Genomic DNA, 57671 nt, shown 5'->3' on the forward strand with positions numbered 1-57671 from the left:
TCGAAGATCTGAATGTCCTTTTCGAGGAGCCTCCCCATATCACCGCCGGCCCTTCCTGCGACCAGGTCCACTTCGGCGCCGCATTGGCGGAGGCCATTGGCCAGGTTGACGAAGACGCGTTCGACGCCACCGATCACCAGCGTCGGCACCAACAATGCGATTCTCATGGCATGCGTTCCCTGGACCGGAACCTTCCGATCCAACGGTATGATTCATTGTGCATGGGAAACCCTGAAAAACATTGTGGTGAAGACCCAATTTTGCGACCGGTGATGCCGGAGTTAAACACGGTTCGCGGAATCGCTGTTTTGATGGTGTTCCTCTTTCATGCTTTCGAAGATTTTACCCCCGCTGCTCAGCACCTTCCGGCATGGGAACGCGTGTTCTTATCTACCTTGAGCTTAGGGTGGATGGGAGTCAACCTCTTCTTTGTTCTTTCTGGCTTCCTGATTACCGGTATTTTGTTGGGAAGTGTGAGCAAGCCGCACTATTATTCGCGATTTTATCGTCGCCGTGCGCTGCGTATTTTGCCTGCTTATTATCTCCTGCTTGTGGTGCTGGCTTTGGTGAGCAGGTTGAGTTTTGTGAGACAGCATACGTCGCTGGCCTTTGCCGGACTGAGTTTCGTTTATCTCTCCAACATCACGCCCCTGCTTGGAGTGCCGAGAGATTATGCGCCGCTCTGGTCGCTGGCGGTGGAGGAGCACTTTTACCTGATCTGGCCCGCAGCCGTGAGAGTTTTTACCCGGCGAGGCCTTGCGATTGCTGCCGCTTCGATCTGTATCTGCGAGCCGGTGCTGCGAGCCTTTGCTGTTGCCCGCGGGGGACTATGGTGGGGGCCTTACACGTGGCTTTCGGCCGATGGATTAGCTCTAGGTGCTCTGCTGGCTATCTTTGCTCGTTCGCAATGGGGCTCCCGGACGAACGTCTTGAAGCTGGCCGGTTTTAGCGCTCTCCTTGGGATGATCTTACTGGTGATGAGCTTGCCTGTTCCGCGATTTATAGCCATCAGCTTGCGGGCCACCAGCGTGAATTACGGATCGCTCAGCGCCCTTGCGATTGCGCTGTGGTTAGGAACGGGACGCTACAGAAGGCTGGCGAATCTGCGGATTTTGTCCTTCTATGGATTCATCAGTTATGGCCTCTATCTGATTCATCCGCTGATCTTCCACCTCTATAACGATGTATCTGTGAAATATGCATCTTTCTTCTATGTCGGGAATAGCTTTGGAAGATGCCTTCTCCGGCTGCTGGTGGTTCTTGTTCTTGCGATGGCGGTAGCTTATGTGTCGCGTATTACCTATGAAGAGTTTTTTCTGCGGAGGAAGGATGAGCCCGGTCAACCGCAAGAAAAGCCGCGACTGGTTTGATCAGCAAAGAGCGTCTTTTTCGGTTGTTGAACTAGGTGCGTGAGCCACCTGTATGAGTGCGATGCCTGCAAGCAGATAGGCCCATAAGAAATACCTGTCTTCTACGTTCGGATAGATCGCCAGCCTGGCCAGAGTGCAGAGGCCTGCAAGAGGCAGCAAGGTGCGAAGGGCCGACTTTGGCGGGAGCTTCCTCCATGCTGCTGCCGCCACCAGAAGCCAGATCGTCATGTAGGTGTAGGGAATCACTCTCAACGCCGCGATGGCATGCAGATATCCGGCAAAGCTGATCGGGATGGGGTGCTTGACAGGTTCCATCTCCGGCTTGATGAACGAGTGTTGCATGAGAACACGCCATCCGTAATAACTGGAAAAGTGGTTCGTCAAAACTACGCAGCCTGCGCTGAGTGCTCCGAACAAGGCTCCGAGGGAGAGGCTGAGGCGCTTCTTCCAGATCATCCATGCCAGCAGGATGAGTACAAGGATCGCGTTGTCGAACCTTAGCAGGACGCTTGCAGTCAGAAGTTCCGCAGCAAGCAGGTCTTTGTTCTTTGCGAAGGCAAGCAGGGCAAGAAGAACGATGGTGGTTGAGAGGGGATCGACGGTGACCATTCGTCCCATCGTCAGTACGGATGGCGCCAGCAGTAACAACGCGGATAAGACGGTCTCGTGCGTCCAGGCAAGGACAGCAAGGCCTGTGATCAGGAGGCAGCAGGCCGATAGGAGACGCAGGCCGGTGAGGATGGGCAGGCCCGCGCGCCAGAGCGCGTATCCTGTGGCTACGTAACCCAGCTTCACGCGATAGAAGCCCAGTTGCTGCATGAAATGATCCGGGTTGTTATAGACATCGGTAAAGTAGGGTTCGGCGGACACATTTTCGAACTGGAAAGGATCTGGCTGTGCGTCGAACTCAGTGCGCGCAATGCGTTGAATCGTTGCCGGATCGGAGTAGCGCAGAGAGGCGACCGCGCCTGCGTACAGGTATCGGTCGAAGGTCGGCAGCGGGCGAAGATAATCTGCCACGGCCAATGCCAGGCAAAAGATTACGTAAAGAAGCAAAGCTGGAGCGGAGCAGCCGAACCAGCTTCGTGCGGGTGAAGAGCTATTACCAGCCGTGCTGGGACGAGAAATTGTGTCTGACGTCATTTGCATCTCCCGCTTCCGCATCCAGATCTTGCCTCTTCTTTTTTAGCCATGTTACTGGCTGGCGTGAAAGAAGTAGACATAGGCGTCGGTGCCGTCTATTTTCCTCCAGGGCGCTGGAACGATGGAGGGCTCGAACCCCTGGATGACGTCACTCTGCGGATCGGCAATGACAGCTTCGGCTCCGGTTTGCTCGAGAATCCCTAATGCTTTCTTCTGCTGCTCCGGTCCGGACTCCCAGTAATCGAGTGCAGGGTGAACTTGATACCTGCGGATGTTCGCAGGGATCTCGGCCACTACCTGCAGCCGGGCAAGATGTGCCCAATAAGCTTCCATGCTGTCGCCGATGACTGCTACCCGGCCGCCCGGGCGCAGGCCATTCTGAAGCAGAAACGTTGCAATGACGGCGCTGCGGGGACTTCTGCCCGCCGCATGGTCACTTCTCAGCGCCTCCTGACTTGCTTGTAATATCAGCGTTCCTCCAGTGACAATCAGGGCTGCGAGTCCTACGCATGAAACCAAGCGAGGTGTGCCGCTGTTTTTCGGCAGCGAGCAGGCACAAATGGCACCTGCAAAGAGAAGGATCAGCCAGCCACCCATAAAGCGCGGCTCGACGTGGACAAGCGCAAACATAGGCAGTGCCATTGCGGCCGGCAACCACAGAGGCCAGAGCTTCCGAATATTTTTGATCCATTGCCCTCGATCCATTGCCATCAGCACCAGAACGATCGTGGCGCAAACGATGCCCGCCCCTGTCTCCATGATGGTTTGAAATTCCAGGATCAGGTTTGCCACGAAGACCTTTGCTTGAAGACTCCAGTTGAGGTGCGGCGCTAAACCCTCGTACCAGTATGTCGGATCGAACCAGGGCGGATAGGTGCCCATATCTTTCGCTGCGAATTCGTAGATCTCTGGAAGATCATTCAGCTTGCGCGTGGGATGAACCGGCATTCCTGAGCCTGAGGGACCACCCTGCCAATGCACATAGTAGGAGACGCCATTGATGTAAAAGGCCTGGCTCAGGCGAGCCGACTCTCCAAAGGTGAAATGGTGCTTCGACAAAGAGATCGCGCGAATGAAAGGAGCGCATAGCAATAGAAAGAGAACGAGTGCGGTTCCGCTCAGAAGCAGCCTTCGCCGCGACAGCGGAACGCTGAAGCCGGCGCATGCGATAAAGATGAATCCTATGGGGAAGAACGGTGCTTTGGCGTAGTAACCCAGGGCCAGAAAGAGGCCCAGCAGCAGCGCGGTTCCGAGGCGCGGAGAGCGCCGGAGTCTCAGTACGCTCCATCCGGCCAGGCAGCAAAATACGGCCCATAGTAAATCCGGTCCTACGCGGCTTACGGGGATGACACTGAGCGTTGCAATGCCGAAGACCGAATAGCCCAGAGCCCAGAAGGCCGATGCGGGCATTGCGGCGGCGTCCTGCTGCGCGAGGCTCTCGTGCCATCGCCGCACTTCACTCCAGAACAACTGAAAGCTGGCCAGCCCTCCTGCGAAGATCAGCACGTTTACGAGATGTGCCAGAGGGCATTCCCAATAAGCGTTGGGATGAAACAGCCATAGAAAAAATGAAAGGAGCACAGGATAACCAGGCGCCCAATAGGCATGTACGGCCAGACCCGGATGGCCGTCGACAATGGCCCTGGCGATGTCCAGGTAGGAGATGGAATCTCCGTCGAACTCGTAGCGGGTATACCAGGCTCGTACAAGAGCAATGGCTATGAGTGCGACCCAGACCCACACCTGAAGCCTTCGTGTATCGATAGGGGAGATCGAATCAGGCTGCGTCTCTGCCGACGACACGGCGACCTCGTTCATCCATGCTCCTTTTTGCAGGCCCCCTATTGTTGATGACACGCCCTAAGCCTGCGGCTTTGTCGCCACAGCAATCAGGCTGAGACCACCCCAGGGAAGGATAGGATCCAGCCGCCGCAGCACCGGCATGAGCATCTGCAGGACTTTCAATTGGACAGGCGAGAATGTTTTGCGCTTCAGTACCTTTCCATTGAACCACCAGCCGGGGACGGAAAAGCGATTGAAGTCGAAGATACGCTCGACCTGGAAGCCGGCCTGTTCCAGGCCTTGCCGCAGCGACTGCGGCGTGTATCGCTCGCGATGATCGAGCGCGTGATCGAGTGTGCCGTAAAGCGCGGGATGCTGCGGGACGAGGATCACGGCCCGTCCGCCGGGCATCAGCGACGATTTGATATTTTCAAGTGTGATCTGCTCATTCGGCACGTGCTCCAGGACGTTGACCATCAGCACGGTATCGAACTGTCCCTCGGTGCTCGCAAAATCTCCCGGGACGCCAGCATCGATATGGCGCACGCGGAGATAAGGTTTTCCAACGGAGTAGGAGCGCAGATAGGAAAGATACGAAGGATTAATGTCAGAGGCGAGATACAACTCACGCGGGATAAACTGCCCGGTCAATGTGCCGATGCCCGAGCCAATTTCCAGCACGCGATCGCCTACATACGGCGCCAGTGTCTGCCCCATCCATAGGTTGAACCTGCGTGCCTTTTCCAGACTCGCGAGGATCTGCGAACCGTACTGATCTTCCTTGTAGATATCGTCGATGAACCAGAAGTGCAGGATCGCGGACAGGGCGAGCCATATATCCTTATGGCCTATCTTCTTGCCTTCCTGGTAGCTTCGGGCAAGATAGCTGATGGGCGCCTCGAAGATGCGTGCGCGCCGCTTCGCCAGCTTGAAAGCTATTTCTATTTCGAAGCGAAAATCGTTGTGGCGCAGCGGGATCGATTGGAACAGAGGCGTGCGGATCGCCTTGTAGCAGGTCTCGATGTCGCTCAGGTTCAGGTCGGTGAAGATATTGGCCAGAAAAGTAAGCGCCTTGTTCGACAAGGTGTGCCGGAACATGAGCGCGCGGCGATAATGCGACGAAAGATATCGCGATCCGAATACGGCATCCGCAGACTCGGTTGCGAACGGTTTCAACAGAAGAGGGATATCCGCCGGATTGTATTCGAGGTCGGAATCGTGCACGATGCTGATTTCGCCGGTGGCTTTCTCCAGCGCGGTGCGCAGCGCTGCCCCTTTGCCCATGTTGCGCTCGTGCCGCAACAGAACGACGCGGTCATCCTCGGAGGCGATCTGCTGCAGAATCTCCCGGCTTCCATCCGTGCTGCAATCGTCGACAACGATGACTTCCATGCTGTGGATGATAGGGTCCTGCAAGGCGAGCAGGCGGCGCAAGCTGGGTTCGACGAGATAACGCTCGTTGTAAACCGGCACCAGAACGCTCAGGCTGAAGGACGTGCTGATGGGGCCTTCCATCATGGTCACATGCGACCATCTCTGCATCGGTTCCAACAGTCTCTGATCCTGCACGCTCATGGGTATCCTTTGAAATAAGGTTCTTTGAATAGCGGTTAGGATACTGCTAATTCGCGATGGCCATCGGAGTTACTTCCATTTTTTCAGGGCAGTAGTCGATGGGGAGCTGATAAAGCAGTTCCTGGATCTCTGCGCCTGACTTCCGGGCGCGTGCCGCACGCTCGAGTTCTGCAAGAAGCTGCGGAAAGCCTGCGGGTACGATGCCGGCTTGCACCTGAAAGACTTCACGAAACGGTGTGGGGGTTACCAGCGCGTCATCTCGCCATAGTTTTTCATGAAGTTTTTCCCCTGGCCGGATGCCTACGACCTTGATGTCAATGTCTTTTCCGGGGACCAGACCGGACAATTGGATGATCTCTTTCGCAAAATCGATGATCTTGACGGGATCGCCCATATCCAGGAGATAGACATCTCCGCGCGATGCGAGCGTGGCGGCCTGCAGGACGAGCTGCACGGCTTGCGGGATGGTCATGAAGTAGCGGGTCATCTCCTCGTGCGTAATGGTGACCGGGCCACCTGCGGCAATCTGGCGAAGAAAGATGGGAACCACACTGCCCCGGCTGCCCAGAACATTTCCAAATCGCACGCAGGCAAAATGCGTTTGGAGGCCGGTATTCTCGATAGCGCGTTGTTGAATGAGCATCTCCGCCGTGCGCTTGGTTGCGCCCATGATGCTGGAGGGATTCACGGCCTTGTCGGTAGAGATCATGACAAAGCGCTCGCAGCCGAATTCGATGGCGGCATCGGCAAGCTCACGCGTGCCGGCGACGTTGTTCAGAACCGCTTCGCAGCAGTTGTCCTCCATCACTGGAACATGTTTGTAAGCAGCGGCATGAAGGACGATTTGCGGGGAATACAGCTTGAAGGTCTGATGGACGATGTCATGATCGCGGATGTTGCCCACGATCGGCACTACTTTTCTGCCGTTCAGGTCGCCCAGCTCATTCATCAGCTCGAAGATTGAATTCTCGTCATGATCGAGCACGATGAGACGGTCAACGTTTAACGCCGCAACCTGCCGCGCCATCTCTGAACCGATGGAGCCCCCGGCTCCCGTGATCAAAACGGTTCGCGCGTTGAAGCACTGAACCACTGCGGGATGCGCCGCATTCAAGATCTTTGTGCCGCCTTGCGTCAGCTGATCGATGGAGACCTCGCGGTTCACCTTGACCCTGCCGTCCATCAACTCACTGCCTGAAGGAAGGATGCGAACCTGAACATCGAGGAGGCTGGCATCGCGAATCACCTGCGCGGCGCATCTCAAATTCGCACCGGAGAGGACCACAACTTCGATACGGTGACTCACCAGAAGGCTGGCCAGAGAGTCCGGATGGCCGAGGACAGGCCTGCCTGCGATGTTCGCACCGGCCAGGCGTACATCCTCGCTTACCAGGCCTAATACGTGAGCTTCGTTCGATGTATGAAGATGATGGACCGCCGTTGCCAGGGTCGTCTCCGACCCGACAATGAGCGCGCGCGGCCGGTCCACTGGGGTGTGGGCCGCGTCATTGATGAGACGCCGTGTCAGGCGCAGCGTGCAGGCAAAGACAAGAAAGATGCCGAATTCAAGAATGAGAACGCTGTAAGGAACGATGGGAAGAGCTTTGGGCTCCTGCCAGCGCACCAGCAGTAGAAGAACAGTCACAGGCAGCGAGCGAAAGGCCAGAAAAAGCCCATCCCGCACATCGAAGAAGCGCCAGGTTGACCGGTATCCTTCCCGCGAGAGGTGAATTGACAGGGGGCGCAAGACTACTACGACACACAACCATGTCCACATGCTGCGCTGCATTTTGGGTTCGATATGAAAATCAAACCGGAGCACATAGGCATAAATCATAGCCATGGCCGCAGTGAGACCATCGAGAATTACACGAATATACCCATGAAACACCCAGCTCGGAATTAGATTGGCGTATCTTTCACGTCTACGGTCAGGGACAACCAACAGTTTGTGACTGTACTCCACCTACCCTCCTAGGGGTTTTCATTTTTGCGCAGGAGAACCTCTGACGGACAAGTTAGGTCTTGTCGAGAAAAGCCAGCAACCTTTTCTTCCAGTACCTAGTTCGATCACTTTATCAGGTTTGTTTAATTTCGCAATAGCAACAAAATTACGGCAGAGGATGAGAAATTATTCTGATCCAATCATTCAATAATAATTTTTATCTGCGTGTCACCAACAAGAATACAATTGCAAAGCTACCGTTCTACCGGCTACCTGTTTACTCTGGATTGAACAGTAGCTGGGGATGCTTCTTCTTGTGCAATCGTTTGATGCCGTGAGCATTTGCCATGGTTGCGTTGCGGAGATTAACGATGATCATCGTGCAATTACGCTCAGCTATCGCACTGTTTACCTGTAACTGCCTTGTGAGCATGGCCATAGCCTCCTCATCAAGCATTGGGCTAGTTATGGCTACGGGGGATGTCGTAGTCGATGGGCAGCGCGTACCGGGCAACTCAGCGATCTTTTCCGGAAGCCGAATCTCTTCGGGCGATAAGACCTCGAACCTGCAGTTTTCAGACGGCACAAGCGCGGTCATGAACCCAGGTACGACGATGACTGTGTACCGGGAACGCTCTGTCCTGCAACAAGGCGTGACGACGCAACGTGGTATCGATAAGCATTTCGTGCTTGCCAATGGATTGAGGATTTCCAGCACAACCTCGAACGTCACCGCCCTGGTTGGTGTAAAGAATGATTCTTATATGGAAGTCTCTGCGCGAGACGGAGAAGCGGATGTCTGGAGTGCCTCTGGAAAGCTTGTAGCCAAGGTGGAGCCGGGGCAACCTCGCAGCTTTACCTATCAGCAGGTTCCTCAGCAGGCTCCGGCGGAAGGCTCGGTAGGCTCCGTAGACCTCTGCGGCCGGCTGCGTCCAGGGTACCTGATTTCGGATAAGTCTACCCGTACTACCTACAAGCTGAAAGGATCAGACCTCGATCCCTTTGTGAATAAGCGGGTCCGGGTCGCCGGAACGATGGTTTTTACAAGCGGCACTCCTTCCTCCACTGCACCTTCCGTTGTAACGGTGGATGGCATTCAAAAACTGCAGGGTTCCTGCGAGGCAGCAGGGGATGACAGGAAGCGGGACGCCCTGATCCTTATAGGTGCGCTTGCAGCGGCTGGAACCCTGATTGGCGTGAGTATCGGCGGTGGGTCCGCGCCCCCCTCGCCACCGCCGGTGACGCCCTCAGTCCCCTAGAGCCGTTTCTGTATAGGTGTAGAGGGTTCTTTTCAAATTCACCCCAAAACTGTCATCTCGACCGGAGGCGGCGTTCTTTGCCGCCGGAGTGGAGAGACCTGCAGGCTTTGCCCATGGAGGCTATATTGCCCGCGCACGCGAACCTGCAGGTCTCTCCACTTCGCATGACATAAAGCCGTCATGCTTCGGTCGAGATGACAAGGTATGGGTAATTGGGGGGAAAGCCTCTACACCTATAGGGAAACTGCCCTAAGATGTCCTGGAAAAACGTTCGAGCAAAAGCCTTATGGGCCTGACGATGTAATACAGAAAATGTAGCGGCTGCGGTAACCGCACCTGCTGCCAATCCGGCTCTGCGGGAATAAATAGACGTTCGAAGAGGAAGCTGCTCTGAGCGCGCCAGCTTTTTACAAAGGCCAGGTGGTAGTGCAAGGTTTCGCGATAGCCGATATCGTTGCCTTTGCGAAACAGAAATGCCGATGCTGTCTTGGCGAGCGTCTGCGCTTCTACCTCCTCTTCGCAATGTTGCTGGACTTGCGACGGCAGTTTCAATCCCAGGACCTGCTGCGCCAGAAGCAAGGCGTGTTTCAGCACAAGGTCGCAGTTAGCTGACTTTGCCCAGGCCATGCACTGCTCCCAATCCAAGGTCTGCGTAGATACAGAGCAGGCCACGTCACATAGATCCCTCAGGTTCAGCCAGCAGTGTTTGGTTCCGTGAGCGCAAAGATAGAGCAGCAGATGCTCCGGGGAGAGCGTCAGAAACGAGACTCCCTCCCGGTGTTCGACTCGCGCCGATTGGAAAAGCTCCCGAACCGGCAGTTGAAACGGGAACATCGTGTGCAGCGGGCTCCAGTGCAGATCGATGACTGTGCCTCGATCGTCGTTGATAAAGTCCATCTGGCGATTCCTGGAGCCCAGCAAGGTAGACCTGTCCGCGGGAGACTGGAGCCGATAACCCTCGCGCACAAGAAGCTCGGACGCCACGGGAACGTCCTCGGGGCTGACCAGCAGGTCGAGGTCCGTGAATTCTCTGAGAGCGGCATTCCGGTAGGCCAGTAACGCAAGCGACGGACCTTTCAAGGAAATAACTGGAAGACCTGCCGCATCGAATGCCTGCAGAAGCCGGAGCCACTCCTGCATCTGGATCAGGTTGTTCCGGGCGGCCAGCAGCCATTGCTGCTGGAAGCGATCGCGTACTTCCCGGGGAATCTTCTCCGCGCCGTATTGATTCAGAACATAGATGACAAGCGGTTTGATTGCGTGGCGATCCGCTATGCGTTCGATCGCTTCCCAATGGAGAGGCTGTGCCAGCGCTGTCTGAAGGCCGCCGTCATCTCCACCAGCAAGATACACGCGAGCAGCCTGCACCACTAGATTGCCTTCGCTGCCCTCTATCCCCTGGTAAACGGCCTGAGCAAGTGGGGCATGGATGCTATTTTCGTGGATAGGTTTACGTGAATACATTATTACTTTGCACGAGCAGACTACCTAAGTGTAGTATGGCGACACTTCGTACGCTGTAGACTAGAAAGTAGAAGCTAAGACTTTTACTTTTGGTAATGGGCCCTGTACTCGGAAGAGCATTGGTTGCCTGCTGTATCTGCGGCTCGGCCGACATAAAGGCGAGCATGTGCATAAGCTGGTCTCTCAAACAGAGAAATGCTGCTAAAGATAGATACGGCAGGGTAGAGATTTCTTCCTTGCTGCGGCGAACGAATCGTTTCGTTCTTCTCAGCCATTCGACCGATTCCGTTGGAGGGATTGTCCTGTGAGACTCATCGATAATTTTGTAGGAAGATATGTTGCTTATCCTGCAGTTGCAGCTCTTTTAGCCGCATGTATCACCATGTCTGCTCCTGCTCAACAGAATCCTCCCCCTGGCGGTCATCTGGTCGATGACTGGACGCATCATCATGTCATCTTCTCCGACCCCGGTACGGAGCAGGACGCGATCAAGAAGGGCAGGCACGCGGAATGGCTGCGCATTGTGAACGATCCTCGCTATCGTATGCAGCAGATCCGGCGGGCAGCTGAAGCCAGGCAAGCATCACACTTTGGCTCAGACCCCTGGAATGATAGGGAACACGACAGGCGGAGGGACGGGCATCCTCCCGCAGGGAGTGAGGATGAGTCTATCCAGAGAGACTGGGCCGTGACGGTGGGTGCAGCGGGGGCGTCTACTGCGATCGATACCTATCCTGCGAAGTTCACGTTTGACGTAAATGCCGTTCCTAGCTGCTCTCAGGATTACGTGATTTACCCTGTCAATGTTGCCGGCTCCACGACTCAGGCAAATATTCTTGGCGTCAACAATCTCTACAAAACCACCTGCACCACGGGAACGGTGCCAAATGTAGAGTTTGCTTATAACGTTGGCACAGGCATCGTCGAAACTTCTCCGGTTCTTTCTGAGGATGGCACCAAGGTCGCTTTCGTGGAGAGCATTCAGGGTGGCCTCTTGAATCTTTCCGGGTCGATCTTTCACGTTCTTACGCTGGGCACCAATGGGAACACAGGTTGCCCTAGTTCTCCATGCAACGGAAATGCCAGCAACAAACCTGTGGCTCCAGGCACCCTGAACAACGCAAAGGACGTCAAAATTCTGATGCAGGCCGCTACCCTTCTCGGCCTGAATGCTTTCGGTTCTACTGATTTCAAGTCATCGCCTTTTGTCGATTACACGAACGACATTGCGTATATAGGGGACCTCAACGGAGTGCTGCACAAATTCACAGGGGTATTTCAAGGAATTCCAGCCGAAGTCATTACCGGGGGGTGGCCGTTTGTCGCCCCGGTGCCTCTTCTCGGTACAGCAGCCTCTTTTGGTAGCCCGGTTTTCGATGGAGGGGCTAGTCAGAACATCTACGTTGCCAGCCTTGCGAACGGCTCTAACACCGGGGGGCAGATCTTCTGCGTTACCACGGCGGGTGCTGCCTGTGCTACTCCTAGTATCCAGGCTGGTACCGGCGGCATCCAGGATAGTCCGATTGTAGACAGCACGACAGAGAAGATCTTTGTAACGAATAACAACGGTTCATCGAATGCGCTGCTTCAGGTGTCTACGTCGTTAGCCTCAGCGTCGTTGATTACAGCCAACATGGGCGCAGCCGGGACCGACCTCTATGATGGGGCATTCGATAATGCCTATTTCGCAAACGGAACCAACACGGGACATATGTACTTCTGTGGAGGCGGCACGCTGTACCAGGTCCCGATCTCAAACGGCACCATGGGGACTGCGGCTGCTGCCACTACTCTCAAGCTAAGCACTGCCACAGGCGGGCAAGCTGATTGCACGCCGCTTACCGAGGTCTTTAACCCGAATATCACGATCAGTGGAACCACGGGCCATGACTTGCTCTTTCTGGGGGTGACGAACAAGGGCGCGCCCACAGGCTGCAATGGCGGAGCGTGCATCATGACCTTCGACATTACCAGTGGGGCCGTTCCCACTGCTCCCATAGCGACGTTCCCCTTAGCGACGGGTACGACGCTGCTGGGGACGAGTGGATTAGTTATTGACAACGTCTCCACTAGCACTGGAGGATCGCAGGTGTACTTCGGAAACCTGAATGCAGGTACTGGAGTGCAAGCTTCTCAAGCAGGGCTTCAATGAGGGGCAACATGAATGGACCGGAAGAGATCGACGAGATAACCGCGCAATCGGAGATACAGCCGCCGGCGAAGAAGCTCTATCGCAAACCTGAGTTTCGCTTCGAGCGCGTCTTCGAGACTCGGGCTCTGAGTTGCGGCAAGATATCGACGATCCAGGCCCAGTGCGCCCACAATCGAAAAAGCTCGTGACGGGCGATGTCATGCCTGTGGGGTTGCAGCAGCGCTCGGCATTGGGTTGTGAGCTGGTTGCCGAGGTGGCTCACAGCTTCGGTGAGGTCTGCCTCCAGGTCACAGGCTCCAGCATGATTCCGGCGATCTGGCCGGGCGATGTGGTTGCCGTCCGGCGCTCTGATCTGGGAGAGTTGCGGCCTGGCCAGATTGTTTTATATCGACAGGAAAGAGGGCTGGTGGCTCACCGGATCGTCCATATTCAGGGCAATCTTTTGACTACTCGAGGAGATACGCTCCGGCATGACGACCCGCCGGTCAAGGCCTCTGATCTCGTGGGGCAGGTGCTTTCACTGGTTCGTAAGGGACAACGGGTGAATCTACGCCAATCCTCGTGGCAGTGCATCAGCGCGTCACTTCTGCGGCACTCGGACCTCTGCCTGCGCATGACGCTGCGTCTGGGGCTTCGCCTGCGGCGGCAGGGAACTGAGGAGATGGCATGACGCATGAGCCCGTCACAGCTGCCGGGCAGGGAATCATCATTGAGATCGGCGGCATACCCATCCAGGTGCGTAGTGAAAGCCCGGAGTTTCTGCGCATGTTGGAAGAGCGCTATTCCGGCTTTCTCAACGATGAGGCACACCCGGTCTTTGAATTCGATGTCGAGCTGGTGCAGCCGCGAAGGATCAGCGAAGAGGACGATGTCGTGGTGAGCTTCGATTCGGGCCGATGGTTGATCGAGCGTGGCGACTTTCGTGCGGAGTGGGAGCCGGAGACGCGGCGCGGAAAGATTATCCAGTCGGCAAACCCTTACTCGATTGACTCTGTTCTTCGCATCGTTCACACGCTCGTTCTGGCGAGGGAGGGCGGTTTGCTGGTGCATGCAGCCAGCGCGGTTCGGAATGGCAAAGCCTTTCTGTTTGCAGGTGTCTCCGAGGCGGGAAAAACAACGATCTCGCGTCTGGCTCCTGGGGATGTTACGTTGCTCACCGACGAGATTTCATATCTACGACGCGATGGAAATGGCTACGCCGCTTATGGCACGCCGTTTGCCGGAGAGCTGGCGAGGGCGGGAGAAAACGTTAAGGCTCCACTGGCGGCCTTGTATCTTTTGCGGAAGGGAACGGAGAATACGATCGAACCGGTGCGGCCGAACGATGCCGCGCGGATGCTGCTCGAAAACGTGCTGTTCTTTGCCTGCGATCCGGATCTGGTCGGTCTGGTCTTTGACGCAGCCTGCGAATTGGTGCAGCATGTCCCTGTGTACCGTTTGACTTTTTTCCCCGATGCACGAGTTTGGGAGCTGATTGGATGAGATCCGTTTATATTTCCAGGGCAACCGCCGTGGCCGCTCGTTCGCTCGATGGTGAAATGATGATCATGTCTGCCAGGGATTCCACTTTGTTCACACTGAATCCGGTAGGCACCATCATCTGGCAGTCGGCAGACGGAAAGATGCCGCTGGCGGAGATCGTGAAACAGAAGATTTGCGTGGAATTTGACGCTGACCCAGCGGAGGCATTGAAAGATGCCGAGCAATTTGTGAGCGATTTGGCTAGTCATGGCATTCTGGTCCTGTCCGACAGTCCGATCGCTCAGCCCGAGCTACACAGCAAAACTGTAACAAGGGGGTCATGATGAGCCTGATGCAGGAGCTTGGACAGCGTGCTTTGGACCGAGGCGTGCCGCTTAGCGTGCAACTCGACGTTACCTACCGCTGCAACGAGCGCTGCGTCCATTGCTATCTTGACCACGACGACCACGGCGAGATGACCACTGCGGAGATGCGCGATGTGTTGGATCAACTGGCTGACGCGGGCGTTTTTTTCCTTACCTTGAGCGGCGGCGAAGTCTTCATGCGCCAGGATTTTTTCGACATTGTGGAATACGCGCGCTCTTTGATGTTCTGCGTAAAGATCAAGACCAACGCATTCATGATCGGAGAAGAAGAGGCGCGCCGCCTGCACGAGCTGATGGTGCAGGATGTTCAGGTCAGCATCTACTCCCATCGCGCAGAGGTTCATGATGCCATTACGCTGCTTCCGGGCTCGTTGAAGCGGACCGTTGAGGGAATACGGCGGCTGCGGGCACAGGGGGTTAAAGTCATCGTCGCAAACGTCCTGATGATGCAGAACCTGGGCGACTATGGCGGAGTGATTCAACTTGCAGAGGATCTTGGCGCCGAATACACCATTGACCCGACGATCACCCCGATGATGGATGGGGATAGGAATGTACTCCGGCTGGGCCTGGGCGTGCCGCAACTGCAGGACGTGTTTCGCAACTCCGATCTGGTGGGGGACGTCGATGAGTTTTGCGCCCCGCCGCCTGCAATGCATGAGGATGTCCTAAGAGAGTTACCGTGCAGCGCCGGTCACACGGCATGCTATATCTCGCCTTACGGAGACCTGTACCCCTGCGTGCAGTTCCCTTTGCCCAGCGGTAATGTGCGCAGCCAGAAGTTCATGGACATCTGGCTCCACTCCGAACAACTTAACGATGTTCGTTCCATCTCCGCGGCCGATCTGCCGGTGTGCTCGGGCTGTGGTCATGTCGGCTCCTGTTCACGCTGCCCCGGACTGGCTTATTTGGAAGGAAATATGCGTGGACCCTCCACGCAGGACTGCCAAAAATCCTTCGCGCGGACTGGGATCGAATCTGCGAACATGCGGCTCAAAAAGGCTGGATCAGGATCTTCAAGTCTGGTTCAGATTGCCGCGTTGCCAGCCTGAAGTTCAGATTTTGGTGGGAGCTCCGGAGAGTGCATGCCTGAAAACAGTAATGAAGCTACATGGGACCCGGTGTGGGAAGAGATCTTCCAGCGTAAGGAATGGGGTAAGTATCCGCCTGAGCACGTGGTTCGTTTTGTAGCGCGTAATTTTTACCGGGCTACAGAGCGCAGCGGCGTTCGGATTCTGGAGATCGGTTGCGGACCGGGTGCAAATGTCTGGTTTATGGCGCGCGAAGGTTTTGCGGTCTCTGGTATCGATGGTTCTTCGACCGCTATCCAGAAGGCAGGCCAACGATTGAGCAACGAAGGCCTGGCGGCTGATTTGCGCGTCGGCGATTTTGCTCAGTTGCCGTGGCCGGATGCAAGTTTCGATGGCGTCGTAGAGAATGTCAGTCTTTATACAAATCCCTTGAACAGCATCCAACGCGCGTTGCGCGAGGTGCATCGTGTGTTGAAACCTGGGGCACCGTTTCTTTCTTCGTCTTTTAGCGATCGAACGTGGGGCTATGGTCTGGGTGAATGGGTGGAGCCTGATAGCTTTACAAATATCCAGGAGGGCCCGATTGCCGGTACCGGGTTCTGTTTTTTTCTGAAGCGAGAGAAAGTTCCCGGCCTCTTTCAGGATTTCTCCGATGTGACTATCGAACGAATCTCCCAGACGCTGGACGGGGAGCAACATCTGGTAGAACAGATTGTGGTCACCTGCCGTAAGCCTGGGAAATGAATCATGCAAAAATCCGCACTTGAGCTTCTGACTGTAGCGGATTCAGAGCGATGGAGCACCTTGGTTGTTCATTCCGCCACGCCTGATGTCTACTACTTGCCTGCATACGTCCACGCAACGGCAGAGATCGAACACACGGAGCCTGTGGCTGTCGTCGCAGGACAGGATTCCTGCCGGCTCCTCGCGCCCTTACTGGTTCGCAAGATGACAGCCGGGGTGAACGGTTCAGAGAATGCGCCGGGAGACGTCTCCGGCATCCAGTGGAGCGATGCTTGTTCTCCCTATGGCTATGGAGGTCTCCTGCCTCTATCGAACAGCCAGACAGTGGATGCCGACAGCCTGCGCTATTTTTTTGACGACCTTCGCGGTTGGTGTTCTTCTCGTGATCTGGTTTGCTGCGTGCTTCGTTTGCATCCGCTCATGAATCAGGCCGAGTGGTTTCTGCAGGAGGAGCCATGGCAGAAGGACCTGAAGATAGATCTTCGGGGCTCGACCGTCGCAATCGACCTGGGTCGCTGGGATGACGCCCGGGATTGTCCGGACGGGATGAGAAAAGGCAGGCGTTCCGATCTGAACGTTGCCCGGCGCGACTTGCGCGTGACATGGACCAGCGGGGAAGACCTTGACGTCGGCCTGAACCTCGATCGTTTTCTTGCTCTGTATGAACAGGCCATGGAAAATCATGGCGCCGCCGGTTTCTACAAATTTCCTCCCGAGTATTTTTCACGTTTGGCTTCACTAGAACAACGTTTCAGCATTGCTTTTGCATGGCTGGGCGATCAACTCGCCGGAGCAAGCATCTTTCTGGCAGGGCGCGATTATGCTCATTATCATCTTGCCGCCGGCAATGAACTGGGGATGAAACATAAGGCTGCCACGCTGCTGCTGGTCGAGGGTGCGAAGTGGGCGCGACGGCAAGGCTGCAAGCTGCTGCATCTCGGCGGCGGAGTGAGTCCCGGCGATTCGCTCGAAGATTTCAAGCGCAGCTTCGGGACAGAGTTATATCGTTATGCTTATCTTGTAATGGTCACCGATCCGGAACGCTTCGAGCAGCTCTGTCAGTTACCGAATGCACCGTGGCCCTACAACGTGAGCCGCACATGAGTTTGGAAAGAAAGGGACGGACGCCATTGAGATCGATTGGAGTCGTGACGACGTCGCGCGCGGACTATAGCTGCTATCGCCCGCTCCTGAATGCCTTCCAGGCCGATCCGGAGATATCGCCTAAGTTATATGTCTCCGGCACGCATCTCTCTGCGGAGTTTGGGATGACTGTGCGGTCCGTTGAAGACGACGGAATCGAGATTGTCGAACGGGTGGAGATGCTGCTCTCCTCCGACACGCCGGAAGCTATTGCCAAGTCGATGGGGCTGGGCCTGATCGGGTTTGGCCAGGCCTTCAGCAGGTACCGCCCGGAGATCCTCATCGTGCTGGGTGACCGGTATGAGATGCTCGCCGCAACACTCGCCGCGCTACCCTTCAAGATTCCCATCGCACATCTCAGCGGGGGCGAACTGACGCAAGGCGCGATCGATGACGCTCTACGGCACAGTATTACCAAGCTGAGCCATCTGCACTTTACGGCTACGGAAGCCTATGCTCGCCGCGTCATTCAATTAGGCGAAGACCCAAAGCGTGTTTTTGTATCCGGTGAACCGACGCTCGATCATATTTCGACCGCACCGAGGCTCACTCCCGAGGAGCTGAGAAAACGCTTTGGCATCGACGTCGAGCGTCCCTTCCTTCTTGTGACCTTCCATCCTGTCACTCTGGAGTACGAAGACGTGGAGCGGCAGATCGATGAGCTGCTGGCCGCTCTCGATCAAGCCGGTTTTGCGGTGATCTTTACCATGCCGAATGCTGATACCTCCGGACGAATCATCACGGCAAGAATCCGGCAATGGATCCAGTCCCATCCTGGAGCTGCTGATCTGGTGGATAACTTTGGCTCTGAGGCTTATCACAGCGTATTGTGCCGCGCGATTGCTGTAGTCGGCAACTCTTCCAGTGGGATCATCGAAGCGCCGTCCTTTAAGGTTCCGGCGATCAATGTTGGTACCCGTCAAGCGGGTCGCATCCGCGCGGAAAGTGTCATCGATGTAGGAAATGAACGAGCAGAGATCCTGGCAGCGATACGGAAGGCAGCTTCCAGTGAGTTTCGCAGCTCGCTGCAGTCCCTGGTGAACCCTTACGCAAGCAAGACAAACTCGGCTGTGTCTACGATCGTCGATGTTCTGAAACGCGTTGAGTTGGGCAACGCGCTCCTACACAAGAAGTTCTATGACCTATGAGCCTCAAGGCTGCATAGGCTCCAGTTGGATGTCGTCCACCCAGAACGTTCCTTGAATCTGTGTCTCCCCGGGATGACGCTGTATGGCCAGCAGTAGAAGCTTTGTTTCAGGTCCGGTTGTCAGTTCTGTATCCAGGCGATGCCAAGGTGTAGTGCCGATCGTTTCTTCCGTAGATCCAAGCACCGTCTTGTTATAGCCATCCAGCAAAGTAAGCGCCGGGCCGTTCGCGGTTTCGATATCCTCGCTCTTCACCCATGCCGAAAGGCGATAACGTGAGTCAGGGTGGACTGCAATGTATTGAAAGATGCCGGCGTCGCTACCGTTAAGGCTGTATACCAGCTTCAGAGAGGGAGCCGCGTTGTGGAACGCTGTGTCGTCAAGAGTGAGCGCGATCTGCGGCACCGGGCTATAACGCCAGTCAAAGCCCGAATTAAGGATGTCCTGAGTAAAGGAACCATCCATCACCAGATGATTCGGTTGCCCATACGCTTGCAGCGCTGCCGACATGGACGAAAGCTGCTTCCATGCCTCGCTTGCCTGGTCTACGGCATGGGCCTGGATCAGGCTATCGATATAAAAGAGCCCATGGTGGTAGTCGAAGGGGACCTTCGTTTGCATGAGGGCCAGCCATATCTGGTGTGCGGAATTGGAGTCATCTGTCGATAGCAGGAGCTTGATAAAGGCTAAGTAGACTTCAGGGTTTGGGGGAAGAATGCTTTGCATGCGCTGTATGTCATGCAGAGATTGCCAGCAGCTATTCAGTACGGATGGAGCAAGCGACGGCTCCTCCTGCAGAACGATCGCGAACTGATGCAAAGCCTCGTTTGTATCTCCTTGAAGCAGGAAAAAGTTAGCCGCGCTCCAGGCCGTGTCCGGAGTCGTGGGATCGACAGCGAGCGCTTTATAGGCTGCAGCTCGGTTCAACGGAATGTTTCCGACGGAATAATATGCCTGCGCGAGATCCAGCCAGATGGCAGAGCTATAGGGATTCAGTTCGGAGGCTTTTCTGCATTCGCCTACGGCTCGTTCGGTTTGCTGAGAGACGAAGAGCATGCTGCGGCATAGCTGCTCGTGATAGGTTGCGTTTTGCGGTGCGAGGGCAACAGCTTTTTCAATGGAAGGCTGGTCCAGATGATCGGCAAGCTGCTGTGCGCGATATACCCTGACCGCGAACCACGCATAACTCGCCATCACCATGGCACAAGCAACGAATAAAAATATTCGTCGCCACCGGCCTTGTTCGAATGCCTGCTCCATCATGAGAGGATCCCCAATTACCGGCTAGGAAGGCTAGGAAGATGTGTGGAGAGTTTCATCGTGTTCACTCTCTGGGTTCTGGTCTAAGTCCCTCGCTTCGCCTGGCTTCATCTCCTGGCTCTTCATCTTATTTGCGGCATAGTAACCGGACCTGCCCCCGTAGTGGTAATAATCCGGCGAGCCCAGATCCGCGGCATTTACGACCACTCCCAACACGTCGGCGTTTACGCTGTGAAGTAGACCGCATGTGTGCCGGACGTGGGCGGCAGTCGTTTGACCGGAGCGGATGATCAAGAGCACAGCATCCGTTTCAACGGACAAAAGAACGGCATCCGTGACCGTAATCACCGGAGGAGAATCGATGATGACGTGGTCATATTCTTCGCACCACTTCTTGAGAAGATCGCGCATCAGCGATGAGCTCAAGAGTTCAGAAGGATGCGGAGGCACAAGACCTGCCGGGAGAACAAACAGGTTGGGTTGAACCGTGGACTGAATAGCGTCTCGGACCTTGGCGCCTCCGGTCAGGACGTTCGATAAACCCACGTGCCCTTTGATCTTGAATGCGGTGTGAACGCTTGGACGGCGCATGTCGGCGTCTACCAGCAGAATTCGCTTTTCCTGCTGCGCCATCACAATAGCTATATTGATGGAGGTCATCGTCTTCCCGTCTTCAGGGACGGAACTCGTAACCAGGATGGAGCGCGGCGGATGGGAGACGCTGGAAAGAAGAATCGAAGTGCGCAACGCTCGATAAGCTTCTGCAATCTCCGATCGCGGTTCCAGATAGCTGATTAACGGCTGCGGCCCTGTACCGGTGCCAGGCATTTTGTTGAGCAGACGTGATCTTGCAGCATTTGTACCCGCCTTGTCGAAGACGGGCTGCATGGGAATCACTCCTAGTACCGGTAGCCCAGATGTAGTTTCTGCCTGCTCTGGCGTGCGCACTGTAGCGTCAAGAGCCTCCAGGCCAAAAGCAAGCGCTATGCCGACGACGAGACCGACGAGCAGGGCAAACTCCAGATTCCTCGGAATATTCGGTTTCGTCGGATAGCGCGGCAAGCGCGCCCGATCCACTACGCGAGTATTGCTGGAGGTCAACCCCGCCGCAAGGCTGGCCTCCTTGAGCTGCTGCAACAATCCATCATAGATCTGGCGGTTGGAGTCGGCCTCCTGCTTGAGGATTTTGTATTCGATGGCATTTTGGTTGAGCTGATCGGCAATGCCCATTTGTTCCCCCAGCGCCTCCTGTAGCATCTGCTCGCGATTCACGGCTGTCTGGTAGTCATTATGAATGCGACTTACGCTGTTCTTCACCTGCTCGTTGATGCTCTTATTCAGTTGGTCAAGCTGGCTCGTGATCTCCCGCATCTGCGGATAGCTTTGGCCGGCCCATGTGTCAAGCTGTGCATATCGAGTCTGCAGCTCGGATTGCCGCTGGCGGAGCGCGCTAAGAATGGGGTCCTGGAGAATCACGCTCAGCGTCGATGGGTCGCCCCTCTTCGCGACGTTGTAGAGAGACTCCTTTTGGATTCGATCTGCCTGGGCAGAGGTTAGCTCTCTGTTCAGTTCGTCGAGTTTTTCCGTTGTCAGGTTTTGCTTGTCGTCCGTGCCAACAATAGCGTGTTCTTTTTGGTACTGGACCAGCTTGGCCTGCGCAGTTTCCATCTTGATCTGCATATCGGCCAGTTGCTTGGAGAGCCAATCAGCAGCCTGCATGGTGCTGTCGTATCGCGACTTCACATTTTGTTCTATGTACGCGGCGGTGATCCCATTCGCGATCTCTGCCGCCAATGCGGGACTTGGGTCGGAATACCCAACCTGAACCAGGGTCGTGTCGGGGATCTGCTGTATCGTCAGATTGCCCTGGAGCTTGCGAATAAGAGATTCCAGACGAAAACTTTCCTCGGCGGGCGATTGCGACACGGCGATGCCACCGTTGCTCTGCGTTTGGGCGCGACCCGCGAAATCGGCACGCGTATCGAGATTCATCCGATGAATGACTAATTCGGCCATCGTGTCCGACTGCAGAATCTTGACCTGAGTATTAATGCCTGCCTGGGGGTCTTCAAGGGCCGAGGACGAGCTGTTGTTGTCTTTGAAGTTGAGCGGGTTGGAAGTCGGCGGCGAAATCGTAATTTTCGTCACAGCTTCATAAATGGGGGTGGTATGCAGGCTGATCAACGCCGTCGTAATCAAAACAATGGCGACAGAAACGATCACAATCCATTTGCGTTTAAGCAGGATGTGCCAGTAATCGCTGATCGAATGTTCCCGTGCAGGTGGTCTATACATCTCCTGAAGAGATGCAAGCCGGGGCGAATCATGGCGTACCGGTTCGGCGAATTCTCCGCGCATTCTTCCAGTACTCATTTTCCCTTACCCTCGCACCTTGCCGAACTCCTGATGCTCTTCTGATTTGTCTCGGCGCGTGGTTACCAGCGCTGACAAAGCAAAAAAGAAAGCTGCGTTTGCGGGTATCTGCAGATTGAAGTCGACAAGCCCGTGAACCAGAATTCCGATGCATCCCAGAAATGCAGCCAGTCCCACGCTTGATTGCGTGTCGCTGCGCCAGTGATTCAATTTGTCGATGCCGTCACGAAACAGCACAGCTAGAAAAGCAGATGAGAAGGCAAAACCAACTATACCGGTTTCTACGAGTGTTTGAACAAAGTCGTTATGCGCTTCGTTCACCCATAAATTTGAATAAAAGCTACGGAAGGAAGGGTATACGGTCGAAAATGTCCCCAATCCCCAGCCCAGGAACGGCCGCTGGCGCAGCATCCTGAAGCTGTCTTTGATGATTGCGACACGTCCGGTTGCTCCAGCGTCGGAGATCGGGTTCAGCAGACGTGCGATTCTTTCCACCAATCCTGCGGGACGCAGCCATGCCAGCCAGGCAATCAGTGCCACGCAAAGAACTGCGAGCAGCAGAATCTCGCGGTAAGCGAAACGTCTGTTCCGGAACAAAATCAACGAGAGCACAGCCAACTCGACGGCAAACGCTATCATGCCTCCGAGAGATTGAGACAGGAAGATCGTGCTACCCATAACGACGGCGGCAAAGAGAAAAAAAGCCCGGCTGGCTTTTTCTCCTCGCTTGTCAATGGCAAGCATCAGTGGGAATGGGACAAGCATCTCCATCAAACCTGCATAATAGGCATGGTTCACGTAGGGTCCGTAGATCCATCCTCCATGATGTGTGGCTACGACCCAGTAGATCTTCCCGTTGAAGGTGAATTGCTGGACAATCGCAAAGAGCGAGAGCAGGAATCCATAGCCGGCGCAAAAAAAGCCAAAGGCCGACCGCTGCTTCCGCCGCTGGAAGACCTGCGACACAAGAAAGATGAGCCCACCGTAACAGGCATAGAGCAGCCCCTTCGACCATGTTGCATACCAGTAGGCCGTCTGATGCAGGAAGAGTTGAACCAGCACCACCCCCGCAAACAGAGCCATGGGGATGTACAGCGGATTAAAAAGGATGTGAAAGCCGCCATTCGCTACCTCTCGTGCAGCCCAAATGACAACCAGGCAAGCAACGGCGGCTTCCAGAATGCACATACTCCAGGGCTGAACGGCGCCAAAAGCCAATGGCCCGAATCCAAGGACGGCGCAAATTCCGGCTGCCAGGACAAAATCAAAGATCTGACCCATTTGGCTGACGGGCGCAGCACTGGGGGAAGTCCGGGTAGAGCCATGATGGATTCGCAGTTGGGTCAGAACTTACTCCTCGAAAGTAAATTACTTCTACGAAGCAAGGCTGGAATGCGCTCAGCCATCAGGGCGTCTCCAGCCTACGGTATCCAACCGCGCACCAGCAAACGGATTCGCTGAACATAATCCGCTGGAGACCGGCACCTTCCATCATGCGTCTTATCTGTTCGCGGGTAAAACGTTTTTCAATTCGCGTGCCGAAGCGATCCAGGGCGTCCGTGCGCATGGAATAAAAGCTCCGGTTGCGATAGGCGGACAAGGGGAAGGAGTCGACAGCAATACCCAACGCTTCAAGCAGCTTTGCGGTGCGCGCCAGCGGCCAGTAAACGAGCGTTGCGATGATGTCGGAGAGTGGCGACCGGACGGCAAACGGCAAAGTGCTGACGACTCGGCGAACAAAATCGGAGAGCCGCCAGAGAGCCCGAAACCAGGCCGGGCGGTTGTCGAAAGCGTAGTACAGGTAGATCAATAATGGCGCGCCCGGTTTTAGTTTGCGCACACAGGCTTTGATTCCTTCTTCCGTGTCCGGCACATGATGCAGCACGCCCAAAGAATAACCAAAGTCTGCGGAAGCGTCTGCGAGAGGGATTGCGTCGACCGAGGCACAGTAAAAGCTGCAGTTCGAATGCGCCTGGAGGTTGCGTCGGGCGACGTCCAGAGCCGCCGCGCTTGGGTCCACGCAGTGGAGAGTCCCCACCCGTTGCGCTACAAAGTGAGCCCAGCGGCCTGTGCCACATCCCAGATCGAAGCCTTCTGCATTCTGTGGCAGTTCGTGCCACGGAAAGATTTCAAAATACGACTGAAAGAGCCTCTGCAGATCAGGATTGTCCCGCTCCGTATGGTCGAATTTGCCCCATTGCTCGCCAAAGGCTTTCACCACAGCCGGATCAAGGTTATTCATCGTACCTCTGCCGTCTGTGCCGCTCTGGTTTGCAGCACTGACTCGTACATACGAATGTAGCCATCGACCGTGTTTTCGATGCTCAAGTGACGCACCCGTTGAAGGCCTGCCATGCGCATCTCGTTTTGCCGTTCCGGCGATTGGATCAAAGCATTGAGATGAGAGGCCAGCGCCTTGTCGTCTTCGGCAGGGAAGAGGATTCCCACCCCTGCAACGAGCTGGGCCAGACCTGGGACATCGCTCGCCACAACCGGCAGCCCTGCAGCCATTGCCTCACACGCGGCGATGCCGAAACCATCGGAATGCGTGGGATGAACGTAGATATCCGACGCTTTCAATACTGCTCCGACATCCTTCCGCCAGCCCAGAAAGGTTACCCGGCTTCGGATTCCGAGAGACTGGGCCATCTGTTCAAGCTGAGGGCGCAAGGGGCCGTCTCCAACGAAAATAAGGTGCGCATCTGGAACTGAAGGTAAAGCTCGCAACAGGGTTGCGTGATCTTTCTGGGCTTCAAACCGAGCGGTGAAAACCAGCCGAGTAACATGATGCGGTACATGATCCAGCATCGCGGGCTGGGCATCTTCGAACGCGTCAAGAGGGATTCCGTTGGCGATGACCGTAGTCCTGGCCGCAATGTCAGGGCACCACTCGATGAGGTGTTTCGCTGTGGCCTCGCTGTTGCAGGCAATGCGCTTGTAGTGCGGATACATCCAGCGATCGAGCGGCCGCATCCACCAGCGGCGGCGTGCATTCCAGGTGTTGTGTTCGGTCGTCACCAGTGGGGTGCGATCTTTCCAAAGCGCCACGGCCAGAACAGCCCACAGTTGCGCCGGAAAGAGATGCACATGGATAAGGTCATATCCGCGCAGAAGCCTGGCCAGCGCCAAGATTTGGCGCGGTGAATACAGGTTACGCACCTCTGTAAATTGCAACCGTATGTCGTTGTCCAGGAGGTCCTGCTCAAGAGGGCTAGGCCTGCGGATCAATACCAGTACATCGCATGTGACCCCACGCACCTGAAAATGCGGAGCCATGCCTGTCAGCATAACTTCCGCTCCGCCGCGATTCAGAGAGTCAATGACATGAACGACGCGCATGGTCCTATCTCGGAAAAGTTGTGGCGAAGTATCGGCTATCGGTTGATTCAAAATACATTGTCCGCCAGGCAACATGCTACACTGGCCGCAGTTTGAGGTTGGTCATCAGACTTGATTGAGGGCCAAATGGGCATCCCCGCTACAAGGGTCATTCATGAATCCATGAAGGCAGCCCCCCCGCGGAGCATCGTTCAATATTTGTTCGTGATCAAGCTGGTGGCATTCGCCTCGATTGCCACCTCTCCTTTCTGGCTGACGGCTCTCTTTTTTTCCGACCCGCAGGATTATTCCTACACCGCATCTCTTATCTGCGTTCCGTTGCTGGCCATTGTTTGTGCGGTAGCAATCGCGCACTTTACACAGAACGATCCCTATCTCAGGCGGCTGTCGATGGCCAGTCTGATGGCGCACATGGTCGCCTCCAGCGTGTTTCTATGGGTGGGTATTGTTGTCTATGGCGGGATTGCGGATACATTCCACTATTGGACTGTCGGAATGGGGATTGCGAGTCAATTCCAAATTGTAGGTTGGAGCATATTTCAGCCGCCTTATTGGAGCACTAATTTAATCTTTAACCTGTGCGGCCTCGCGGCGTTGCTCATCGGCGATGCGATGCCAACCCTTTTTATTGCCTCCGCGTTCCTTTCCCTGGCTGGGGGATATCTGTTCTATCGCGCATTCGTGAGCGCGTTTCCTGAGGGAGACCGATGGCTTTTCGGTCTTCTCGTTCTGTTACTGCCGTCGATCTTATTCTGGTCCAGCTTTATAGGGAAAGATGCGCCCATCCAATTTTTTATCGCGTTAACCTGTTTTGGGTTTGCCCGATTAATGGAGCGCCCTGGTCCCCGAAGCGTTCTTCTTTGCGCGGCTGGGCTTGCGGGTGCTTTGCTGATACGGGCTCATGTGGCCGCGATGCTTGCCCTTGCCATGACCGCTTCTTACGTCGTGGGCAGACCCAGGGCCGGGGGAGCCAATCGAGCGGCAAAAATTATTCTCATCCCGATATTGCTGGCCGGCTCATATTTTCTCGTAAACCAGGCGAAGAACCTGGTTGACTCACAAAGCGATAATGCATCGAGTGTCGTTGAGCAGGCGAATACTCTCACCAAGTTCAGCCAAACGGGCGGCTCCTCCTTTAACGAAGGAGTGTCTCTGCCGGTCCGCATCATCGAGTCTCCTTTCCTGATATTCCGGCCGTTCCCGTGGGAGATACACAGTTCCATGGCCTTTGTGTCCGCTCTTGAATCAGCCGGCTTGTTATTTCTTTGCTGGCGCCGGCGTCGCGAGATCCGGTCGACTCTGCGACAATGGCGAAACCCCTATGTCAGCTTCGTTGTCATGTACTCGCTTATTTTCCTGATCACATTCGGAGGTGCCATCAGCAATCTGGGAACCCTGCTGCGTCAGCGCATCATGATGATGCCGGTTGTGCTGATGATTCTATGCGCGAAACAAGTGCCTCTGGTTCAAGTCCCTCTGCGGCGGCTAGCCAGGAGCGCGAGGCAGATGTCTCCGGCAGGAGACCGCATTCCAGTGGGGGATTGAACTCTCATGTGCGGAATCAGCGGCTTTCTCGATCTCAACCATGCAACCCCGGCCCCTGAGCTGCGGCGCATCGCCATGCGCATGGCCGATACCCTGCGCCACCGTGGGCCCAACGATGCAGGCGTATGGGCTGATGAGGGTGCTGGTATTGCACTCAGCATGAGACGGCTGGCGATCCTCGATCTTTCCCCTGCCGGGCATCAACCCATGGAATCAGCCAGCGGCCGCTACATGCTCGTCTTCAACGGCGAGATCTATAACTATCAGGACCTGCGCAACGAGCTTTCCCCTGCGTATTCCTTCCGGGGAAGTTCCGATACCGAGGTGATGCTCGCGGCCTTCGAGCAATGGGGTATCGAATCGTCGGTGCCCAGATTGAACGGGATGTTCGCCTTTGCCTTGTGGGATCGCCAGGAAAGAAGCCTGACTCTCGGACGCGATCGTTTTGGAGAAAAGCCGCTCTACTATGCCAGGATGGGAAGCCATTTTATCTTTGGTTCGGAGCTGAAGGCTCTGCGTGCTCATCCTCGATTTGCAGGTGAAGTGGATGTGGATGCAGCAGCACTCTTTCTGCGCTATAGCTGTGTCCCGGCGCCTTATTCCATCTATAAGCACACCAGCAAGCTGCCCGCCGCGACGCTGTTGAAAGTCTCGGCCGATGATTTCGCATCAACACCGCAGCCCTATTGGTCATTGCGTAGCGTCATTGACGAAGCCGTATCCCATCCCTTCGACGGCAGCGAGCACGAAGCGGTGGAACAACTGGACTCCATCCTGCGCGATGCTGTTCGTATTCGCATGCATTCGGATGTTCCGCTTGGGGCGTTTCTTTCGGGAGGAATCGACTCCTCCATCATCGTGTCGTTGATGCAGGCCCAGAGCCGGACCCGGGTGAAGACATTCACGATAGGGAGCCATGACAAGGAGTTCGACGAAGCCCAGGATGCCGCGAAGATCGCCGCTCATCTGGGAACGGAACATACCGAGCTCTATATAACCGCTGAGAAGGCGATATCGGTGATTCCGCTGCTTCCGAGGTTCTACGACGAGCCGTTCGCGGACTCCTCGCAAATTCCAACCCTGCTGGTTTCGCAACTCGCGAAGGAACACGTAACTGTGAGTCTCTCCGGCGATGGCGGCGACGAACTCTTTGGTGGGTACACCCGCCATATATGGGGAGACACGCTCGACCGCCTTCATCGCGTGCCGCTTTTTCTGCGCAGATTCGGAGCAGCCGGTATCAAGACTATCCCTCCGGGCGGCTGGGATCTTCTCTCTCAAATGAGCTGGCCGGTAACTCCGGCACGATGGCGGCAGCGCATACCGGGACACAAGCTGCACAAGCTGGCCTCCCTGTTGGAAAGCCGTAGTGTTCACTCACTCTACGAAAAACTGTCCTCTCACTGGCTGGATGCTGCGAAGGTTCTGCCGGGAGCTTCCTTCATCCCGTTCTCCGAAGACAATCCATCTAGCCTTCGTCATTCGGCTGAGAACCTCATGTATCTGGACGCCATCGGTTATCTGCCGGACGACATCCTGGTTAAACTCGACCGGGCAACCATGGCCGTCAGCCTTGAGGGACGGGTTCCATTCCTGGATCATCGGGTAGCGGAGTTTGCCTGGAGATTGCCGCTGTCCATGAAGATTCGCCAGCGGCAAGGGAAATGGATTCTTCGCCAGGTGCTTTACCGCTACGTGCCGCGTGAGATGGTCGACCGCCCCAAGTCGGGCTTTGGAATCCCGCTGGCAGCCTGGCTGCGCGGCCCTCTGCGCGACTGGGCCGAATCGCTTCTGGACGAGAGGCGCCTGCGGCAGGAAGGATTCTTCAACCCGGCGCCGATCCTGAAGATGTGGCGAGAACATCTCTCGGGAAAGCAAAATTGGGAATACCATCTGTGGGATGTGCTGATGTTCCAGGGATGGCTCGAAGAAAGCCGCCGCACCCCTGCCGGTCTATCTTCCGATAGCGAAGACATTGCCAACGCAACGGTGGAAAGGGCATGAGCGATCGCCCCATCAGCGTACTGCATGCCGTGACAGACCCTATCAGTACGATTCTGATGCGCGGGCAGTTGGCTTATTTACAGACCAATGGTTTCGAGCCTGCTCTTTTAACCGGCTTTGGACGGCAGTCACAAGACCAGGAGTCAGGGGGAGGATATCCCGTGCATCGCGTTGCCATGACAAGAGAGATTGCGCCGGGAGCCGACCTGCGGTCTTTGTTCGATCTATGGCGGCTTCTCCGCCGCATCAGGCCCGTCATCTGCAACGCTGGTACCCCTAAAGCAGGACTTCTGGTGGGTCTGGCGGCATGGCTCACTCGTGTCCCTTGCCATGTCTACACCCTGCGCGGGCTGCGCCTGGAGACGGCAACCGGCATCAAGCGCAGCCTCCTGATGCTGACGGAAAAAACAGCATGCTTCACCGCGCATCGTGTGATCTGCGTGAGCTCCAGTCTTCGCGAGCGTGCCATAGCCCTGGGGCTTGTGGCGCGGTCCAAGACGGTCCTGCTTGGAGCCGGAAGCAGCAATGGTGTGGACTCCGGCCGGTTCGAGCGGACTCCCGAAAAAGCAGTGCTGGCAACGGCTTTGCGCGAAGAGCTAGGCATTCGCCCCGGTCAGCCTGTCATCGGTTTTGCAGGAAGACTTACAAGGGACAAAGGGCTCCCCGAATTAGTTACGGCCTTTCAAACGGTGCAAGAAAAAATGCCGGAGGCCGTTCTATTGTTAGTGGGAGACTATGAGCAGGGAGATCCTGTTCCCGAGGAGACCAGGAACGCTATCGCATCAGAGGCTGGAATTCGCCATGTCGGGTTCACCTCCCAGATCGATCTGCATTACCTTGTCATGGATATTTTTGTGTTGCCCACCCATCGCGAAGGCTTTCCTAACACGGTTCTCGAAGCGCAGGCCGCAGGGCTTCCCGTTGTCACCACCGATGCCACCGGGGCGGTAGATGCGATTGAGGACGGAATCACCGGAGTGCTGACTCCTGTTGGAGATGCTGACAAGCTGGCGGAAACCTTGTTGTCGCTCTTATCGGACCCCAGCAGGATGCAGTCGATGGGATCGTCAGGCAGGGAACGCATCTTGCGCGAGTTTCGGAATGAGAGGATATGGCAAGAATTAACCTTGTTCTATCGAGCCATGCTCCAGGAGCGCGGTTATCCTCTTCCCACCGGCTCCTCCGTGGAGGCAGTGCGATGCGCGCAAACGCAATAAGGGCAGCCTGCAAACGCATTCTCGACCTCGCAGGCTCGTTGACTGCTCTGGTGGCTTTTTCGCCAGTAATTCTCGGCGTAGCTCTTGTTATCCGGCTGACAATGGGAAGGCCGGTGCTCTTTCGCCAGCCACGGGCAGGGCTGCATGGACAGCCATTTATCTTATTCAAGTTTCGAACGATGGCTGAGGCCCCATCCACGGTAGTCGATCCGTCTACGGATGCAGCACGCCTCACTGGATTAGGAGCAACCCTGCGTCGCTTCAGCCTCGATGAGCTTCCTCAATTATGGAATGTATTGAAAGGGGAGATGAGCCTCGTGGGACCGCGTCCTTTACTGATGGAATATCTCCCGCTCTACTCTCCGGAACAGGCAAAGAGACATCGAATGAAGCCGGGCATCACAGGTCTCACGCAGGTCAAAGGACGCAACGCGCTCACCTGGGAAGAAAAATTTCAGTGGGACGTCTGGTACGTCGAGCATTGGAGCCTCTGGCTCGATCTCCGTATTCTTTTATCCACCGTCGTAAAGATCTTCAAACAAGAGGGAATCAACCAGCAAGGCCAGGCAACGGTACAGAAGTTTGGAGCTGAGCGAAGATGAGAGCAAGAGAGAACGAAGGTCTCGTAGTCGTCTATGGCACAGGCGGGCACGGTAAGGTGATCGTCGATATTCTGCGGGCCAATGGCATCCGGATCGCAGGCTTTCTCGATGACAATCCGCAGAAGCGTTGCGACGAATATGGCCTGAAGATTTTGGGCGGCGCAAAGTGGCTCAAAGAAGAAGCTGCAAGGCAAACGATCGTCGTAGCACTGGGCATTGGTGATAATTTTGCACGCCGCGCAGTCGCGGGACGCTGTATCGCGGAGGGTGCCTGTCTATTGACCGCAGTGCATCCGTCAGCAACCATCGCGGCTTCAGCAATCCTCTCTCCGGGAATCGTGATTATGCCTCATGCTGTCATCAATGCCGACGCAGTGATCCGGCAAGGTGCAATCATCAATACCGGCGCGATCGTGGAACATGATTGTACTGTCGGAGATTTCGCGCACCTGTCGCCCAGGGCTGCCATTGGCGGGAACGTGCAGGTGGGAGATCTTTCATGGCTCGGTATGGGGTCTATCGTCATTCCCAATCGCAAAGTCGGCACAGGGTCCATCATCGGAGCCGGGGCAACGGTCATCCATGACATTGGAGATTGGACCGTTGCCGTCGGAACGCCGGCACGTGTTTTGAAAGAACTGGAACCTCGGAGCTGAATCGGATGAACCTCTCTACTCAAGCTCAACTCGCGATCGAAGGCGCACAGCCTCTGCGCAAACATCCCTTTGCTCCATGGCCGTCCTTTTCACAGGAAGAGATCGCAGCGGTTACGCGCGTCCTCGAATCGGGAAAGGTCAATTACTGGACCGGTGACCAAGGCAGGCAGTTTGAGGCGGAGTTCGCCGCATTTACAGGCTGCAAGCATGCCATCGCGCTGGCCAATGGAACCGTCGCGCTGGAACTGGCATTGCAAGCGCTCGGTATCGGCCCCGGAGATGAGGTCATCAGCACCAGCCGCACCTTCATTGCATCGGCCAGTTGTACTGTCATGCGCGGAGCAACTCCCGTGATGGCAGATGTCGATCGCGATTCCCAAAACATTACAGCCGAAACGATTCGCGCTGTGCTGACTCCGCGTACACGCGCTATTATCGCCGTCCATCTTGCCGGATGGCCCTGTGACATGGACCCGATCCTCGACCTTGCCCGCGAACACGGGCTAAAGGTCATCGAAGATTGTGCACAGGCGCACGGAGCAACGTACAAAGGACGCCCCGTAGGTTCCATGGGCGACGTGAATGCCTTCTCCTTCTGCCAGGACAAGATCCTAACCACTGGCGGCGAAGGCGGCATGTTGACCACGAACGATACGGCTCTCTGGTCGCGCGCGTGGGCCTATAAAGATCATGGAAAAAGTTATGATGCCGTTTATCATCGGCATCATCCACCGGGATACCGATGGCTGCATGAAAGCTTTGGCACGAACTGGCGGCTTACGGAGATGCAAAGCGCCATAGGCCGTCTGCAACTCGGAAAGCTGCCGCAGTGGGTACAGGCGAGAAGGGAATTAGCGGACGTGCTGACCGAGCGGTTCTCCGCGATGCCGGCCCTGCGAATCACCAAGCCTACTGCTGAGTCGATGCATTCTTTCTACAAGTACTATGTTTTCCTTCGGACTGAGCGTCTGCGGGAGGGCTGGGACCGGCAACGCATTGCCGATGCCATCAACGCAGAAGGCGTGCCGTGTTTTTCCGGAAGCTGCAGCGAGATCTATCTGGAGAAGGCTTTTCCCGCGGAGCTTCGTCCGCCGACAAGGCTTCCTGTTGCTCAGGAGCTGGGTGAAACCTCGCTGATGTTTCTCGTGCATCCGACGCTCAATAAGAGTGATATGGAGGATGCCGCCGACGCTGTAGAAAAGGTTCTGGCATCAGCCGCCAGATAATTCCTCTAACGTGAGAGACCGTAATAGGCAACGCCCGAAGCCAGCGCAACAGCTACGTCGATAGACCTGGAAGCTGCTTGCTTTCCTTTGCTCGGCGGGATAAATAGGATATCGTTCGCTTGCATCGCGACATCCGGCAACTTCGAGACAAGAATTTTATCCAGCGGAACCAGGATTTCTTTTTCTCCCTCGGGCGTTCTCCGAACGATCCTGGCCTTGGAAGGCTTGGCGAACTTGCCAAGCCCGTGGGCCATGGCAACCACCTTCATTACGGTGTATTGGCCCTTTTCATCCATAAGAAAACCGCTGGGTGCCAGTACCTCGCCCACCACATAGAGCACACCCGCTTTGGAGACGATGATGGTGTCTCCCTGTTGGACTGCGACATTCGCCTCCAACGACTTCACAGGATCACTCGTCAGAAATAAGGTCTGTGGTTCGATAGTACTGCCTTTGTGGGTAATCGTTATGACTTGTCCGGCACTCGGCGTTGTTCCGCCTGCTTCCGCAAAGATGTCAAAGAGCCTTCCCGCTCCAACAATCGGATAGATTCCCGTCTTACTCACTTCACCCATCAAAAGAACGCCACTTGAATAACTTGTGACCACGATGCTCACATGCGGGAATTTCAGTACGCCATCCTTGAGGTAAGCCTGTTCAACCACTCCCTGCGCGTTCTCCACGTGCAGGCCGGCGACGTGGACATCGTTGATGAGGGGCATATAGATATTGCCGGCGCTATTCACGACTACCCTTTGTGACAGATCGGGAGCGTTGAAGACGGAGATCTCCAGCACATCCCCCGGCGAGAGAATGTAGTGCGATTGATCGACAGAAGGAACCGCTGTCATCGCGGGAGGTGCTGCAGCAGGGCTTCCCGAGGCCTCAGGATAGGTCGAGGCAGGCGTGACAGGTGCGCCGTTGGCGGGATGCGTCTGCGCCTGCATTGCCTGTACGCCCACCATGAGTGGGAAGGCAATGAGAACGCTACGCAACCAACCGTGCCGCGGGGACCTGGAGGGTACAGTCTTCGAATAAAGAGTCGTCTTCAAGACAGAGCTCAACACTCAACCCCCGGCTGCACTAATATACACAGTTCTCTAAAGAGACAGCACCACGTCACTTTTGTGAGTTTAAACGGCCCCATGAATGAAGTGTATTTCATTGCCCCGGCTGCAAAGGACGTGAGGGAACACGCCGATCCAGCTCTTCGAACAGTGACTGCGGAGCAAGCGCCACGCGGGGATACAGCGTGGAGACGCTGTTTTCTACGAACAGCTCAATTTTTTCCGGGTCAAGGACTAACTCCTTAAACAGGCATACGGCCGTCTGGGCTGGAACAAGCCAGGGAAGACGGCGGGTTGTCAGGTGCATCTCTTTCTGGGATACAAATTCCCAGTCAGCGTACTCCGGGTAGAGCTCACGATGCTGATAAAAATACTCCTGCCGATTCAAATCGACTCCGCATAGAACAATGCGTTTGTAGCCCATGAGTACCGCAAGCGTCATGGTGCCGATGACCGAACCACCGTATTTGAAGAACCATGCCGTCTTTGCTCGTGGCGAAAAGGCTCCAATCGAACGCATATACCGAATGCCTGCGCGCAGCTCGTTCTCATTGCGTGCAACAACGGGCATCGAGAAGCCTGCGTACAGGTTCCTTTTCAGATCTTCCGGAAGTTCAAAGAACATCTGCCGCCGCTCAAGCGGCTCTACGTTGGTGACGATCTTTACAGTGTTTGCGTAGGCCGCTGAGCGACGTGTCAAAAGCGACTGAAAAGCGTCATACATGACCGGGTGGTCGTCATACGCTACATTCTCAAAGTGAAAAAATCGCGGAACGAAAGGATGGGCAGGCCAGAAGTTAAGGCCAATGCTGTCATGCTTGCCAATGATCTTCCACCTTGCGTCGGAGATATCGTTAATGGACCATGCGCTGCCCAGTACAAAGAGCGTATCGCTGGTACGCAGACTTTGCAGGTTGAGTGTTTCCAAAAGAGGCAAGCCGGCAATGGCCGCAGCCTTTGAGACACGAGCCGATTCTTCGCGGAGATTCACATGATGGTACAACCGGGACAGAAGCGGATGGGGCAGGCGCTTGGCCAGCGATCGGATCATTTCACGTCACCTTGCCGAACGGTAAGCCATCGTCAAACCGTGTAGCTTCCGATGGAGTAGGCTCCAAGATTCTGGCCGATCCATTCGATGGTCCGTTCCAGTCCTTCTCGCAATGAGACCCTCGGCTTCCACCCCGTAAGCGTGTTCAGTTGAAGACTGCTAGCGCAAAGACGATCTACCTCACTCGCTTCCGGACGCAATCGTACCTCTTCGACATCCACGGGGCATCTTGTCCCGGTCAGCTCAAAGATCAACTCCGCCAGCTCGTGAATGGAGATATCTATGCCACTACCGATATTCAACGTCTTCCCGATGGTTGCCGAGGACTCGGCAATGGCCAGGAATCCGGCTACCGTATCCGAGACAAAGTTGAAATCGCGCGTGGTGTGCAGGTTCCCTAACTTCACGGATGTCTGCGCAAGGGCCTGTGTAATGATCGTCGGAATCACAGCGCGCGATGACTGGCGCGGACCATAGGCATTAAAGGGACGCGCAATGGAGACCGGCAAGCCGAAAGAGAGATGGTACGACTCCGCAATTTTATCGGCGCCGATCTTGGTTGCGGAGTAGGGAGATTGCCCCTGTAGAGCATGGTTTTCATCGATCGGAACATACAGCGCCGAGCCATAGACTTCGCTGGTCGAGGTGCAGATCAGCCGCTCCGTTCCAGATTGCCGGGCAGCCTCCAGAACATTCAAGGTGCCTTCAATATTGGTCTGCACATACGATCGTGGAGACTCATACGAATATGGAATGCCGACCAATGCTGCGAGATGAAAGACAACATCCGCGTCTTTGACGGCCCGAAGCACACTCTCCTTATCGCGGATGTCGCCATGAAGAATCTCCATATCGGAACGCAACGGCGAGGTCGCCAACCAGCCCAAAGAGCCTTGCGAGGTATAGCGGAGCAGACAGCGTGTCCTGGCGCCCAACTGAACCATTTGTTCGGCGAGATGGCTCCCGATAAAACCGCCTGCACCGGTAACAAGAACGCGACGGTTATTCCATATAGATGAATCGCTCAATGTAGTAGCTCATCTCCGGTCTTAGACTACGCCCACTGCGCATCTGTGGACGCGCGCTCATATTGTTCTATCTGTCCGACATCCATCCATTGTTCCCGGATGGGGAAGCAGATCACGCGCTTTTGCGCATCGATCAGGCTGGTAATCAGCTCGGGCATGTCAAAGGCACGGTCCGCAGGAACCATTCGGCACACGCTCGGTTGAATCAGGTAGATGCCCGCATTTATAAAATGGCGCACCAGCGGTTTCTCCTCGATGCTGACAGCATCGATTCCCTCCATGTGGATGACGCCATAGGGAATTCTTGTCTCGTGCTGCTGAACCGCGACTGTCATGTCGGCTTGATGCTCACGATGGAACTCCAGCATCGCCCGAAAGTCGATGGAGGTCAATATATCTCCATTGATGACGAGTAAAGGCAGGTCTCCCACCGAGGCCCTTGCCAGAGCCCCGGCTGTGCCCATGGGCCGTTCTTCGTCAACATATTCGATGTGGACGCCAAAGTCCTTCCCATCCTGAAAGTGCTCGACAATGCTCTCCGCCAGATAGTGGGTGGAGATGCTGACGTGTTGAATTCCAGTGGCGCGAAGCTTCTCTACCAAGTGCTCGAGGATCGGTTTGCCGTTCACCGGCAGCATCGGCTTGGGACAGTTTTCAGTGAGCGGCATCAGCCGCTTACCGAATCCGCCCGCCATGATGAAGCCGTCCAGAGGCAGGGCAACCGCCGCCAGATAGTCTGAATCGAGCGCGATATCTACCACACGCTCTTCCGCATCCAACAGCGGAATCTGCCGGATACGAGCCTCGGCCATCAATCGGCATAACTCTTCAGGCGACGTGCCAAGGGTGGCCGTTATTGGGCGGCTATTGCCCTTGCGGGTTGAAAGAAGCTTGCTAACCGGCTGATCCAGTTCAATTCCTAAAAGGATTGCGCGCCGTACATCCCCGTCGGTAATCGTCGCCTCAAGCCGCCTGTCTTCGTCAACGACCAGCGTAATCCCTAAAGCACAATGGTCCATGAGGCTCATCAGTTCGCGAACTGCCTGCGACCTGGTGATGAGCGGCAACTCATGGGATGGATTGGCTGGCATCGAGGTGTCTCCGCTTACGGATCAATCGGCAGGGTCTGCCGGATCACACATTTCGTGCTACATCTGAACTACACAACGCCAGCACCAATACAGGCTCGACTGCCATTCCTTTGGTCGAAGTATAGCATCGGGCACTGAACACCCCGCTTGCACTTCCTGTTCAGTAAACTGCATCCGTGAAGAGAAATAGAGTCATAAGAGCTTCCATTGCCATCATCATCCTTCTCCTGGTCGGAGCATTCCGCGTTGTCCGCTCAGGCAGCTACCTGGTCGTGAATCAGCCGGAGCGCTCCGATGTCATCGTCGTGCTGGCCGGAGACCATGATGACCACCGTTACTGGGGCGCGCTTGCGTTGCTGCGCGCAGGCTATGGCCAGAAGATGGTGATGGATGCATCGTCGGACCTGACGTATGGCCAGACTTCTGCGGAACGCGCAGCTGCCTTTGTAAGGCAGTCGGCAGGCAGCAATCAATCGCAAATCAGCATATGCACGATCACCAATGATTCAACCGTTCAGGAAGCCGCGAATATCCGCAACTGTCTTGCCGGGCTGCACCCTGCTCCACAGTCAGCACTCCTCGTTACCAGCGACTTCCATACCCGGCGTGCGCTTTCCATCGTGCGGTCCCGCCTGCCACAATATCACTGGTCGGTTGCGGCCGTGAACGATTCCACCATCTTCGGCCAGCCCTGGTGGAGCAATCGCGAGTGGGCAAAGACCGCCCTCTATGAATGGGAGAAGCTGGTGTGGTGGCGATGCTTCGAGTCGTGGCGGAAGCAGATTTAAAGCCAGGGAAGCTGAATCATTCCATCCTTGAGCATCAGTTCCGCGAGGCGAAAGTCGTGTGGGCTGTCGATATCGATGACCCGGCTCTCAGGAATCTCCAGCATCGCATGCGGCATCTCAAAGTAGCGCGGAGCTTCCGAAGCCGCGAGATAGTCTCGCCGCCACAGATAGAGCGCGCCATTGATGCGGTAAATCGTTGGGATATCCTGGCGCCTTACATAAACCTTGCCATCGGGAAAACTCTGGCGCATATAGCCGTCTTCGGCAATGTCGATGCACGCCCATCGCGGATGAAAGGATGGCTTTGACGCGGCGACCACTCCCACGGCGTGCTCGTCCTGCTCAAGCAACTGGACAGCCTTTGCAACATCTTCCGGGAGACGTGCAGGGCTGGCAGGAGAAAGCAGAAGAACACTGCCGTAACGGCAGCGTTCTATCGATTCCATCTGTGCCAAGGCGTGCTGCAGGACCGGCCACATGGGCGTGTCATCTGCGGCAAGCTCCGCAGGCCGCAAAAATGGGACTTCCGCGCCATGTTCGCGAGCCACCGAAAGAATCTCTTCGCTGTCGGTGGAGACGATGCACTTCGCAATCTCCGGGCATCGTTGTGCCAGCCGGATCGAATGAGCGATCAAGGGCAGTCCCGCAAGGGGGCGAATATTCTTTCCAGGCACGCCCTTCGAGCCGCCGCGAGCGGGGATCACGGCCAGTACCGGATGAATGTTCATATTGCTATCCTGCCATCTATCTCCAGGAAAAGGAATCTACCTGTTTTTCGAGTGTGTTGGGGATACCATCAAACTCAAGTAGGGTAGACATGAAGCGACCCAGACTCGAAGGAGGAGCATCGTGACTCTCGGTGGGGAAAACAGCATGGAGAATAAAGTCGTCTCCATCGGAGAACGTAGAGTGGGGAGCGGCGAACCGTGTTTCATCATCGGTGAGGCCGGAGTCAATCACAACGGAAGCCTGGAGCTGGCCCGCAAACTGATCGATGCAGCCGTAGATGCAGGTTGTGACGCCGTCAAATTTCAGACCTTCCAGGCAGAAAAAGTTTGTTCGCCCATAGCCGTGAAGGCCTCCTATCAGCAGCAAACGACGGGGGCGGAAGAGTCGCAACTGGACATGGTGAGGAAGCTGGAGCTACCCTTCGCCGCCTTCCGCGAGCTTCATCAGCATTGCATTGACAGAGGCATCCTCTTTCTGTCGACGCCTTTTGACGATGAAAGTGCGGACTTTCTTGCAGAGTTGTCTATGCCCGCGTTCAAGATTCCATCCGGCGAAATCACCAACGTCTTTTTTCTGGAACACATCGCCCGCAAAGGCCGCCCCCTGATCGTTTCAACAGGGATGGCCACGCTCGAAGAGGTAGCTTTCGCTGTCGAAACCATCCGCGCAACGGGCAATCGGCAGATGGTTCTGCTGCAATGCGTGAGTAATTATCCCGCAGATCCACACAGCATGAACCTGCGCGCCATGCACACTCTGGAGAAGGAGTTTGGCGTAACTGCCGGTCTGTCAGACCATTCCGTAGGCACCGAAATCGCATTTGCCGCCGTCGCACTCGGAGCCTGTGTCATCGAGAAGCATTTCACCCTGAATAAGGATCTGCCCGGCCCCGATCATCGGGCCTCCCTGGAGCCACACGAGCTGGCGCATCTGGTAAAAGGTATCCGCAATATCGAAGCGGCTCTCGGAGACGGCATCAAGCGTCCGGTAGCAGAGGAGCTCAACACTGCCGATGTGGCTCGCAGGTCCTTGGTGGCTGCCAGGTTCGTTCCCGCAGGAGCCGTGCTGACGCTGGATATGCTGGATGTTCTGCGGCCGGGAACGGGACTTGCACCCGCCATGCGCTCCCAATTGCTTGGAAGGCATGCGCAGCGTGACATTGACGCAGGTACGCTTTTAAGCCTCGATATGCTAGTGTGACGCAGCGCCAGGGTTCATGAATGCCCGATCTTTCGCCCCAAGACATAACGCCAGTTGACGCAGAAATAGAAGCCCAGCCCACTGATGGCACCTTGTTGCGTTTGGCCAGGTCTTTCTCCATTTACGGCAGCGCGAACATCGGCATCCGTGCGCTCAACTTCCTTCTGGTCATCGTCTACGCGCATTTTCTGCACCCTTCCGACTACGGCATCATTTATCTCGCCGAAATCATCGCTTCGTTTCTGGTGATCTTCGCGGGCTTATCGCTGGATAGCGCGCTCCAGCGTCTGTATTTCCAACACAACAACGATGCTGAGGAGCTGCGCAGCTATTTAGGCAGCATCCTCCGCTTCGGGTTCGCCTGGATGATCGTCTTCCTGGGGCTGGTGCTCATCCTGGGGAGAACTCTTCAGGCCCGCTGGGCGCCGCATTCCTCCGTGCCGTTCTATCCGTACGTCGCCATGGCCATTGCCACGGCAACAGCGATCCAGGGAGTGCAATATCGTCTGGCTGAATATCAGGCTGCACGGCGTCCGCGCGCGTACGCGCTTCTAGCGCTCCTCCTCGCTCTGCTCACCGCAGGCTGCTGCATGTATGGAGTGGTGATCCGCCGTGGCGGCGCTATCGGAATGATGCAGGGGAAGCTGGCCGCAGGCGTGATTACATTCATCATTGCGGCATGGAGTATGTGGCCGTTTCTAACGGCACGTTTCCAATGGAAATTTGTTCGGGAATCCCTGTCCTTCAGCCTGCCCCTCATTCCTCATCTTGTGATGGCGAGCGGCCTCGTCGTCGCCGACCGCTTCATCCTTGAGCATTACCGAAGCCTGAGCGACGTGGGCGTCTATTCTCTTGCCTACACCTTTGGAATGGTCATGTACCTTGTGACGCAGTCGCTCTCGCAGGCGTGGCTTCCTATGTTCTTCGACCTGGCGGCAGACCGGGAAAAGAACCGCCAGATGCTGGGCCGCATCTGCTCCGGACTGGCGGTCTTCCTCGCTGCCGTTGCCTGTGCAGGAATACTGCTCTCGCCCCTGTTCATAAACGTCTTTCTTGACCATCGCTATCAAGCCGCAGCCCGTATCGTGCCGCTGGTCGTCATGGGCTATCTGTTCCATGCTTTGTTTTCTCTCTTCGATCTTTCGATCCTGCAGGCAAAGCGCACATCCTCTGTTTTTATCGTCAGCCTGTTGGCATTCTCTGTGAACGTGGTCCTGAACTTCGCCATGATTCCGCGATGGGGAATTTACGGAGCAGCCTGGGCAACGACCATTGCCTATGCAGTCGAGGCCGCAGGCGCGTTTCTATTGGCCCAACGCCTCTTCTCGCTGCCCTATCGTCTGCCGGAGATGATGGCTGGGCTTGCTATCTCCGGCGGAGCACTCTGGCTGACGCAGATGGCGTGGGCGCCAAAAGGGCAGGGGGCTTTGCTGATTGCTGCTCTGGTCCCGGCTCTCGGCCTGCTCATGCTCCTCGGCAGGAGCGATCTCCAGAACGCGCTTACAGCCATGCGAGGTGCACGAAAAAATGGTTCCACAACAATGTCTTAAATCAGCACACGACGATGGTCACCGATACATCTCTATATACAGACAGATTGCAGATGAATTCATTGGAGCCTTCTAAATGTTGGCACAGTAAGCGAATTACGCTTGGGTCCCTGTTCGTGCTTGATCCCTCAATGTGCCCACGTTGGGCACAATCATCTGAACAATCTTCCTCTGCGCAGCCCGCTTCTGCGAGTTCACGGGCTGCGTGTAAACGTTGAGCGTGATCTTGCTATTGGCGTGTCGTAAGAGCTCCTGGACGGTCTTCACGTATTCTCCGTTGGGCTAAACACCGAGACAAAAATCAAGCCTTACCAAAGAAGCTTCGCTCCCAACTGAACCTGTCTTGGATCATTGGTCTGCCCGTTAGCCTTGTTAATCGTTCCGAAGCCCGGGTCTGTTGGATTGCTGTCGTAACCTCCGGTGAAAACCGGATGGTTTGGCGCGTTGAAGACCTCCAGGCGAAGCTGAAGACGGACTCGGTCATAGATTGCAAAATTCTTGGAGAGGTTTACGTCCAAGTCCGAAGTCCCGGGGTTCCGAATGCCGGAGTAGATAATGTTTTGCGTTGCACCGTACTGAGGATTCACGATGAAGTTGTAGTGCCCACCGCAATTGGCCTGGATCGGCGTCAGCAAGTAGGAACCGTCGTTCTGCTCGACGTATTGAGCAGCGCAGGGCTTCACTCCGCGAATGGAATTTGGAATGGTCGGGTCGGAGTGTCTCGGAACCCATGCATCGGACAGATACATGGTGCTTCCGTTCAATTGCCACGGGAAGCCCGACTGATATTTATAAAGCGCCGCAAGCTCCCAGCCGCCGATCGCTTCATCCAGGATGCGATTCATGTTGCCCCCGAAATACTTGCCACGGCCAACAGGCAGGAGCCAGACACCTGAAAGTGTGATCCCGTGCGTATAGTCGTTCCCGTCAATGTTGCGAGCGGGAATACGATAGGTCTGATCGGCGTAGCCACCCGAGTCCATGGTCTTCGACCAGGTGTACGTAGCGTGCACGGTCAGGAACTTGTCCCACTGATGCATGGCCGTCACCTGCATGGCGTTGTACCAGGACCTGCCGTTATTCAGTTGATACTCCTGAATGTCCGTAAACGCAGGGAAGGGACGGGTGAGTTGGATGGCCTGGATGGTTGGAGAGGAGTAATAGCCGGTTCCCTGAAATGGTGCAATGTTATAGAAGGGGTTTGTTACATAACTACCGGGGCCGCTGTTGCAATTGGCGGGGTTCCCACCGTACAGAATGTTGCAGTTCTCAAAGGCCGCCGTCGGGATGCGGTTGATATTGTCATTGCTATCGTTGTGATAGGTCCTGCTCCCGACGTAGTTGAGCTGGAACATGTCGCTCTTCAGGAAGCGGTGTTGGACGCCAATGGAAAACGTCTGATACTGGGGTGTTTTGTAATGCGGGTTGATGAAATAGGGCCCCTGACCGAGGGCGGTGAGATACCCCAGCGAAGACCCTGTGGGCTGAATGATCGTCGGATATGGATTCGAAAGATTCGGGCCTGTCGGTGTTTTCCCGCCATCGAACGATGAGATGTAGGAAGTACTGGCTGAAAAACCATATTGGTTCGGACCAGGAGCCACGTTCCGGTACATGATCCCAAAGCCGCCCTCTAAGGTCGTGCGGTCATCGAGCCGGTACGTGAAACCAAATCTGGGCTGCACATCGTTTTTCACAAGGGCATAGAAGGCGCGAGGATTTCCGTTGACACCCAGAAAGGTCAATCCACCCTTCAGGGGGCCCCCATTCGGCAGCAAGCCCGGATTCACCTGAGAGTTGACCGGATTGACCACGTTCGTGTCGAAGATATAGTCCGCCCGGTTATGACGTTCGACGGGTGGCGCGTTCAGGTCATACCTGATTCCAAGGTTCAGTGTGAGCCGGGACGTGATCTTCCAGTCGTCCTGAACGAATGGCGCATAGTAGTGCTGAGATTCGAACGTGTTTGGATTTAGGCTGATACTCCCACCATCCGCTGTGCCCAACAGAAACGAGGCGACCGAGTTACCACTGGCCGGGTCGCCTGTGGTGTAGCTTTGCTGTGTCCAGGTGCGACCGGTGCTTAGAGACATGCCACCCTGAACGCTGCGTGTGCTGTTCTGGAGAATGCGCCAATCGAGTCCGGCATGGATTGCGTGTTTCCCTTTGATCCACGTCACACTTGGCAGCATGGCCAGGGAATTACCGATGGCCTTTTGGCCGCCCGAGTTACCCAACGAAGTGAAATTGTCGCCAAATTGGATAGAAGGAAAGTAGTTCGCATAGCCTCCGAGCCCGGAAGCAAGAGACGCAGGGAACCCTAGCGATGTAATGTCGAAACCTGCTGGACCTGTGTTTTCGATGTTGACGCGAACGATACCCGACGCTTTGAAGTCGAACAGCAGGTTCGGAGCGAAGGTGTGGACCCAATCCGCGTACAACGTATTGACGCGCTCAGCGTGAGGAAATTCACCTTCGGCCGGAGCGCCGTAAAGGCCGTTTTGCGACTGCGTTTCAAACCGCTCCCAAAATCCGTAGCGCAGGCTCACACGATCTTTACCGGAGATGTTTTGATCGATCTTGGCCAGAAAGTTCCTATAGGTATCCACCAGTGGCACGGGGGTCTCATAGTTGTTATTCCATGAATTCAAGCCTGCCGTCGGCGCAGTATTGGGCTTGGGGTAGTACGAAAGGATCTTCAGCGCAACGGGGTCGAGACGCGATTGCGGAATGACGTTTCCAGGAAAAGGATCGCGAACCAGAACACCCGACGCATTGGCGTGCAGTGTCAGCGGATCGTAGATGATCTCCGGCTTATAAGACTGGGTGTTTGGGTCATAGTAGGTCAGATTGCTAAAGTCGCCGGTAAGCCATTGAGGCTCGGGCACGCTGGTGGTCAGCGTTCCCGGATCGGTACTTGACCAGTTTTCGAACGCAAGCGTAAAAAACGTCTTATCGCGGCCGTTGTAGAGCTTCGGGAGTATGACAGGGCCGTCCAGTTCAGCGCCATACTGGTCTCGCGTTTGGGGAGGCGTGGGATTGTGGTAGTAGTCGTTCTGCCAGGTGTTTGCATCGAGGAAAGTTCTGCGGGCATATTCATACACGCTTCCATGCAACTGGTTGGTTCCGGTTTTCAGAGTCATATCGACGGCGCCGCCGGAGGCGCGGCCATACATGGCGTTGTAAGGATTGGTAATGATCTTGAATTCGGCAACGGCCGAGGCAGGTGCAATATATCCGATCTGCCCGTTTGTAGCTTGGTAGGCATCTCCCCGAGCGGCTTCGTTGGATACGCCGTCCAGGAGAATCTCGTTATTACCCTGGCCACCACCGTTGATCGACAGTGTGGCCTGGACGTCATCGAAAGGCCGCATGGCATGCGGAGCGGCTCCCAGGGTCGCGCCGGCACTGAGACCGAGAAGTGCCATTGGGTTGCTGCCGTTGAGAGGAAGCTCCGACACCCGGGTACTCTCGACAACCTCTCCGACATCGCCACTGCCCGCCAACAGAGCTTCATCCGTCCGCACCGTTACCGTTTCGGTTACGGAACCCACCACCAGCGCAAAATTGATAGTCGCGGTCTGCCCCACCTGTAGGGTGATCTCGGTGTGTACCTCCTGGCTAAATCCTTGCGCCTCCGCCGAAACGCTGTACAGACCTGGGCGCAGGTAGGGCACGGTGTAGTCTCCACTGTGAGTCGTTACTGTCTTAACGACCACTTTCGTGTCCTGATTCGTTACGCTGATCTTTGCCTTCGCTATGGCTGCGCCGGATGAATCCGTGACACGGCCTGTAAACTCCTGGGCAAACAATGTTGCGCCAGACAAGAGAAGGAAAACGATGCAGATGAGACGAAGAAGATTCGTGACCGCAGCGCGTTTGGTGGAAATACCGGCATTGCCAAATGTATTCATCGCAGCTCTGCTCAAAGTAGGTTGAAGCATCAATGGATCCTCTCGATTCCGGGCACACTCAGGAGACTTATAACCCGCGCAAAGACGGGCTGCGAGTTCACGTAGCTCGCAGCCAGACTGTTACCTGTCTCGGCGGAGATGTTGGGGTTGCTGATCAGAATATGGTTTGCTTCGCGGCCGTAATTGCATTTTGATCTGGAATTTCTATAGGCACTTCTTGTTTTGCATGAAATTTCATTAATAAAATAGATGTTTTCCTTGCGAGATTGGAAAGTAAACGCACGTACCAATCTCTGTCAAGATTTAATTTGCGATTGATCCATTATTTATTTGTATGTTTCGACGAGGTTGAGCTAGTTCATTTGGAATTTCTATAGGCACTTCTTGTTTGCTATTGAATTTCATCAATAAAATATACGTTTCCCTTGTGAAGGTTGGAAGGTAAACGTACACGACAATCTCTGTCAAGATGTAATTTGTGATGCTGCTATGAGGACGATATTCCCGCGATCCCTCCCGACCATTCGACCCAGATTTAGCGGAGTTTCCGTTGAAGGGAACTCAGAATAGCCGCGAATCAGGCATGGGTGGGCCCGCCAAAACAGAGAGATCGAGATGTCGGGAAAGGCCAAGGAAAGTCTTCCAAAAATAACGGGCAGTCGCGACACAGCGGAGGTTCTCATAAGAAACGTATGGCTGCTGGGAACCCCGGTTTTGACCTCTATCAATCAGACGATCGGGGGCATCATTCGCTGGGTGGAGGTTAGGCGATGACAGGGGTTTGAATGACCATCCAGCCGCGCTGTCACACCCGCAGTCCGAATGCGTTCATCTTCACGGTCAAGCCTATTGACTCTACGTTGTAGAGCACGCAACAGGCATGGCTCATCCCAGGGGTCTACGGGTTCAAGGTCCCGTTGGTCTCGCCCCTTCGGTCACTATCTCTGTGACTTTATTGCTGGCCACACGCCTGGTCTACAGAAGTTTGATGAGCGCTTCGAGTTCCTGTTGCAGCACGGTCGCAACCTGAGCGGAAGTGGTGTTGGGTCCAACAGGCACGGTCATCACGACGACACTGCCGCCAAGCGGTTTGGGCATAACGCGGATGTAGGCACCACCCCGTTTTCCATTGGCCATTTCACGCAAATAATCGACGGTCAATGTGGACTCATTGGCAAAAAGTTCCATATCAAACTCATCGCCGCCTTTTGTGACGTGGAAGGTCGTTTCATGCGCACGCTCAACTTTGTCTGCGAAGACAGGCGCCCACAGAGGAATGAGAGAGACATCTACCAGCTTCAGGTAGATGAGCTTTGGCTCAAAGTCGGATTCAATCGCGCGTGTGACTGTTTGGGTGGACATGGAGAGTTAGACGAACCGCAGGTCTTTCGTGATGCCCTTCGATGAAGAGAAATCGACCCAGATGATTTTCTTAAGCACCCTGTCAGGTGGACTAGTCCACCTTCGCATTATGGACCTTTGCTGTGGTCCACATTAAGCCTAGTGTTGTTGCAGGGAGATAGACCGATGCAAACAAGATTGGCAGCACAACGTAGGACAAGCTCAAGATTGATATGGGTACTGGCGGTTCTCATCTCCAGCATCCCGGTCCCAACCAGCACGTTGATGGCGCAGGAGACGATCACACCACTTATAACGAAGGACTTGGCAGGACATCCTGGTGAGCAGGTTCTGATGTACACCGTAGATTTTCCTCCGGGCTTTGCGAGCCCTATCCATCGCCACAATGCGCAGGTGTCGGTTTACGTGCTGGAGGGCTCCGTGGTGATGCAGGTGAGAGGGCAAAAAGAACTCACGCTAGGGCCAGGTCAGACCTTTTATGAAGATCCCAACGATATTCATGTGGTTAGCCGGAATGCAAGCAGTACAAAGCCAGCAAAATTTCTTGTGTTCCTGATTAATAAAAAGGGCGCTCCGCTCGTGATCCCAGCGAAGTAAATCAACAGGTGCGGGTAGTTCTATACGCAAAAGCTCGATTGAGAGGAAACATATGAGCACGATTACGGTGAAGAATTCGAAGTTCGCAAACTACTCAAGCCTGTTACTAAGAATGGGGCTTGGTGTTGGTTTCCTGTCGGCGGTGGCCGATCGATTTGGGCTATGGGGAGCGGCTGGGCAGCCGAATGTCGACTGGGGGAACTTCTCACAGTTCCTGCAATACACCCATACCCTAAATTGGTATGTGCCGGCGGGAATGATCCCATTGCTGGGAGTTGTCGCTACCGGCGCTGAAATCCTCTTCGGTCTTCTTCTTGTCATTGGTTGGCGTACACGCGCCGCTGCGCTATTAAGCGGAGTTCTTCTATCGATATTCGCGGTGGCGATGACGCTTTCCCTGGGGATCAAGGCGCCCTTGAATTACGCCGTATTCACGGGGATAGGAGGGAGCTTCCTTCTTGCAAGCTGTGAGGGCTTCCCCTTCAGCGTGGATGAGTTGCTGGCTCGTCGAAGCACTCATCGGCTCGCCGAGCAGTGATCGCAAATACGGTGCAAAAAAAAAGAGAGCGGTGAAGGAGTGTGGACAAAACAATATGCTTGGTCAATTCTTGTGGTTGCCGGTGTGTTTGAGACAGGGTTTTCAATAGGGCTGAAGTACTCGGAAGGGTTTACGCGGCTCTGGCCGTCGATAGCAACCGTCCTCATGATCGTACTGAGTCTGGGCCTGGTTGGCGTAGCAACGCGTAGTCTGCCGCTGGGTACGGCGTATGCTGTGTGGACTGGCATTGGCTCTGTAGGCACTGTGGCATTGGGTATCGTGCTCTTTGGAGAGTCAGCGTCTTTAAGCAGACTGGCTTGCCTGGGGCTGATCGTTACAGGAATTCTGGGGCTGAAACTATTTGGCAAGTAGCGCGACCTCTGTCTGCGGCAGACTGAAGTTAGAGAACGAAGCGTCAGTTTTCCCATCAATAAGGGATGGCGGCATCCTTCAGTAAAGTCGTTATCTCCGCTACCAGGCCGCCATCGTCCCGGTTTCGCAATGTGAGCGTTCCGCTGATCGCCAGCGAGAGCTGATGGGCTATCGCCAGGCCGAGACCGGCCCCACCGGTATCACGGTTGCGGGATTGATCGAGACGAAAAAAAGGTTGCAGCACGGTCTCGAGTTGATCTTCTGGAATACCTGGACCTCTATCCAGCACGCTGATAGTGATTGCCTCACTATTTGTCTTCTCTACGCGAACTTCGGCGCTACTTCCAAATTTGAGTGCGTTGTCGATCAGATTGGTCAAGGTCCGGCGAAGTGCATGGGGGCGAGTGACCATGGTGGCATTGATTTTGCTGCTCAGCGTTACGGCTTTGCCGGTGTCTTGATAGTCAAACACCAGGCTTTCGATGAACGAACCGATGTCGATGCGCGATGGCGCCTCTGTATTGCCATGGGCGCTTCTCGCGTAAGCAATGCCTTCATGAACGAGGCGTTCAATCTCCGTCAGGTCCTGAAGAAGTTTTTCTCTCTCAGGGATTTCATCCGCCATCTCCACTCGAAGCTTCATGCGTGTAATCGGTGTTTGAAGATCGTGGGAGATGGCCGCCAGAATTTGAACGCGCTCTTTCAGGTAATGGTCGATGCGGTCTCGCATCGAGTTGAAGGCGTTCGCAGCATAGACAACTTCGGTCGGGCCGGTCTCCTGCAGGCGTGGAGCAGCCTTGTTGGGATCCAACGCATTGGCAGCATCAGCCAGGTGGACTAACGGTCTGATCGCTAGTCGCACGGCGAACCAGCTACAAAGACTCAGGAGAAGGAGTTGCGCGGTCAAAACATAGGGAAGCCACTCTGCAATCGGCATGAGAGATGGATGAATGTCGATTGTCAGCGGAGCGCCATCGCTCAATCTGAGATGGGCCTGTAGCCGTTTGTCGTCTCCTGGTATCGATTCGACATGGACTGTAGAACGCCTTCCTACGGCTTCCTGGAGGGTGGCGGCAATCTCTGTGCCGGGGCTGCCTGTTTCCGGCGAGCCCACTAGTCCCGGGCTTAGAACGTACTGATAAGTTTTCCTGTTGAGTCGCGGGATCCAATCCTGACGCTGGTTCGCCGGCAACTGATCGAGAATGGCGATGGATGTTGCGACGTCCGTCTTGAGATTGCCAAGCATCATCGTCTTCGCAGTGATGTATCGCTCCAGAAAGAGAGCACAAAAGGAGAGAGCGTATGCGGTCGTTAGACCGATGAAGAAGATGAGGAACAGTCTCGATCCCAGGGTGTGTGCCCACGGGAGCAACCGCCGCCAGGAGGAGACGGCAGTCACTGGCGAGCCTCAGCGATTCCAACTGGCATTGAAAAGACATAGCCCTCGGCTCGAACCGTTTTGATGTAGGTAGATTCACGTGCATCGTCCTCTAGCCGCTGGCGTAACCGGCTAATGAGGAGATCGATTGAGCGGTCGAACAGTTCGGTATCACGGCCCTGCGTTAGATTCAGGAGCTGATCACGGTTCAGAACTCGTTGTGGATGATCGAGGAACACGCGTAACAATCGGTATTCAGCGCCACTGAGCGCAACGACGGTTCCTTCGCTGTCGAGAAGATGCCGTTGAGAGGTGTCGAGCCGCCACTTCCCGAAAGCGATGAGCTGCCCAACCTCTGTTACTTGAAGGTTGGGAGGAAGCATACGGGTTCGGCGAAGGATTGCTTTGATCCGTGCGAGGAGTTCGCGGGCAGCAAAGGGCTTTGTGAGATAGTCATCAGCCCCCATTTCGAGACCGATAATGCGATCCATCTCGTCGCTTCGCGCCGTCAACAGGAGCACTGGAATCGCCTTATGTTTTCCGGATCGAAGCTCGCGGCATAAAACGAGGCCATCATGGCCGGGCATCATGATGTCGAGTACGATCAGGTCGACCGTATTTGCTTCGAGAAAGCTTCGCATCTGCCGGCCGTCTGCCGCGATCGTGACGCGCAATCCATTCTTCTTGAGATAGCTGGAAACCAGTTCGCGAATTTCACGGTCGTCGTCTACAACGAGGATGTGGTCAACGTGATCCATCGGATCTACTTTCATTCAGGCCTTCAATCGAAGCTTCCACGCAGGAGCGGAGATACAACGTGATTGCAGTCGCGTCTCATGCAACAAAATATCACTTCCAACTTGTTTGGATATTCCAGATGGCATATGTTTCAGCCCATGAATGTATCTCAATGTATCTGGATGTCAAAAAGCTACATTCGCATTCAATTTTGCTGAATTGAGACACATGGCAGATACATCAGAATGGTCATCTTGAAACGGATAGGAAATCCATAGGAGAGAGAGCAATGACTGAAGTAATCAACCATCATCGTCGCCGTTTTCTTGGTACTACAGCTATGACTATCGCCGCCGCTCAGCTAGGCATGATCGCTTCTGCGAACGCACAGCCCAACGTGGCGTCAGATCTACCCGCAATCAAGCCAGGGACAAATACATCGTTCGCCTCACTCAAGCAGATTCATGCTGGCGTTCTCAATATTGGATACGCGGAAGCTGGCCCCGCCGATGGACCTGTAGTCATTCTCCTGCACGGCTGGCCTTATGACATTTACAGCTTTGTCGATGTCGCGCCTTTGCTGGCCTCGGCAGGGTATCGGGTGATCGTTCCGTATGGCCGCGGTTATGGGACCACGCAATTTCTTTCAAGCGAAACCTTTCGGAATGCCCAGGAGTTAGTTGTAGCTCTCGATACGGTGGCTCTGATGGATGCGCTCAAGATTGAGAAGGCGATCCTCGCCGGTTTTGACTGGGGTGCGCGTAATGCCTGCATCGTCTCTGCGCTGCATCCCGAGCGCGTCAAGGCTTTGGTTTCTGTGAGCGGCTATCTGGTGACTAACCTCAACACCGTCGGAGTTCCGTTGCCGCCAAGCGGCGAGCATGATTGGTGGTATCAATTTTACTTTGCCACGGAGCGCGGGAAGACGGGTTACGACAAGTATCGGCGTGAATTTGCGAGGCTAATCTGGAAGACCGCTTCGCCGAAGTGGAACTTCGATGATGCTACGTTCAATCGCAGCGCAGCGGCTTTCGATAATCCGGATCACGTCGCCATCGTAATCCATAACTATCGTTGGCGGCTGGGCCTGGCTGCCGGCGATTCGAAATATGATGACCTGGAGAAGAGGTTGTCCGCGGGGCCAATCATCAGCGTGCCGACGATCACCCTTGAAGGCGATGCCAATGGTGCGCCGCATCCGGACCCGGCAGCCTATCGCAATAAATTCTCGGGCAAATATACGCACCGGACCATCACAGGGGGCATCGGCCATAACCTGCCGCAGGAGGCTCCACAGGCTTTCGCACAGGCTGTCATTGATGTCGACGGATATTGATCCGTTGCAGGTTTACTGCTAGCGATCGGAGGCACCAAAATTGTTGGGCCTCAACGAAATAGGAGGAAAGAATATGGCAACTCTGAATGAAACGACCGTTGATATGAAGCTTGAGGTAGTAGTTATTCCCGTCGCGGATGTCGACCGCGCGAAGAAGTTCTACGGGAGTCTTGGGTGGAGACTTGACGCTGACTTTCCCTTCGATAACGGCTTCCGGGTTGTCCAGTTCACACCACCCGGCTCGCCGTGCTCGGTTCAATTCGGCACGCGGATCACGTTGGCCGCGCCCGGTTTCGCCCAGGGCCTCTACCTGATCGTCTCCGACATCGAGGCTGCGCGTGACAAGCTCATAGCCTGCGGCGCTGAGGTCAGCGAGGTGTTTCACGCCGGGACGCCAGGCGCTCAGTTCCAGCCCGAAGGCACGAGCGGTCGTGTCAGCGGGCCTGCTCCTGATCGCGCCAGCTATGGCTCCTTCGCTACGTTTAGCGACCCGGACGGCAACGCATGGCTGTTGCAAGAGGTCACAACTCGGCTGCCCGGGCGCGTCGACTCTGCCGTAACTTCATTTGGCTCCGCAAGCGATTTGGCAACCGCGCTTCGGCGTGCGGCTGCTGCTCATGGCCAACACGAGAAGCAACTCGGTGAGGAAGATCCGAACTGGTTCGATTGGTACGCGGAGTACATGGTGCGCGAAGAGGCTGGCGAAGAACTGCCACAATAAATGAGTACGGCGGATCATCCTATGCTGACCACGGGGACGGTGCGCGCATTGCACACCGTCCTCGGCAGTTATGTTCCTAACTACGCCAGTGCCGTTGGGATAAAAGATGAAGTCGTCGAAACCCCTTTGGATTTCATCTTGAGCTCTGACGAAGAGCCGAGGGTGGTCTCCAAGGATTTAGAAGAGGTGCTTTATGAAACGGATAGTTTTTACGCTGGTTGCAGTGATAGCAGTGGCCGGCATCGCCGCCTTAACGGCCCGTGCCTCCGGACGTGCGGATGGAGAGGCCACCCCCGGAATCAAGCTTCCTCCCGGATACCGCGACTGGAGATTGATTTCGGTCGCTCACGAGGCAGGCAGCCTCAATGATCTCCGCGCCGTTCTGGGCAACGATGCAGCGATCGAGGCTTATCGGAAAGAAAAGCTTCCGTTCCCGGATGGCACAATCATTGCCCGGTTGGCCTGGAGCTACGTTCCGTCTGAGGAAAACAATAAAGCATTTGGCCGTGAACAGTCTTTCGTTGCCGGGGCTCCCACGAATGTCCAGTTGATGGTCAAGGACTCCAAAAAATATGCCGCGACCGGCGGCTGGGGATTCGCTCAATTCAAAGACGGCAAACCTGCTGACGAGGCGGCGCTCAAAGGCTGCTTTTCTTGCCACGAGCCTGCCAAAGCTAATGACTTTGTCTTTACCCATTACGCGCACTGATACATAGAATTGAAACAAATTGACTCAGCGAGTTTCGCTGGAACCATCGGGTTGATCCAGCAAGGAAAGGATTGCACGAGAATGACCAGGGCAGTTGCCATTACACATGTGGGATTTGAGGATCTGGGGACTCTTGAAGGCGAGTTAAAACATGCAGGCTTTCAGATTGAGATATTCGAGGCAGCGACTGCCAATTTGAGAGATATTGCGAGTACAGACCCTGATCTCCTCATCGTTCTTGGTGGCCCGATCGGAGTCTATGAGAGAGAGGCCTACCCATTCCTCGACATGGAGATTGAGTGGATACGCCGTCGCCTTATGGAGAAGCGGCCCACGCTTGGTATTTGCCTCGGTGCTCAGCTCATCGCTGCGGCAGCAGGCGCATCGGTGTTTCCGGGAGCAAAGGGGAAAGAAATCGGATGGTCCGCGATCCAGGCGGGACCGGACGCATCGCGATATCCAGAGTTTGAGCGGCTCCTCGTCCCCGGTATGCGAGTTCTGCACTGGCATGGCGATACCTTTGATCTTCCCGCTGGTGCGGAGCTGATCGCGAAAACTGATGCTTACACAAACCAAGCTTTTGCGATTGGAGAGCACATCCTTGGCCTGCAATTTCATCCCGAAGTTACAGAGCGAGGATTGGAGCACTGGTATGTCGGCCACGCTTGTGAGCTTGCGAATGCAGGCATCAGCGTTTCAGCTCTCCGGCAGGAGACCGAAAAGTTCGCGCCGACGCTCGAATCTGCGGCCCAGCATCTGTGGAGGGGGTGGCTCTCACGACTGAAGGCTTGATTCGCTGAACCCCATGCAAGGGCTATCCGCAGAGGGATAAATAGGGAAGCGCCTCCGGGGTGTTGATCCATTCGCAGACTAAGGTTGAACCGAAGACGCCCCGGCTGAAGGAAGCGCCGTGGGTACTTTTTTCCCTTCCATGGATGCCTCCTGAGTCGCTAGATTGTGCTCGACCCTATCTAAAGAGTGGAGCATGGATGTTCTTGTTGGATCGGGCGGATGATCCGACACTGTGCTACGAATCTCGTCCAGCTCGGCTTCCGATACTTTGATCGCATTCAATGTTTGATCGAGTTTGCCTTGGAGCGCTTCTTGCTTGGCGCGCTCCTGAATCAGGGCTAATTGCGTCTGATACTGATTCGAATCGTTCAACCGGGCAAGTAGCAGCGTAAAACAAAGAATTCCAAGCATGAGCGCGGCATAAATAGCGCGGTATCTGATGCGTCTCGCATGGGGGATGTGAGGAGGGAGAGATTCGATCGTGAGATGGCTATTCGAATAAGCAACCAGGATCTGAACGAATCCAAGACATACCACTGTCCAAAACGATGCCCAGTAATGCACGGCGAAGAAAGAGTAGTTCCACATGCTCAGAAGTAACAATTCGCAGGCTCCAGGTTCTCCATCATAATTCCTCGCGAATATAGCGTTTGAAGCATGGCTGAAATCAGCTAGTGCATGGTTTGGAGAAGATCGTTGAAGGCCTGATTCCCGGAGAGCGTGACAAGACCTGATGTGGGATCTTCGATGTCCAGCGTGGTGTAGATGGTCAGCGAGATGACTGCGGCGAAGACGATGCTGTGCAACCAGCTCGGCTTGGTGCCAGTCATGCCGAAGCCCGCGAGTAGAGCGGAGGCGCATGCCAGAGAGAAGAGCAGGATCAGGATGATCGCCGGCGGGTGCATGCTGAAGGTGTTCTTGCGGGTCGCGGTGATGTCCATCATGCTGCCGATAGCAGGGATCAAGAGCTTGTTCGCATCAGAGTTCGCACCCGGACGGGTTGCAGCGGCGAAGGAGTCTTTCCAGATCTTCTTTTGAAGACTGCCGGTCTGGTTGGTGGGGTCAATGGCACCGGTATTGCCAAGCAACGTCTGCTCGCGGAGCAGGGTGTAATCGCGGAAGGTCTGGCGAAGGGCGGGCTGGGCGTCGGCGGGGAGCAGGTCGAGCCTGAGGTAGGCGGTGCCGATGGCGTTGGCTTCCTGGACAATGAGCTGGCGATGGGTGTCGTAACGTCCCATGGCCCCGGAGAAGGTGAAGGCGAGCAGAAGACCGAAGAGCGCGAAGACGGCAGACTGCATCGCAGCCGCGCCGGGAACGTCGGTATGGGCTGCAATGGCACGATGGCGCAACCGCCGGCCGAGCTCGATGCAGAGCAGCATGGCGAGAAAGAGTCCGGGGACGTGGAAGCGGGAGATGGTCAGCATATTTTTGCGGGAGAAGCGTGACGATCATAGCAAATGCCTGTTACGTGGCTTTGATCTGGCTCATTAGCTCCAAATCGACACCTGGAATAGGACCCTGTTATCGGTTGGGGTATCTTTCTGTAGCTTGGCGCTGGTATCTTTCCAATCATCGAGCAGATGCGGTTACGGATGTATCCGAAACAGAAAGCCAACACGCCAGGAAAACATCGCGCCCTGAGAGTGGCTCTGCCGTATTGTCTATGTCCTATTCGGTGATGAACTTTGTCGCCGGGTAATTATCGTCGCTAAGCCATTTCCAACCTCTTTCCACGAGACCTAATGACTGCTCTTACGCTTATCTTCTCCACTCAACTTACCCAATTTTGAATATCGTTTTCTTCTAACGGGCAGGACCGCGCAACGCGCGTGAGGAGGTACTTCTTATGGCAGAGGGAACAGGGCGGGGCGAATCACTCTCAATCTGGTTCTTTGTAGGAGGGCTGACGCTGCTCTATGGGCTGGTGTTGATGCCCTATGGCGCATGGGCCTGGTTTACGCACCAGAGGCGCCCACAGTGCTCAATCAGCTTCATCCCACCTTTTGGTGGGGGCTTCTGATGTCAATCTTTGGCGCTTTCTACACGATTCGGTTTCGGCCCGGCAAGGGCTAAGGCTGAATCGCTTTTCGTTTTACGGCAGCTTGCAGATGTGAACTACCTATACAAAGGGATCAATCTCTATGAAGCTCAATACTCTTCTTGCCTTCGCTCTCAGCGTTCTCACCCCTGGGCTCTCAGCTTTTGCGCAGACGCCGCTCGCTACCGGGCCGCGCGAGTCTCCTTTGCTCCTGGGCGCAGCCTGGTATCCCGAGCAGTGGCCGGAGTCGCGCTGGGATGCTGACCTGGCCTTGATGGAGGCGGCCCACATCAACTTCGTTCGCGTGGGAGAGTTTGCGTGGAGCACGATGGAGCCGAAGGAGGGCGAGTACAAGCTCGACTGGCTGGAACACGCCGTGCGAGCCGCGGAGAGACACCATATCGCCGTAGTGTTGGGAACGCCCTCGGCGGCTCCGCCGGCATGGCTGACGGAGAAGTATCCTGAGACGCTTCGCACCATGGTGGATGGCCGCAAGGATGGGCACGGCAATCGCCAGCAGTTTGACTGGAGCGATCCGAAGTACCGTGAGCTGGCGCGGGAGATCGCCGAAAAGATGGCCGCGCGGTTCGGCCATGATCCCAACGTGATCGCGTGGCAGATCGACAACGAATACGCCGACGAGAGTTACGGCCAGAGCACGCAGAAGCAATTCGACGACTGGCTGCATGCCAAGTACAAGACCCTGGACAATCTGAACGCGCGGTGGACGACCTCCTATTGGAGCGAGACCTACCAGGACTGGAACCAGATCCCGATCGAGGAGAAGTACGGCAATCCGGGGCTGCTGCTGAACTGGAAAGAGTTTGTCTCCGATACCTGGCGGAGTTATCAGAAGAATCAGGTCGAGGTAATTCGTGCACATGCCGAGCCGCGGCAGAAGATCACCACGAACATGATGGGCTGGTTCGATGGGTATGACTCCTATACGGTAGCGCAGGACCTGGACTTCGCCTCGTGGGATGACTATGTCGGACAAGGGCAGCTAGATCCGGCATCGAACGGCGCGATTCATGATTTGACCCGGGGCTTTCTCCGGAAGAACTTCTGGGTGATGGAGACGCAGCCGGGATTCGTCAACTGGTCTCCCCTCAACAACGCTCTGAACAAGGGTGAGGTGCGTGCCATGGCCTGGAACGATATCGGCCATGGAGCCCAGGCGGTGGAGTACTGGCAGTGGCGCAGTGCGCTCAATGGGCAGGAGCAGTACCACGGTACGCTCGTGGGATCGGATGGAACCCCGGTGCCGCTGTATGACGAGGTGAAGCAGCTCGGAGACGACTTCGCAAAGGCCGCGCCGGTGTTGGCCGGAACCACGGTCGAGTCGCAGGTGGCGATTCTGCATGACTACAACAGCCGGTGGGCGATCAATTGGCAGCGGCATAATCAGCAGTTTGATCCCACGGCAGCGCTGGTCAGCTTCTATCGTCCGCTGCACAGGCTGGTTCGCAGCATCGACGTCGTGTCGGATACGGCTCCGCTCAGCGGCTACAAGTTAGTCGTGGCTCCGGCGCTGAACGTACTGACCCCGGAGGCGGTGCAGAATCTGAAAGCCTATGTGCGCGGCGGAGGGCATCTGGTACTGGGCCAGCGCAGCGGCATGAAGGATGAGGACAACAGCCTCTACACTCAGCGGCAGCCTGGTCCTCTCACAGAACTGCTGGGGGCACGGGTAGAGCAGTTCTATGCCCTGCAGAAGCCGGTTCCCATCGAGGGCAACTGGGGCAGCGGAGAAGATGCAATCTGGGCCGAGCAGATCGGCGTGAAATCCCCCGAGACCCAGGTGCTGATGAAGTACGGCAAGAGCAACGGCTGGCTGGACGGACAGCCAG

52 protein-coding genes (2 of these 52 cut by a window edge) are annotated in these 57671 nt (G+C 55.5%); 29 read left to right on the forward strand and 23 right to left on the reverse strand.

What is annotated here, in order from left to right:
* On the reverse strand, window positions 1-167 hold the beginning of the coding sequence (locus ACIX8_RS07300) for a glycosyltransferase (protein WP_014264694.1). The gene continues 922 nt to the left of window position 1, outside the view; only the first 167 of its 1089 coding nucleotides appear in the window; it begins with the start codon at window positions 165-167; the stop codon falls past the left edge of the window.
* Window positions 168-221: 54 nt separating this feature from the next.
* Between ACIX8_RS07300 and ACIX8_RS24430 the strand changes: the two genes are divergently transcribed.
* Entirely contained in the window at window positions 222-1370 is a 1149-nt protein-coding gene (locus tag ACIX8_RS24430; RefSeq protein WP_014264695.1) for an acyltransferase family protein, read from the forward strand.
* On the opposite strand, the gene ACIX8_RS07310 is transcribed toward ACIX8_RS24430, so the two are convergent.
* The 5 genes from ACIX8_RS07310 to ACIX8_RS25885 form a co-directional block, all read right to left on the reverse strand.
* The gene (locus tag ACIX8_RS07310; protein ID WP_150110518.1) at window positions 1371-2513 is read right to left on the reverse strand and encodes a hypothetical protein; all 1143 of its coding nucleotides are present in this window, start codon (window positions 2511-2513) and stop codon (window positions 1371-1373) included.
* 51 nt (window positions 2514-2564) lie between these two features.
* A complete protein-coding gene (locus ACIX8_RS07315; RefSeq protein ID WP_014264697.1) occupies window positions 2565-4331 on the reverse strand; it encodes a hypothetical protein in 1767 nt (588 codons plus the stop codon).
* Window positions 4332-4373: 42 nt separating this feature from the next.
* The gene (locus ACIX8_RS07320) at window positions 4374-5870 is read right to left on the reverse strand and encodes a bifunctional glycosyltransferase/class I SAM-dependent methyltransferase (protein WP_014264698.1); all 1497 of its coding nucleotides are present in this window, start codon (window positions 5868-5870) and stop codon (window positions 4374-4376) included.
* A 46-nt stretch (window positions 5871-5916) separates the two neighbouring features.
* Complete coding sequence (locus tag ACIX8_RS07325; RefSeq protein ID WP_190273753.1) at window positions 5917-7617, reverse strand: polysaccharide biosynthesis protein; 1701 nt, start codon at window positions 7615-7617, stop codon at window positions 5917-5919.
* A 475-nt stretch (window positions 7618-8092) separates the two neighbouring features.
* Window positions 8093-8254, reverse strand: a complete 162-nt coding sequence (locus tag ACIX8_RS25885) for a hypothetical protein (RefSeq protein WP_190273754.1) — start codon at window positions 8252-8254, stop codon at window positions 8093-8095.
* Window positions 8255-8282: 28 nt separating this feature from the next.
* Here ACIX8_RS25885 and ACIX8_RS07330 point away from each other — a divergent pair, with 28 nt between their 5' ends.
* Entirely contained in the window at window positions 8283-9074 is a 792-nt protein-coding gene (locus ACIX8_RS07330) for a hypothetical protein (protein WP_044176315.1), read from the forward strand.
* A 249-nt stretch (window positions 9075-9323) separates the two neighbouring features.
* Here the strand turns inward: ACIX8_RS07330 and ACIX8_RS07335 are convergent, their stop codons facing one another.
* Window positions 9324-10538 (reverse strand): nucleotidyltransferase domain-containing protein, encoded by a 1215-nt coding sequence (locus ACIX8_RS07335; RefSeq protein ID WP_014264701.1) that lies wholly within the window; start codon window positions 10536-10538, stop codon window positions 9324-9326.
* 304 nt (window positions 10539-10842) lie between these two features.
* Here ACIX8_RS07335 and ACIX8_RS07345 point away from each other — a divergent pair, with 304 nt between their 5' ends.
* From ACIX8_RS07345 to neuC, 9 genes are read left to right on the forward strand one after another with little or no spacing between them, the layout of a single operon-like run.
* On the forward strand, window positions 10843-12690 hold the full coding sequence (locus ACIX8_RS07345) for a hypothetical protein (protein WP_014264703.1): 1848 nt from the start codon (window positions 10843-10845) through the stop codon (window positions 12688-12690).
* Window positions 12691-12698: 8 nt separating this feature from the next.
* Window positions 12699-12878: a hypothetical protein gene (locus ACIX8_RS07350; protein WP_014264704.1), complete on the forward strand. Its 180-nt coding sequence runs from the start codon at window positions 12699-12701 to the stop codon at window positions 12876-12878.
* Window positions 12875-13360 carry a S24/S26 family peptidase gene (locus ACIX8_RS07355; RefSeq protein WP_044176322.1) on the forward strand — a complete coding sequence of 162 codons (486 nt, stop codon included), beginning with the start codon at window positions 12875-12877 and terminating at the stop codon, window positions 13358-13360. Before ACIX8_RS07350 ends, ACIX8_RS07355 begins: the two co-directional genes overlap by 4 nt.
* Window positions 13357-14172 carry a hypothetical protein gene (locus tag ACIX8_RS07360; RefSeq protein WP_014264706.1) on the forward strand — a complete coding sequence of 272 codons (816 nt, stop codon included), beginning with the start codon at window positions 13357-13359 and terminating at the stop codon, window positions 14170-14172. The genes ACIX8_RS07355 and ACIX8_RS07360 overlap by 4 nt, the downstream gene beginning before the upstream one ends.
* Window positions 14169-14495, forward strand: a complete 327-nt coding sequence (locus ACIX8_RS07365) for a PqqD family protein (protein ID WP_014264707.1) — start codon at window positions 14169-14171, stop codon at window positions 14493-14495. Before ACIX8_RS07360 ends, ACIX8_RS07365 begins: the two co-directional genes overlap by 4 nt.
* A complete protein-coding gene (locus tag ACIX8_RS07370; protein WP_083836637.1) occupies window positions 14492-15589 on the forward strand; it encodes a radical SAM/SPASM domain-containing protein in 1098 nt (365 codons plus the stop codon). The genes ACIX8_RS07365 and ACIX8_RS07370 overlap by 4 nt, the downstream gene beginning before the upstream one ends.
* 33 nt (window positions 15590-15622) lie before the next feature.
* A complete protein-coding gene (locus ACIX8_RS07375) occupies window positions 15623-16312 on the forward strand; it encodes a class I SAM-dependent methyltransferase (protein WP_014264709.1) in 690 nt (229 codons plus the stop codon).
* Window positions 16313-16315: 3 nt separating this feature from the next.
* The gene (locus ACIX8_RS07380) at window positions 16316-17416 is read left to right on the forward strand and encodes a GNAT family N-acetyltransferase (protein ID WP_014264710.1); all 1101 of its coding nucleotides are present in this window, start codon (window positions 16316-16318) and stop codon (window positions 17414-17416) included.
* Entirely contained in the window at window positions 17413-18603 is a 1191-nt protein-coding gene (gene neuC / locus ACIX8_RS07385; RefSeq protein ID WP_014264711.1) for a UDP-N-acetylglucosamine 2-epimerase, read from the forward strand. Before ACIX8_RS07380 ends, neuC begins: the two co-directional genes overlap by 4 nt.
* A gap of 3 nt (window positions 18604-18606) precedes the next feature.
* Here the strand turns inward: neuC and ACIX8_RS07390 are convergent, their stop codons facing one another.
* Genes ACIX8_RS07390 through ACIX8_RS25890 form a run of 3 tightly spaced genes read right to left on the reverse strand, consistent with a single transcriptional unit; the run spans window position 18607 to window position 23031 of the window.
* Window positions 18607-19863 (reverse strand): tetratricopeptide repeat protein, encoded by a 1257-nt coding sequence (locus ACIX8_RS07390; RefSeq protein WP_014264712.1) that lies wholly within the window; start codon window positions 19861-19863, stop codon window positions 18607-18609.
* Between the two features lie 30 nt (window positions 19864-19893).
* Window positions 19894-22218, reverse strand: a complete 2325-nt coding sequence (locus ACIX8_RS07395; protein ID WP_044176330.1) for a GumC family protein — start codon at window positions 22216-22218, stop codon at window positions 19894-19896.
* 21 nt (window positions 22219-22239) lie between these two features.
* A complete protein-coding gene (locus ACIX8_RS25890; protein WP_190273755.1) occupies window positions 22240-23031 on the reverse strand; it encodes an O-antigen ligase family protein in 792 nt (263 codons plus the stop codon).
* A gap of 24 nt (window positions 23032-23055) precedes the next feature.
* Here ACIX8_RS25890 and ACIX8_RS25895 point away from each other — a divergent pair, with 24 nt between their 5' ends.
* The gene (locus ACIX8_RS25895) at window positions 23056-23694 is read left to right on the forward strand and encodes a hypothetical protein (RefSeq protein ID WP_190273756.1); all 639 of its coding nucleotides are present in this window, start codon (window positions 23056-23058) and stop codon (window positions 23692-23694) included.
* On the opposite strand, the gene ACIX8_RS07405 is transcribed toward ACIX8_RS25895, so the two are convergent.
* Window positions 23639-24475 carry a class I SAM-dependent methyltransferase gene (locus tag ACIX8_RS07405; protein ID WP_014264715.1) on the reverse strand — a complete coding sequence of 279 codons (837 nt, stop codon included), beginning with the start codon at window positions 24473-24475 and terminating at the stop codon, window positions 23639-23641. The genes ACIX8_RS25895 and ACIX8_RS07405 overlap by 56 nt on opposite strands.
* Window positions 24472-25572 (reverse strand): glycosyltransferase, encoded by a 1101-nt coding sequence (locus ACIX8_RS07410; protein ID WP_014264716.1) that lies wholly within the window; start codon window positions 25570-25572, stop codon window positions 24472-24474. The genes ACIX8_RS07405 and ACIX8_RS07410 overlap by 4 nt, the downstream gene beginning before the upstream one ends.
* 126 nt (window positions 25573-25698) lie before the next feature.
* Here ACIX8_RS07410 and ACIX8_RS07415 point away from each other — a divergent pair, with 126 nt between their 5' ends.
* The 6 genes from ACIX8_RS07415 to ACIX8_RS07440 are packed head-to-tail and all read left to right on the forward strand — an operon-like array spanning window position 25699 to window position 32822.
* Window positions 25699-27117: a hypothetical protein gene (locus ACIX8_RS07415; RefSeq protein WP_014264717.1), complete on the forward strand. Its 1419-nt coding sequence runs from the start codon at window positions 25699-25701 to the stop codon at window positions 27115-27117.
* A 6-nt stretch (window positions 27118-27123) separates the two neighbouring features.
* Window positions 27124-29121 carry an asparagine synthase (glutamine-hydrolyzing) gene (asnB, locus tag ACIX8_RS07420; protein WP_014264718.1) on the forward strand — a complete coding sequence of 666 codons (1998 nt, stop codon included), beginning with the start codon at window positions 27124-27126 and terminating at the stop codon, window positions 29119-29121.
* Complete coding sequence (locus tag ACIX8_RS07425) at window positions 29118-30338, forward strand: glycosyltransferase family 4 protein (RefSeq protein WP_014264719.1); 1221 nt, start codon at window positions 29118-29120, stop codon at window positions 30336-30338. Before asnB ends, ACIX8_RS07425 begins: the two co-directional genes overlap by 4 nt.
* Window positions 30320-30940 (forward strand): sugar transferase, encoded by a 621-nt coding sequence (locus tag ACIX8_RS07430; protein ID WP_014264720.1) that lies wholly within the window; start codon window positions 30320-30322, stop codon window positions 30938-30940. Before ACIX8_RS07425 ends, ACIX8_RS07430 begins: the two co-directional genes overlap by 19 nt.
* A complete protein-coding gene (locus ACIX8_RS07435; protein WP_014264721.1) occupies window positions 30937-31596 on the forward strand; it encodes an acetyltransferase in 660 nt (219 codons plus the stop codon). Before ACIX8_RS07430 ends, ACIX8_RS07435 begins: the two co-directional genes overlap by 4 nt.
* A gap of 5 nt (window positions 31597-31601) precedes the next feature.
* Window positions 31602-32822 (forward strand): DegT/DnrJ/EryC1/StrS family aminotransferase, encoded by a 1221-nt coding sequence (locus tag ACIX8_RS07440; protein ID WP_014264722.1) that lies wholly within the window; start codon window positions 31602-31604, stop codon window positions 32820-32822.
* Between the two features lie 5 nt (window positions 32823-32827).
* On the opposite strand, the gene ACIX8_RS07445 is transcribed toward ACIX8_RS07440, so the two are convergent.
* The 4 genes from ACIX8_RS07445 to ACIX8_RS07460 form a co-directional block, all read right to left on the reverse strand.
* Complete coding sequence (locus tag ACIX8_RS07445) at window positions 32828-33874, reverse strand: polysaccharide biosynthesis/export family protein (protein WP_014264723.1); 1047 nt, start codon at window positions 33872-33874, stop codon at window positions 32828-32830.
* Between the two features lie 109 nt (window positions 33875-33983).
* Window positions 33984-34940: a hypothetical protein gene (locus ACIX8_RS07450; protein ID WP_014264724.1), complete on the reverse strand. Its 957-nt coding sequence runs from the start codon at window positions 34938-34940 to the stop codon at window positions 33984-33986.
* 32 nt (window positions 34941-34972) lie between these two features.
* The gene (locus tag ACIX8_RS07455) at window positions 34973-35968 is read right to left on the reverse strand and encodes a GDP-mannose 4,6-dehydratase (protein WP_014264725.1); all 996 of its coding nucleotides are present in this window, start codon (window positions 35966-35968) and stop codon (window positions 34973-34975) included.
* A gap of 26 nt (window positions 35969-35994) precedes the next feature.
* Window positions 35995-37059: a nucleotidyltransferase family protein gene (locus ACIX8_RS07460; protein ID WP_014264726.1), complete on the reverse strand. Its 1065-nt coding sequence runs from the start codon at window positions 37057-37059 to the stop codon at window positions 35995-35997.
* A gap of 176 nt (window positions 37060-37235) precedes the next feature.
* Between ACIX8_RS07460 and ACIX8_RS07465 the strand changes: the two genes are divergently transcribed.
* Window positions 37236-37847, forward strand: a complete 612-nt coding sequence (locus tag ACIX8_RS07465) for a YdcF family protein (protein WP_014264727.1) — start codon at window positions 37236-37238, stop codon at window positions 37845-37847.
* Here the strand turns inward: ACIX8_RS07465 and ACIX8_RS07470 are convergent.
* Entirely contained in the window at window positions 37844-38575 is a 732-nt protein-coding gene (locus tag ACIX8_RS07470; protein ID WP_014264728.1) for an acylneuraminate cytidylyltransferase family protein, read from the reverse strand. The two genes, ACIX8_RS07465 and ACIX8_RS07470, sit on opposite strands and share 4 nt — an antisense overlap.
* Before the next feature lie 145 nt (window positions 38576-38720).
* On the opposite strand from ACIX8_RS07470, the gene neuB reads away from it, so the two are divergent.
* Window positions 38721-39776 (forward strand): N-acetylneuraminate synthase, encoded by a 1056-nt coding sequence (gene neuB / locus ACIX8_RS07475; protein ID WP_044176338.1) that lies wholly within the window; start codon window positions 38721-38723, stop codon window positions 39774-39776.
* Between the two features lie 20 nt (window positions 39777-39796).
* Window positions 39797-41326, forward strand: a complete 1530-nt coding sequence (locus ACIX8_RS07480) for a lipopolysaccharide biosynthesis protein (protein WP_014264730.1) — start codon at window positions 39797-39799, stop codon at window positions 41324-41326.
* Between the two features lie 308 nt (window positions 41327-41634).
* Here ACIX8_RS07480 and ACIX8_RS07485 read toward each other — a convergent pair whose 3' ends face one another.
* Together ACIX8_RS07485 and ACIX8_RS07490 are read right to left on the reverse strand one after the other, a co-directional pair.
* On the reverse strand, window positions 41635-45240 hold the full coding sequence (locus ACIX8_RS07485; RefSeq protein WP_044176343.1) for a TonB-dependent receptor: 3606 nt from the start codon (window positions 45238-45240) through the stop codon (window positions 41635-41637).
* A 975-nt stretch (window positions 45241-46215) separates the two neighbouring features.
* On the reverse strand, window positions 46216-46602 hold the full coding sequence (locus ACIX8_RS07490) for a hypothetical protein (RefSeq protein WP_014264733.1): 387 nt from the start codon (window positions 46600-46602) through the stop codon (window positions 46216-46218).
* 165 nt (window positions 46603-46767) lie between these two features.
* Between ACIX8_RS07490 and ACIX8_RS07495 the strand changes: the two genes are divergently transcribed.
* The 3 genes from ACIX8_RS07495 to sugE are packed head-to-tail and all read left to right on the forward strand — an operon-like array spanning window position 46768 to window position 48109.
* Window positions 46768-47199 (forward strand): cupin domain-containing protein, encoded by a 432-nt coding sequence (locus ACIX8_RS07495; protein WP_014264734.1) that lies wholly within the window; start codon window positions 46768-46770, stop codon window positions 47197-47199.
* Between the two features lie 52 nt (window positions 47200-47251).
* The gene (locus ACIX8_RS07500; protein ID WP_014264735.1) at window positions 47252-47737 is read left to right on the forward strand and encodes a DoxX family protein; all 486 of its coding nucleotides are present in this window, start codon (window positions 47252-47254) and stop codon (window positions 47735-47737) included.
* Between the two features lie 39 nt (window positions 47738-47776).
* Window positions 47777-48109: a quaternary ammonium compound efflux SMR transporter SugE gene (gene sugE, locus ACIX8_RS07505; RefSeq protein ID WP_014264736.1), complete on the forward strand. Its 333-nt coding sequence runs from the start codon at window positions 47777-47779 to the stop codon at window positions 48107-48109.
* A gap of 55 nt (window positions 48110-48164) precedes the next feature.
* Here sugE and ACIX8_RS07510 read toward each other — a convergent pair whose 3' ends face one another.
* Together ACIX8_RS07510 and ACIX8_RS07515 are read right to left on the reverse strand one after the other, a co-directional pair.
* The gene (locus ACIX8_RS07510) at window positions 48165-49508 is read right to left on the reverse strand and encodes an ATP-binding protein (RefSeq protein ID WP_014264737.1); all 1344 of its coding nucleotides are present in this window, start codon (window positions 49506-49508) and stop codon (window positions 48165-48167) included.
* Window positions 49505-50260: a response regulator gene (locus tag ACIX8_RS07515; protein ID WP_014264738.1), complete on the reverse strand. Its 756-nt coding sequence runs from the start codon at window positions 50258-50260 to the stop codon at window positions 49505-49507. The genes ACIX8_RS07510 and ACIX8_RS07515 overlap by 4 nt, the downstream gene beginning before the upstream one ends.
* 254 nt (window positions 50261-50514) lie before the next feature.
* Between ACIX8_RS07515 and ACIX8_RS07520 the strand changes: the two genes are divergently transcribed.
* The 4 genes from ACIX8_RS07520 to ACIX8_RS07535 all read left to right on the forward strand — a co-directional run bounded on the left by ACIX8_RS07520 (window position 50515) and on the right by ACIX8_RS07535 (window position 53783).
* A complete protein-coding gene (locus ACIX8_RS07520) occupies window positions 50515-51561 on the forward strand; it encodes an alpha/beta fold hydrolase (protein ID WP_014264739.1) in 1047 nt (348 codons plus the stop codon).
* 73 nt (window positions 51562-51634) lie between these two features.
* Complete coding sequence (locus ACIX8_RS07525) at window positions 51635-52282, forward strand: VOC family protein (RefSeq protein ID WP_014264740.1); 648 nt, start codon at window positions 51635-51637, stop codon at window positions 52280-52282.
* A gap of 193 nt (window positions 52283-52475) precedes the next feature.
* The gene (locus ACIX8_RS07530; RefSeq protein ID WP_014264741.1) at window positions 52476-52991 is read left to right on the forward strand and encodes a cytochrome P460 family protein; all 516 of its coding nucleotides are present in this window, start codon (window positions 52476-52478) and stop codon (window positions 52989-52991) included.
* Window positions 52992-53072: 81 nt separating this feature from the next.
* Complete coding sequence (locus ACIX8_RS07535) at window positions 53073-53783, forward strand: glutamine amidotransferase (protein WP_014264742.1); 711 nt, start codon at window positions 53073-53075, stop codon at window positions 53781-53783.
* 78 nt (window positions 53784-53861) lie between these two features.
* Here the strand turns inward: ACIX8_RS07535 and ACIX8_RS07540 are convergent, their stop codons facing one another.
* Together ACIX8_RS07540 and ACIX8_RS07545 are read right to left on the reverse strand one after the other, a co-directional pair.
* Window positions 53862-54386, reverse strand: a complete 525-nt coding sequence (locus ACIX8_RS07540) for a hypothetical protein (RefSeq protein ID WP_150110520.1) — start codon at window positions 54384-54386, stop codon at window positions 53862-53864.
* Between the two features lie 68 nt (window positions 54387-54454).
* Complete coding sequence (locus ACIX8_RS07545; RefSeq protein ID WP_014264744.1) at window positions 54455-55207, reverse strand: bestrophin-like domain; 753 nt, start codon at window positions 55205-55207, stop codon at window positions 54455-54457.
* Between the two features lie 717 nt (window positions 55208-55924).
* Here ACIX8_RS07545 and ACIX8_RS07550 point away from each other — a divergent pair.
* Window positions 55925-57671, forward strand: partial view of a beta-galactosidase gene (locus tag ACIX8_RS07550; protein ID WP_014264746.1) — the 5' portion only. It continues 317 nt past the right edge of the window; only the first 1747 of its 2064 coding nucleotides appear in the window; it begins with the start codon at window positions 55925-55927; its stop codon lies beyond the right edge, outside the window.

This window comes from Granulicella mallensis MP5ACTX8, assembly GCF_000178955.2.
In the GTDB taxonomy this organism is placed as follows: Bacteria; Acidobacteriota; Terriglobia; order Terriglobales; family Acidobacteriaceae; genus Granulicella; species Granulicella mallensis.

Coding starts and splice junctions, on each gene's coding strand:
- ACIX8_RS24430 (WP_014264695.1), top strand. CDS start 222: ATGGGAAACCCTGAAAAACATTGTGGTGAAGACCCAATTTTGCGACCG.
- ACIX8_RS07310 (WP_150110518.1), bottom strand. CDS start 2,513: ATGACGTCAGACACAATTTCTCGTCCCAGCACGGCTGGTAATAGCTCT.
- ACIX8_RS07315 (WP_014264697.1), bottom strand. CDS start 4,331: ATGAACGAGGTCGCCGTGTCGTCGGCAGAGACGCAGCCTGATTCGATC.
- ACIX8_RS07320 (WP_014264698.1), bottom strand. CDS start 5,870: ATGAGCGTGCAGGATCAGAGACTGTTGGAACCGATGCAGAGATGGTCG.
- ACIX8_RS25885 (WP_190273754.1), bottom strand. CDS start 8,254: ATGGCCATGCTCACAAGGCAGTTACAGGTAAACAGTGCGATAGCTGAG.
- ACIX8_RS07330 (WP_044176315.1), top strand. CDS start 8,283: ATGGCTACGGGGGATGTCGTAGTCGATGGGCAGCGCGTACCGGGCAAC.
- ACIX8_RS07335 (WP_014264701.1), bottom strand. CDS start 10,538: ATGTATTCACGTAAACCTATCCACGAAAATAGCATCCATGCCCCACTT.
- ACIX8_RS07350 (WP_014264704.1), top strand. CDS start 12,699: ATGAATGGACCGGAAGAGATCGACGAGATAACCGCGCAATCGGAGATA.
- ACIX8_RS07360 (WP_014264706.1), top strand. CDS start 13,357: ATGACGCATGAGCCCGTCACAGCTGCCGGGCAGGGAATCATCATTGAG.
- ACIX8_RS07365 (WP_014264707.1), top strand. CDS start 14,169: ATGAGATCCGTTTATATTTCCAGGGCAACCGCCGTGGCCGCTCGTTCG.
- ACIX8_RS07370 (WP_083836637.1), top strand. CDS start 14,492: ATGATGAGCCTGATGCAGGAGCTTGGACAGCGTGCTTTGGACCGAGGC.
- ACIX8_RS07375 (WP_014264709.1), top strand. CDS start 15,623: ATGCCTGAAAACAGTAATGAAGCTACATGGGACCCGGTGTGGGAAGAG.
- ACIX8_RS07380 (WP_014264710.1), top strand. CDS start 16,316: ATGCAAAAATCCGCACTTGAGCTTCTGACTGTAGCGGATTCAGAGCGA.
- neuC (WP_014264711.1), top strand. CDS start 17,413: ATGAGTTTGGAAAGAAAGGGACGGACGCCATTGAGATCGATTGGAGTC.
- ACIX8_RS07390 (WP_014264712.1), bottom strand. CDS start 19,863: ATGATGGAGCAGGCATTCGAACAAGGCCGGTGGCGACGAATATTTTTA.
- ACIX8_RS07395 (WP_044176330.1), bottom strand. CDS start 22,218: ATGCGCGGAGAATTCGCCGAACCGGTACGCCATGATTCGCCCCGGCTT.
- ACIX8_RS25895 (WP_190273756.1), top strand. CDS start 23,056: ATGATGTGTGGCTACGACCCAGTAGATCTTCCCGTTGAAGGTGAATTG.
- ACIX8_RS07405 (WP_014264715.1), bottom strand. CDS start 24,475: ATGAATAACCTTGATCCGGCTGTGGTGAAAGCCTTTGGCGAGCAATGG.
- ACIX8_RS07410 (WP_014264716.1), bottom strand. CDS start 25,572: ATGCGCGTCGTTCATGTCATTGACTCTCTGAATCGCGGCGGAGCGGAA.
- ACIX8_RS07415 (WP_014264717.1), top strand. CDS start 25,699: ATGGGCATCCCCGCTACAAGGGTCATTCATGAATCCATGAAGGCAGCC.
- asnB (WP_014264718.1), top strand. CDS start 27,124: ATGTGCGGAATCAGCGGCTTTCTCGATCTCAACCATGCAACCCCGGCC.
- ACIX8_RS07425 (WP_014264719.1), top strand. CDS start 29,118: ATGAGCGATCGCCCCATCAGCGTACTGCATGCCGTGACAGACCCTATC.
- ACIX8_RS07430 (WP_014264720.1), top strand. CDS start 30,320: ATGCGCGCAAACGCAATAAGGGCAGCCTGCAAACGCATTCTCGACCTC.
- ACIX8_RS07435 (WP_014264721.1), top strand. CDS start 30,937: ATGAGAGCAAGAGAGAACGAAGGTCTCGTAGTCGTCTATGGCACAGGC.
- ACIX8_RS07440 (WP_014264722.1), top strand. CDS start 31,602: ATGAACCTCTCTACTCAAGCTCAACTCGCGATCGAAGGCGCACAGCCT.
- ACIX8_RS07450 (WP_014264724.1), bottom strand. CDS start 34,940: ATGATCCGATCGCTGGCCAAGCGCCTGCCCCATCCGCTTCTGTCCCGG.
- ACIX8_RS07460 (WP_014264726.1), bottom strand. CDS start 37,059: ATGCCAGCCAATCCATCCCATGAGTTGCCGCTCATCACCAGGTCGCAG.
- ACIX8_RS07470 (WP_014264728.1), bottom strand. CDS start 38,575: ATGAACATTCATCCGGTACTGGCCGTGATCCCCGCTCGCGGCGGCTCG.
- neuB (WP_044176338.1), top strand. CDS start 38,721: ATGGAGAATAAAGTCGTCTCCATCGGAGAACGTAGAGTGGGGAGCGGC.
- ACIX8_RS07480 (WP_014264730.1), top strand. CDS start 39,797: ATGCCCGATCTTTCGCCCCAAGACATAACGCCAGTTGACGCAGAAATA.
- ACIX8_RS07485 (WP_044176343.1), bottom strand. CDS start 45,240: ATGAATACATTTGGCAATGCCGGTATTTCCACCAAACGCGCTGCGGTC.
- ACIX8_RS07490 (WP_014264733.1), bottom strand. CDS start 46,602: ATGTCCACCCAAACAGTCACACGCGCGATTGAATCCGACTTTGAGCCA.
- ACIX8_RS07495 (WP_014264734.1), top strand. CDS start 46,768: ATGCAAACAAGATTGGCAGCACAACGTAGGACAAGCTCAAGATTGATA.
- ACIX8_RS07500 (WP_014264735.1), top strand. CDS start 47,252: ATGAGCACGATTACGGTGAAGAATTCGAAGTTCGCAAACTACTCAAGC.
- ACIX8_RS07515 (WP_014264738.1), bottom strand. CDS start 50,260: ATGAAAGTAGATCCGATGGATCACGTTGACCACATCCTCGTTGTAGAC.
- ACIX8_RS07520 (WP_014264739.1), top strand. CDS start 50,515: ATGACTGAAGTAATCAACCATCATCGTCGCCGTTTTCTTGGTACTACA.
- ACIX8_RS07525 (WP_014264740.1), top strand. CDS start 51,635: ATGGCAACTCTGAATGAAACGACCGTTGATATGAAGCTTGAGGTAGTA.
- ACIX8_RS07530 (WP_014264741.1), top strand. CDS start 52,476: ATGAAACGGATAGTTTTTACGCTGGTTGCAGTGATAGCAGTGGCCGGC.
- ACIX8_RS07535 (WP_014264742.1), top strand. CDS start 53,073: ATGACCAGGGCAGTTGCCATTACACATGTGGGATTTGAGGATCTGGGG.
- ACIX8_RS07545 (WP_014264744.1), bottom strand. CDS start 55,207: ATGCTGACCATCTCCCGCTTCCACGTCCCCGGACTCTTTCTCGCCATG.